Origin of the sequence: Brasilonema sennae CENA114 (assembly GCF_006968745.1) — a bacterium.
Classification (GTDB): domain Bacteria; phylum Cyanobacteriota; class Cyanobacteriia; order Cyanobacteriales; family Nostocaceae; genus Brasilonema; species Brasilonema sennae.
In genome coordinates this window covers 1-57,671 of the sequence record NZ_CP030120.1, presented here as the reverse complement: position 1 = coordinate 57,671, position 57,671 = coordinate 1, and the positions used below count along the sequence as shown (strand labels likewise).

Genomic DNA, 57,671 nt, shown 5'->3' with positions numbered 1-57,671 from the left:
AAGGAGAGGGATGCCCGACAGGGCAGGGTGAGGTTCCGAGTAATTGTAAAAGTTAATTCATAATTCGTAATTCAAATGACTCACCCCTTTCCACCACCAACCATTAAACCCTTAGAGCGTCTTCATCCCACAGATGGTCTGTTAATAAATGCCGAACGTTGGCGCAAGGCGCATGACTACCACCTAAGAAGGCAAAATGCTCACTATCAATCTTTAAATCAACCAGGCATAGTTTGTGGTTTAGGAGTCAGAGTTATTCCCGCCCCCCGTCAAGTAGAAGCGCGATATCGAGATGAACGTTGGGTACAAATTCAACCTGGAATTGCAATTGATTTAATGGGTCATGTGATTGTTGTACCCAATGTGATTGACTTTCGGATTGCCACAGAAGTCACTGATACCGATCCTGTCACAGTTTATTTAGTAGTCAGTTATGTAGATCCCGATCAATTGCGGCGAGAAGTACAAGGAGACGTTGTTCAAGAAACATTCCGAATTGATGAAAAAAGTACTTTACCAAATAGTTCAGAAGTAGAAATTTGCCGAGTCATCTTACCACCAGGTCCAGTTTCTATTTCCCAACCATCTGACGTTTTTTTTCCTGGATATAACGATATCGATCTGCGTTTTCGTAATTTAGCACAAGCCAGACCTCAAGCAATTATTCGCATGGCTCAAGTGAATCATAGCGATTCTGAATGTTCTCGTAACTTTTTTCAACTCTCATATTTATTACAAGCTATAGAACCTCTTTACCCTTTTTTACGAGGAACGGATGAAGTTTATCAAGTCACTTTAGAAGAAAATATTCAGGATTATGACTTACTTTACCTCACAGGTCAACAAGCACTTTCTCTTAACAGCCCAGAATTAGAATCCTTAAAAAAATATATAAGCGATGGAGGTGTACTGTTAGTTGATGCGCCTATAAGCGCCACTGCTTTAATTGAAAGTGTTCAAAGTTTAGCTCAACAGTTAGACTGTCCCTTAAAACCTTTAGAAGAGTGGAGAAAAGATCATCCTTTACGAACAAAACCTTTCTTATTTGCAGCGTTGCCAATTATCAATCAACAAAACATTCAACTTCAAGTAGGAGGAGGAATTATATTATCAATTGGTGACTTGGCATCAGCATGGGGGCTAGATAAAGCATTGTCTTTGCCGAGGCTAACCATTCGCACAGCCCAGGAATTGGGAATTAATATTCTGAATTATGCTTGGAAACGGCGGCAATTGACAGGTTTGCAGAAGGAAGACTACGCAGGGCAGTGGTAAACTTGTCTAGTATTGACCTCTCTACCCCTAAATACAAGGTTGAGGTAACAAAACCCAACAAATCTATCCATATAAATAGGACGATAAACTCAAACTAAATCCAGGCAATAGATTTTCACCCCTTAATTTTGTCGGTAGATTTTGCACTTCTACATCAACTCCGGGACGATAAATTTCTACTTGTTGCTGCTGGGGATTAATCAACCATCCCAATTGTACTCCTGCATCTATATATTCCCGCATTTTGTCGCGCAGCAGTTCCAAATCATCTGTAGCTGACCTTAATTCAACAACAAAATCCGGTGCGATGGGGGGAAACTTGCGTCTTTGTTCTGGCGTGAGTGCTTCCCAACGTTTCTTTTGAATCCAAGCAGCATCAGGAGAACGATTTGCGCCATTGGGTAACTTAAATACAGTAGAGGAACTGAAGATATAACCAAGACCTGTTTGCCGATTCCAAACTCCCAAATCAATAATTATATCAGCTTCTCGATTACCGCTCTCCCCTCCAACAGGTGGCATAATAATCAACTCTCCCCTGGATGTTCGTTCAAACTGTAACTCGCGGTTATTTTGACATAGCTCATAGAACTGTTCGTCGGTCAAATGAACGGTATCTAAATTTAATGTCAAAATAGTCATAACCCTACACCTAGCGGGGATATCGATATAAGAAATTAACTGGGCGATTTTGCTCATCGCAGGTTACATCTATGTTAACAGTCAGCCGTAAACAAGGTGTGTCTGCCTCATATTCTGGTAACTGATCAAGTCCATAACTTCAAGACCAGGGATGATGCACTTAAGCAGAAGCCCAACTTCGTTTACCTTAACTGATTGCAAGTCTGCAACCTGGTGAAGAAGTGCAGATTTTTTCGGGCGATAGCTCCGCGCAGAGCGCATCATCGCTAGACTGATTGCCGAACCCCAACCATCCCGTAAGCCTCGCCAGCCCGGTAGTGCGATCGCAACCCTAATCATCTTGTCCAAATTTGATTGGTTTTTGGGAAAACAAGAGCGATTGCCCATGCATGAAGGTTGATTCGCGTGCGATACGCACAAGCTAAAGCCGATGGCTTATCGCGCTTTCTTGTAGCCACAGTCTTAATAGTCTTGCGTTCGCCCATGCATGAAGGTTGATTCGCGTGCGATACGCACAAGCTAAAGCCGATGGCTTATCGCAAAGAAGGAGGACCAACAAATATTAGACTAATGTCTAATAGATTAAGGCAATGGTGGGTGAGACAATGTTTGGATCACCCACAGTTGAGTTCTGAGGCTGGCAATGAACAAACGATCGCACATCCACAAAAAAGCTGACTCGTCCGCTTCAAACCCAGTACTCAGTCAGATCCGGTCGCGCCCCTTTATTGCCCAACCTAAACCGCAATCACAGAACCCTTTGACACAAACGGAAACAGAGAATCAAGAATTTCAACAGCAAAAGCTTGAGGCGACGAAACTAGAGATCCAGGCAAAGTATGGCACACTAACGCCAGAGGGACAGGAACAGCTCACTGTATTGCAGGCAAAAATGAGTGGCTTGTTGCACAGGAGACTCCAACACGCATCGAGCTTTGGTCACAACTTTGCCAATATCCCCATAAGTCGTCCTGATGCACCATCAAAGCTTGCGGTGCAAACAAAACTTACAATTGGAGAGCCGGGAGATAAGTACGAACAGGAAGCGGATCGGGTAGCAGCACAAGTCGTCAACCAGATTAATGCACCTGTTTCTCAGCAGTCAAGTCAAAATCTTCAGCGAGAGGAAATATCTGAAGAAGCGAAACAACTTCAAATGAAGCCAATGTTACAGCTTCGGTCAGCTAAGGTTGGGATGACTGCTGCGCCAGACCTGGAAGCGTCAATTAAACAGGCACGGGGTGGTGGGCAACTTCTAGCTGACAGTATCCGAGAACCAATGGAGCAGGCAATTGGGGCTGACTTTAGTAGGGTGAAGGTTCACACAGATTCTCGGGCTAACCAGTTGAATCGGTCGCTACAGGCGAGGGCTTTCACGACGGGACACAATGTGTTCTTTCGGCAAGGAGAATATAATCCTGGTAGTCGAGGGGGGCAGGAGTTGATTGCCCATGAGTTGACCCATGTGGTGCAGCAGAATGGGGGAGCAGTGAGCAAAAAGCCATTACCACAGCCACAGTTATCGCAACACCCCGCCACCGAAGCCCCATCGACATCGGGCTTGATCCAAGCGATGGAAAGTTCGAGGGGCGAAGAAGCAAGTAGTCCAGTAGAGGCGGGAGAGACCCCAATTATAGTAAAAAAAGAAGGAGGAAAAAAGGCAGAATTTACAATTAAGGGACTTATCAATTGTGTAGGAGTGGTGATAAAAGTCTATGAACCTGGTGGTTTTGACCATATTGCAGCGGTAGGAGGTCATTTTGTCACACCAAAAATGTATGATACAGAAAAAGATACGTTGACAAACGATGGAATGGCATTTATCAGTAAAATAAATACCTTGATAGGCAAAGTCGATAAAAAGAACTTAGAAGCAGAATTCCATGTAAAAGCATCAGCAGTGGCGGGGTCAAAGTCTACTGCAATGGAAGAGGCAAAGAAGGCAGCTAACGCCATAAAAAACGAATTAAACATTGGAGGTGGAATTTATCAAAGTAGCGACGAAGTACACGTAGTTATTTAAAGAATAAAAAGAGGACAGGTAGACAGCGGCAAGAACGTACTTGCGTACCAGTCTAAGAGGATGTTTGAAAAGTAGGCAAACGAGTAAAAAAAGCTCTCAGAGCATAAGCTGTAGATAAGTAGATACAGCACCATTGAGAGCCATGAGTAAAGCATACTCCAGCAACCTCACCCAAGACCAATGGGAATTGCTAGAACCATTAATTCCAGTAGGCAAAACAGGTGGTCGTCCAAGAGTTGTAGATATGTGGCAAGTAATCAACGCAATTTTCTATGTATTGACACAAGGATGTACTTGGCGAAACTTACCGGAAGACTTCCCCAATTGGCAAACGGTATACACGTACTTCCGTAATTGGCGCTCATGTTGGAACATGGGTGAGCATGCATGACCACCTCAGAGACTGGGTGAGAGTGGACAACGAGCGAGCAGTCAGCCCAACAGAAGCAATCATCGATAGTCAAAGTGTCAAGAGTGCGGCTATGGTCAGTCAACAGGTGGGATACGATGCTGGCAAAAAGATCAAAGGACGCAAGCGGTTTTTAACAGTGGATACATTAGGTTTAGTACTGCGAGTGTTAGTAAGTGCCGCCAGTGTGGATCAACGCTCCGGTGGTAAACAAGTACTCCAGAAGGTCAAACAGATGGGGAACAAAATGTCACGTCTGACTACTATCTGGGTTGATGGTGGTTACGATGGCAATCCCTTTATGCAGTGGGTGATGGATTTATGCCGATGGATTGTGCAAGTCGTGTTGCGACCCCATGAACACAAGGGTTTTGTTTTATTGCCTAAACGTTGGGTCGTTGAACGTACTTTCGGTTGGCTGACTGGATGTCGGCGTTTGAACAAAGACTACGAGCTATTACCCCAAACTTCGGAGACTCTTATTTACCTTGCCATGATCCGGATCATGGTCCGGCGTTTGGCATAAATTTTACCCCTCATCACTTTTCAAACACCCTCTAACGTAAATAACAGTGCGTACGCTGTTCCTGGAGGAAGCGTCAACGATGTGAGACGCACCATTAAGAAGAATATATACGGTTTGTTACGCTGTTGCTAACACACTATCCGAAAACGTTTGATCGCGTAAGGCACGAACCATACCCAAACAAATTGATCGTTGAGCTTGAAGTGCGATCGCGGGTTGGGAAAAACTGGAAGGGCGATCGCTTAATGCAACGAGTGCGATCGCCGATCTTGTTGTAGTGCGATCACCTGATCTTGTCGGGTGCGTTACTTAGTGAATGCACCACGCCAACCCCAAACGAAGCGATTCTCCCAATAAAGGTTTTGTCTGGGTGCTGCTCAATCAAAAACCTGGGACATCACCTCATTCACGGCCAGTGCGATCGCGCTTTCTTGTAGCGACATTAATAGTTTTGCGTTCGCCCAGATTGAAGTTTGATGAATGTGCGATTGCAAAGAAGGAGCGCTAACAAATATTCGACTAATGTCTAATAAATTAAGGCAATCCTGGGTGAGATAATATGTTTTGATTACCCACAGTTGAGTTCTGAGGTAGGCAATGAACAAACGATCGCACATCCACAAGAAAGCTGACTCGTCCGCTTCAAACCCAGTAAGAAGTCAGTTGCAGTCGCGCCCTTTTATTGCCCAAGCTCAACCGCAATCACAGAACCCTCTAACACAAACGGAAACAGAGAATCAAGAATTTCAACAGCAGAAGTTTGAGGCGACGAAACTAGAGATCCAGGCGAAGTATGGCGCTATCACCCCAGAGGGACAGGAACGACTCACAGTCTTGCAGGCTAAAATGAGTGGCTTGTTGCAGAGGAGACTGGAACACGCATCGAGCAAAGGTCGCAACCTTGCCAATATCCCCATAAGTCGTCCTGATGCACCATCAAAGCTTGCGGTTCAAACGAAACTTACGATTGGAGAGCCGGGAGATAAGTACGAACAGGAGGCAGACCGAGTAGCAGCACAAATTGTCAAACAGATTAATGCACCTGTATCTGGGCAGGCAGGTCAAAATGTGCAGCGAGAGGAAATTTCTGAAGAAGAGAAAGACCTTCAAATGAAGCCAATGTTACAGCTTCAGCCTGGGAAGAGTGGGATGACTGCCGCACCTGAAGTGGAAGCGTCAATTCAACAGGCACGGGGCGGTGGGCAACTTCTAGCAGATAGCATCCGAGAACCAATGGAACAGGCATTTGGGGCTGATTTTAGTAGTGTAAAGATTCATACGGATAGACAATCAGACCAGTTGAATCAATCAATTCAGGCTCGTGCTTTTACGACGGGACAGAATGTGTTCTTTCGGCAGGGGGAATATAATCCAAGGAGTTGGGGCGGACAGGAGTTGCTGGCGCATGAGTTGACTCATGTGGTACAGCAGAATAAGAATGTAGTGCAACGGAGTAAGGATATTCACGTGAAAACGGGGGTGAGTAGTTATGAAGTGATACAGAGAGTTGGGGAGGAAGAGGCATCTACATATACAGTAAACAAGGAAATCAGGAGAGGCAACAGAAGGGGTAGCGTAGATGAAACACGTTATGAGAGTCTAGCTAAGGTGAGGTTTGTGAGAGAATGCAAAAACAAAATAAGACAGGTATTGGAACAAGACCTTTTGAATCAACCACTGTTGGATAAAGGATTCGCTCAAGAGATAGAAAATATTCTCAAGGATGAAACACGTTTTCATGCAATACTCACGAGTCTCATACAAGCTGGAAATTGCGGGGAATTTGCAAATGTAATTTACACACACATTATGGATAATACAAAAGAGCAACCCGTTTATAAAGCGAGAATGGTGAATCCTAACAATTCTTATGATCATGCGCTCGTAATCACATCAGATAAGAGTGTTAAGCGACCGCAGGATTTAAACCCAGAAACAACAGTAGTAGTAGATGCGTGGAACAATTACAAAATACAAAGATTAGACCAGTTTTACAAGGGGGATAACCCTTATGGTGACAATATTAATGCATCCAATATTGAATTTTTAGAAAGCTCAATGTCTAGAGGAAGAGGAGTACCTCAAGAAAAAGTTATTTCATACATTCAAGATGGAGCAAATCATGTTTACAACCAATATAAAAAAGAATATAATAGTATCTTAATAAAATTACAGAAAGACAAGCCAACACGAGGAATTTTTTCTTTTCCAAGGGATAACAGGGCTGTAGATGATACAAGGTCTGCAATGGAAATCGATTAAAATCATGGCTCTTCACTACGCTTCTCAGAAATCGCAATTTAATGTTAAAATCGCTCGAAATTTCCTTTCATTAATTTATGATACCATAAAGGATGGAGACATAAAAACGTTCGTGCAACACAAAGGTATCTAGGCATCCTTAACCTGTCAAGGATGGGATGGGGCTAAGGCATCAGACCATGATTATGAACCAAAAACAACTGTCACTCCTTACGGTATCTTCCTTCCAAACTTTGATGAACTATTTCTGTACTTTACTGAGTCAAAAGTTGCGAGTGACTTTATTATTGATGTTTTAGAAGATTTTTGTTAGAACAAAGACATCGCTTTCCGTTAGTTCAAACACTACTAATTAACCAAGATAGCGGACCGCAAAATAGCTCTCGACGTACTCAATTTATGAAACGTATAGTAGAGTTTGCCAATCAATATAAATTAAATATACGATTAGCTTACTATCCTCCATACCATAGTAAATATAATCCGATAGAGAGGACATGGGCAGTATTAGAAAATCATTAGAATGGTAGTATCCTAGATGAAATAGAAACAGCTTTAAATTTTGCATCTAGTATGACGTGGAATGGGAAAAATATAATTGTTAAATTGATAAATAAAACATATAAAACTGGAATCAAGCTTACAAAAAAAGCTATAGCTCAGATTGAGAATCAGATTCAACGCTTAACCAATTCTCATCATGAAATTTTTCCAATTTTAGGGAATTGGTTTATTGATATATAGCGGTTCCCGCTTGAGTGAAATACAAAAGGTGGGAAGATGATCAAAGTCATAACAAAGTGCATTTAGGATGAAAGCATACTCCACTGACCTCCGCAAAAAAGTAATTGATGCGTATAAAAATCAAGAAGGGTCTCAACGAAACCTCGCAAAAAGATTTAGTGTGAGTTTAACTTTTATCCAGAAATTACTGAAGCAATATCGAAACACTGGAACAGTTGAGCCAAAGCCACATGGAGGGGGGAACACGGCTAAACTCAGTAGTGAACAGATGGTACTGGTAGCCGCATTGATAGAAGAAGATAATGATGCAATTCTAGTGGAGTTATGCGACCGATTAGAAGGGCGGACAGGTGTTAAAGTTAGTCGCTCCACAATGGGCAGAATCACCCAAAAACTGAATTTAACACGGAAAAAAAAACATTACACGCGAGCGAAAAATATACAGAACGAGTCCAAAAACTTAGAGCAGAGTATTGGACAACCATTGGTTCAGTAAATTTAGAGGACTTGATATTCATCGATGAGGCTGGAGTTAACATTGCGATGACTAGACGTTTCGCTCGTTCGCCTCAAGGTAGTCGTGCTTATGGCGAGCGTCCTGACGGTCGGGGAAAAAATGTGACGATGATTGGAGCAATGTCCACAGAAGGCATCATTGCTGCTATGACTTTTACTGGTGGTACTAATGCGTCAGCATTTCAAACATATATCACTCAAGTTTTAGTTCCGAATCTTTGGCCGGGCGCAACTGTGGTTATGGATAACTTCAGTTCTCATAAAGTCACAGGTATCCGAGAAGCTATTGAAGCCGTTGGCGCAAAGCTCGTATACTTATCCCCTTATTCTCCTGATTTTTCACCAATTGAAAACTGTTGGTCGAAGGTCAAAGAGTTTTTGCGTTCACAAGCTGCTAGAACATATCTTGAGTTAGACGAAGCTATTACAAATGCCTTCAATGCTGTCACCAAACAAGACATTATTGGCTGGTTCACCCACTGCTGCTACTATATTGCACCCAACTGAGAACCGCTATATGTTGTGGTAAAACCAGCATGACTTAACTTTTATAGCCGTAATCTTTCAGCTGAAAATTATCCCGTGTTTACATTTTTTCACTTTCAATCAATGATAAGTGTGCAGACTTTTTATGCGTAGATGAGATAGAAAAGAGGTTGCCTTCGGCAACCTCTTTTCTATTCTTCATAATGATAATCATTCTTTTAATAATCCTATTGCTAGTTTTTTTGGAATAATTTATTCCTTGGAAGTCCCTTATCGCTAATCTTGTAGCGACAGTCTTAATAGTCTTGCGTTCGCCCATGCATGAAGTTTGATTCGCGTGCGATTGCAAAGAAGCAGCGCCAACAAATATTCGACTAATGTCTAATGGATTCAGGCAATGATGGATGAGATAATGTTTAGATCATCCACAGTTAAGTTCTGAGGTTGGCAATGAACAAACGGTTGCACATCCACAAACACAAAAAAGCTGACTCGTTCGCTTCAAACCCAGTAAGAAGTCAGTTCCAGTCGCGCCCTTTTATTGCCCAAGCTCAACCGCAATCTGATAAGCCTCTCTCGCAAAGGGAAACAGAGAATCAAGAATTTCAACAGCACCAAGTTGAGGCGACGAAATTAAAGCTTCACGCGAAGTATCGCACTATAACGCCAGAGGGACAGGAACGACTCACAGTCTTGCAGGCGAAAATGAGTGGCTTGTTGCATAGGAGACTCCAACACGCATCGAGCAATGGTAGCAACTTTGCCAATATCCCCATAAGTCGTCCTGATGTACCATCAAAGCTTGCGGTTCAAACGAAACTTACGATTGGAGAGCCGGGAGATAAGTACGAACAGGAGGCAGACCGAGTAGCAGCACAAATTGTCAAACAGATTAATGCACCTGTATCTGGGCAGGCAGGTCAAAATGTGCAGCGAGAGGAAATTTCTGAAGAAGAGAAAGACCTTCAAATGAAGCCAATGTTACAGCTAAAAGCTGCGGAAGGTGAAATGACTGCTACAGCGGGCTTAGAAACTGCCATCAACCAAGCAAGGGGTGGTGGACAGCCACTAGCTGATAATGTCAGAAAACCGATGGAGCAGTTTTTGGGGGCTGATTTCAGTAGAGTGAAAGTTCATACAGATACTAAAGCTGACCAGTTGAGTCGGGCGATACAGGCGCGAGCGTTTACGACGAGGCAGGATGTATTCTTTGGCAAGGGAGAATATAATCCAGCGAGTCGAGAGGGGCAGAAATTGATTTTTCATGAGGTGGCTCATGTAGCGCAGCAGAATGGGAGTGCAGTACAGCGATCGCAATCTCAGGTAACTGAGAAATCACCCCCAACCGCCGTCACCTTGGCGGAGTCTGCGTTTGGGGCAGATACAAGTGGTGTGAAAGTGCACACCGATGCCAAGTCCGACCAGTTAAATAAATCAATCCAACTTAGAACACACTCAACAAACACCCTTGTCCAGAAAAGGGGAAAAAATGACGAAATAACGGAAACAGAACTGCACAAAAAAGTCAGTGAAAACCCTGAATTGTGGTACAGCGAAAACCCTGAATTGTGGGTAGGATTCGAGGGAATAAAACTATCCGAAAGATTAAAAGAAAAGAATGTAAGAAAAGTAAATAGGATATCAGGGCTAATTAAGAAGAAATTCCCCCGTGATCCCAATGGGATAAGGGCAGCCCAAATACTCGACCAATTTATAAAAACCAAAAAACCACCAAACATTCGATCCATACCTATGGAGAAAGCGTTGCCACCCGAACTTCACCCCACAGGCGTGGAATTAAACAGATTGATAGGGTTAGCGCTTAATGTTATCTACCCAAAAGACGTACAGGAAGTCAAAGACTGGTGGGCCAACTACACAAGACAATGGAAAGCACTCGAAGAAGATCAAAAACTGAAGGTAATTGCACATAGAGGAGACGGAGCAACATTCGACAAGATGGGAGAGAAAATGGACCGCAGGGAGTTCAACACCCTTTACTACCATCAGAACGAAAATAGCAGCCAAAGTACCGATAAGTTTCTCAGAGCATGGTCTTGCCCCACAACATTTTTATCAGGAATAGAATGTGATGTAAGAAATACGAGGGACATGATCCCTTATGTCACGCACACGGAAGATGTGCAGGGGATTGGATTGCAGGAGATTAACTTGCCACCTGATTTTATAAGCGACATAGCCATGCTTTATAGCGATCAAATACCTGAGCGGTTTTTGACACTCGAACAGTGGTTACATCAGATAAATTTTTTTATCAACAGTTTGGGAGGTCCCAATGCGCTACAATTCCAAGCGCTACGAGAACAGCAGTTGAGAGGTGAAAATGAATATTTTGATAAAAAAAACCGGTTGAGAATAGAAATAGAAATGAAAGCACCACAGATGGGCGACCAAGATGTGAAGGTGGCAAAAAACCATTGGCAACCAACGAACAAAGTTGTGAGTCAATTTTTAAAAAATACTGTTAATAGCGGCTTCTACGATATAGCCATGTTTAATAATACAGCAGTCCCCTTTAGCATCAAAAAGGATGCGAGCAAAAAAACCTATTTATCTCAAGTGACCTTTGGAGCTGGAGGCAGCGCGGGAAAAGAATACGGGATACGCGAATGGAGGATAGGTCTGCATCTGACTGGTACGATAAAAGCAATAGAACAAGGAAAGGGGGACGGAAAAATCATAACGATATCACCGGGACTAGAACACCCAGGCATATATCAAGATCGGCAGTTACAACCTTCTGGCTGGGCGAACAGCTACACAGATATGACAATAGAACAGGCGATCCAAAGTGTGAGGTACGACATGATCCGAGAAGCGATAGAGAGAAGAAAAAGGGAAAAAAACAAAGGACCGTTATCACTCCATGTGCTAACGGATCACGGGAATCTCGGCGCACAACAACTGAAAACTAGAGGCTTAGCGGTGGGACACAATTATGAAGAAGTACTAGCCTTGTGGAATTCCCAGAACCTCGCATACCACTATCCAGGGGCGTATGGCAAGGACCTATTCTACCTGCTGCTAAATACGGGACTTCAGCCAACAAAGCAAGAAGTAAGAGCGGTGATGCTAAGGCACCCGGATAAAATATAAGAGGAAAAAAGAAAGGAAAAAGAGGGCGTGCGAGGGAAGACAGAAGGCAAAAAGCAGACCACGAGAAGGGTATAAAAAGAAGAAAAAAACAGGACGAAAAAAACAAGTGTAGCGACCGAAAAAACCAGGAAAAGAAGCAAGAAAAAAGCGAAAAAAGGAAAAGGTTTTGTCCGGGTGCTGCTCCACCAACAACCTCGGACATCACCTCATTCACAGCCCGAATCGCCCTCCGCAACTTCCATCGCGTAGCTGCCAAAATCACCCAATCATCCATTCGAGAGCAAAAGGGACTTGAACGTCGGAGGCTTACGGGAGATGGCGCATCGTCCCATTATTTACAGGTTTAACTATAAAAATATTATGTTTCGCAACTTCGTATTATATAGTCTTTGAATCTGCCACCATTATCGACAATAGTCTAAACTTTAGATCAAGTCCAACTACCAACTTCTGCATCAGTCAAAGGTTTCTCCAATTTGGAATACTCACTTTGGGCTGCACGTAGCAAGTGTTTCATCTGCACAGATTCTCTAGCATCAGCAGCGAGAAAAGCCGCGTTGAGAGCAATATTGCGGATGTTACCCCCTGCAACATTCAGCTTTGCCAACTTCATCGCGTCTAACCCTTGTGTGGGAGTACTCGTTGGGAAAACCCGCCGCCAAATTTCAGCCCGTTGAATAGCGTCTGGGAAAGGAAACTGAAGGACAAAGCGAATCCGGCGGAGAAATGCTGTATCTATCGAACTCTTAAGATTAGTTGTCAAAACTGCCAAGCCGGGGTAAGCTTCCATGCGTTGCAATAGGTAACTGACTTCAATATTGGCATGGCGATCGCGACTGTCTTTGACTTCACTGCGCTTGCCAAATAACGCATCAGCTTCATCAAATAATAAAATAACCCCGCCTTCTTCTGCGGTATCAAAGACTTGCCGCAAATTCTTCTCTGTCTCACCAATATACTTACTAATGACTGAAGATAAGTCAATACGATAAAGATCGAGACGCAACTCATTTGCTAAAACTTCCGCCGCTAAAGTTTTACCTGTACCGCTAGCACCTGCAAAAAGGGCGGTAATACCTAATCCCCGCGCACTTTTGCCACCAAATCCCCACGATTCATATACAGTGCTTCGTTGGCGTACATGGGCTGCTACTTCATGCAATATCTGTTTCTGCAACGGCGGTAGCACTAAGTCTTCCCAACCAGCCGCTGGTTCAATTCTCTGGGCGAGTTCATCTAAACGCGGGCGTGCTTGTATTCGGCAAACATCCCATAAAATATTATTAATATCGTTTTCCGGTTTTTGGCTTAAGTGTCCTGCGACTTCCGCACAAGCTGCTTGAATGCTAACGGTGTTCAAGTTGAACTGATTCACCAAAGTGTTGACCGAACCGTTTAATTGAGGAACCAAATCACTGAGTGCCTCTCGCCACACTGCACCTTGCTCCTCTAAGGTTGGTTTGTGAATATCAAAGCTAACAGTTGGGCGTTGTTTTACGGTCATTCTTTCTCGACTGGTAATCATTAAGACACCGTTCAAACGCTCAATTAAATGTGCGATCGCCCTCAGACGAGCCACGTCACTTGTATCTAATTCATCGCAGTTTATCAGCAAAGCACTCGCATTTAAAAGTATCTCCCGATTCCACAAACGAATAAAATTATCTAATTCATTTGGTATCACCGGAACCACCTGTGCAGAAATTGTGTTTAGCTGCAAACCCAACATCTCACACACCGTGACTGCAATATCACGTTTATTTGCATATTCTATACCATAAAATTGGATGCTTGGCAATTCTCCCGTGGTAGGAGTGTGCAACAAAACGGCTGCTGCTTTCTCTGCCACAGTTTGATGTGACGGCACTAAATCATTGCTAGATTGCAACGGCTCTATCATGCCAGACAACCGTTCGTCAAGATATTGTATTCCAACTAAATAGTGTAAAATTCTTTCGTCAATTCGTAGCGGACACAGAGTCAGTGCATGACCTTCTCCTATTTGAATCAAACGCCAACGACGCAAAGGCGCATATGGGGCGATCGCATCCCAATGCGGGTTTGGTAAAGCCGCTAAGGCTAGACCTAACGTAGGATAAGCTTTTTGCCCTTCTGGTTGAGCTGCACTACATACACTAGCAAAGTCATTACTCAACTCCATTGCCGCACATAATAGAAGTACATCGCGTTCAAAGGCTGAGAGATCAAAAATCTGACAAATTCTTTCTAACGCCGATGGGGCGGGCATTGCCTCAGCAGCTTTTTGTAAAGCTTGCTCATATTTATCATTATTACTTAATTTATCAGCAGGGTTAAGCGAATTCACGGAGTACTGCTCTAATAAATGCCTTATCAAGGCTATAGATGCAGATAAATACTGTTGGTTTGCGTCGTACCACTGATTACCCATGTAATTAATTGTATTAACTAATACTGCTCATCTTGATTGGTTTGGAGGAGGCTTTCTGCTCCATCTACTTGCATCTGTGCATCTGTAATAAGTAAGTTCCAGACAAAAGTGTGTAGATAGTCATCATTAATTTTGTACCAAGGAGTAGTGGGTGTGCAATTCATCTTGAAAGCAGCAAGCAAAGGCAATCAATTTCCTAATACTAATCCTTGAGGAGCGGTAGTAAAAATTGACTAAAGTTTAGAAGTTTAATATAAGCATTCTTATTTGCTAACGTTTAACTGTTAATTGACTCGACCTTTGATTAATAGTCTCCTACATTTAAGCCATGCTACCTTCATTGTAGAACGGTAAAGTTAAGAATTTAAGTGACAATTTTAGGATATAAAATTATGCAAGACATTATCCAAGAAATTACAAGATTCTTTGGAAACTTGTTTAGTAGTATTATCAATCGTGTAACTTATGATGCAACGAACGCTGCTGAGCAAAAAGTGAGAGACACTGTTAATCAGCAGTTTGAACGACAAAAACCCAAGCCATACGAGGAAGACAAACACAATTGATATTTTTTTAGTGAGACAAGCCTGCATTCAAAGAACAGATTAGGACTTACGCAAAAGTAAACGCTGTAGGGGCAATTCATGAATTGCCCCTACGTGAAAATAAGGGTTTTAGCTATTGTTTGCGTAAGTCCTACAGATATTGCACTATTCTCAACAAGACCGAAAAAACCGAGTTTCTCAACAAAAAATAAAGAAACTCGGTTTTTGACTTTTAACTTTTTACTTTTACCGTTATCAGTTTGAGCACTCTTCAGGAAGCTTATCTTTCACCTGATTTTCCAAATTTAGATCAGTAGTATCTTCAGAACGAGTGGGATGTAGATTAGTTTCCGTAGTAGGCTGGTTTAACTCAGGATTAGAAGGTTGTATGGGATTTTCCTCAGAGATAATTGCTTCTGGTGGATGACTTATTGCCTGAGACTGACTGGGTTCTTTTTCAAAATTAGATTTAGGAGCAGTCATTTCTTTCCAAGCAGCACTAAAAGCAGCTTTAGCAGCAGATCCCAGACGAGTTCCCAGATTTGTAGCTCCCTTAACAGTAGCAGATCCCAAACGACTACCGAGAGTTGAAGTTCCTTTTGACAGTGATTGCCAGTACTTCTGTGCTTCTTTTTCGAGTTCCTCTGGATCTATAAGCTTTTTATTCTCGACTGTTTCACGAGCTTGACGTACCGTTTTAATATACGTCTCCCGTGTCAAGTTTCCTGCTGCTTTCAATTCTGATATGATGCGTTGATTAATCGCGACAAATAATACCTTGGTTTGGTATTTTGGATCGTTATCTTCAGGATTTGGCGCTGGCACTTTAACTAAAGCACCAGAATTTTCCGCAGGTTGGACTTCCGTATTAATGCGCTTAGGTGAAATTACGGTTACATCCAGAGCTTTAACAATTGTGACATCTTCAGGAACTTCAACGCTTTCTGCAATTGTAATGACAAATTCGCCAGCCTCAATAACATCTCCAGAGTTTAAAAGATAATTTTGATTCAATTCTGTAATCTTATCGTTAACTTTGGAGCCATTTTTGCTACCAATGTCAGTATAATAAATTTCTCCATTCTGCCGAAAAAAATTACCATGTACTCGACTGATATCAGGACTATCCAAAACTATGTCGCAGTCGGGAGAACGGCCTAGTAGGCATCTGTCTTTATGAGCTAATATTTCATCAAAGTCTAGCAAGCTGACTTGAACATTTTTTACCAAATTAAAAATTTTTACTTTCATAGCTTTTACTCTATTAACTAGTACGGGGAGTCAGGAGATAGGAGAGAAGAATACTATATAGACTGGGTTTTAAGCTATTTTCAACTGTTTGGTTATTTATACCGCGCTGGACTAGTTAAAACTCTCTTTACGTAACTGAATTTATTAAGCGCGACATATATGTTGCATAGTAATGGGTATAGCAATCCGTGGAGGATTCGTGAATATTGAGTTAAGACTGTTGCATGTTGACCATTGACTGTTAACATTCAACAGCCCAGATGAATTGTTCACAACTCAAATAGAATTATTGCTATATTTATTTTTTCACTTAAGCTTACTGTTAGGGATTGGACATAAGTCGAATTTTTATAGCTGCTCGTCACTCATTAAAATTCACGTACACGGAACGCCATGCCTGCGAACGCCCTTACAATGTGGTGTACCATCACTAAACAAAACCCGCGCTTAGGCTAGCACTCGACTAACTTACAGCTATTTTCAAGTGCGTAGACTAAACTTAAGGCGGTTCGTTCTGAAGTGGGGAGTAGGAAGTCGTACCACTGATTGCTCATATAATTATCTGTGGCGAATCATACTGCCCAGCTTGATTGGTTTGGAGGGGGCTTTCTGCCCCATCTACTTGTATCTGTACTAAATAAGTTCCTGCCCTAACATTATTGACAGGAACTGCTAACAACTTTGTATCCTCATCGCGTGGGGCTGCGCAGAAGGAGTAAGACTCTGCTCCATAACTTGAAGCCTCATAAAGTAGTAAAGTCACCCTTTGCGCTTTTCCGACTTTAGGGTGGCACTGAATAGAGATTTCTCCTGAATATAATTTATTACCATCCTCTTGAACATGAGCCTTTGACGCGGCAATCGTTGGATGCAGTACGAAAGGCACAATGTTAGATTCAATTTCACAGTATTGCATACCCGTTGCTCCCAACTTAAGGTGTACCACTTGGACACCATGTATGCCAGCATATAGATTTGGTGGCAGTGATAGGCTAATCTGGGTCTCTATCACATCTTGAGGCTCTAACAGTGACTCCACAACACTCAGCCGTATCCGCGTTAGATCGCCACGCAACTGTTTTCCGCGAATCAGTAGGATGCTACCAGCCACAATCTCTGGCATTGACCCTGCTCGGGCTGCGACTTCCTCTACAATCGGTCTTGATAACGGTATTGTATGGGAATATCTATTAGAGTTTCGGCTTTTTATCGCTACCATTGATACGCGATAGGCAGCTGATGGACGATAATTTGTTTGTAAAGCAGACCACAGCTTGGAGGTCTCTTCCATGCTAAAGAATTCTGGGCTGATTTTGATTTGCCTTATGTTTTCAGCCAAATCAGAGATAGATACAGAAGAGAGCGCTTGAGACAAAACACTCGATGTATTGACTGCCGATGCATTTTTCAATGCTGTTTCTATAATATCAGAGGTCAAAACTGGCATCTCATGCAACAACTGCATTACATACCCCAGTAAAAGCTCGGATTGAAAATCTTTGGCTCCGTAGGCTGTTAATAAGTAGTGCAAGTCAAGGGCAAGGGGTGGATTTGCAGAACGTATTTCTTTAACTGTTGGCGGGCGCTTACCTGGTATTTCTTGAGCTATCCAGTCAACATTGCGATTTTGCGTTACTTGATAGAGAAATAAATTGATTTGAGCACGCTCGTCAGTTCCTACTGAAATGCGATCCGGTGGTAGAGCAGTGACAATAACATCACCGATACTAGCAGTGATCGAGTCATTGACCAATCCATTTTCTAACAAATCTTTCAGTACTGCTGTTACGGCTACTAAAGAGAGTGTATGACTCATACTCATTCCTCATAGAAAAATAATTAATTATGAAGATTGATGCTAAAATTTTGACTAAAAATCTAGACCTTTGTAGGATAAGATTACCATCACCATCTATCCTTAAACTACTCAAACTTTCTTTGTGTTAGGATTCACTGTGTCTAGAACAAAATCTTCAAGACAATATGGGATAGATTCTGCCAAATGAACTCCTCAGATTCATCATGGATTGGTCGCTTAATTGGTGATAATAAGCGGTATCGCTTGGAGAAGCGCCTGGGAGGGGGCGGGATGGGAGATGTTTACCAAGCGATCGACATGCGTGTGGGTCAGCAGGTAGCATTGAAACTGCTAAAGGGAACCTTTGTAGCCTCTGAAGAAATGAGGAAGCGTTTTGAACGTGAGATTGCAGTGTGCGCTGCTCTTCCAAACGAGCATATTGTCAAAATTATAGACGCTGGAGTCACTGGAGATATTCCATTCTACGTGATGGAGTATCTGCGTGGAAAAACATTGCGAGAGTTATTGCTAAAAGAAAAGCGACTCACGGTTGAGCGAACTGTAGCAATTATGATCCAAGTCTGTCTGGGTTTGCAACTGGCTCATGAAGGAGTCACTCTATGGCAGGATGGGGCAAAAACAAGCGAGCATATCCGGGTAGTTCATCGTGACCTAAAGCCAGACAATATATTTATCATCCCAACAGAACTTGGAGAGTGGGTAAAAATTCTAGATTTTGGTATTGCAAAAATCAGGAACGAATCTTCCGAGCAAACAAATCTGACAAGTACGTTTCTCGGGACATTTCGGTATGCAGCACCAGAACAGTTGAAAGGTGATCGAGATTTAGATGGACGAGCAGATATTTACAGCTTGGGCATCATCCTTTATGAAATGTTAAGTGCAGCAGATCCCTTTGGCTTTAGTATTAAATCTCGCAGTATAAGTGAAGCATCTTGGATCTTCGCTCACACCTCCCAACCGCCTAAATCACTGCGATCGCAACCGGGATGCGAACAGTTGTCCCCAGAACTCGAAGCAGTGGTCATCAGGTGTTTGCAAAAAAATCCCGACGAGCGCTTTGCAACTGTAAAAGAATTGAATAGAGCGCTACAAGCCGTCACTAACTCTACGACTAAAGGTCACCATATCGAGATCATACCTCAACCCCGACAGCAAGAAGGCTCTAATGATGAAACAGTCCCTCGACCTTTGGAAATGAAGGGTTCTGATAAAGAAACAGTCCCTCGACCTTTGGAAATGAAGGGTTCTGATAAAGAAACAGTCCCTCGACCTTTGGAAGCAGAGGATTTTGATAGTGAAACGGCGGCTCGATCTTCACAAACAGAACAGTCAAATAATCAAACAATTGCTCGACTTCTCAAGCCAAATGGCGAGGGCGATGAAGGACAAACTCCAGCCCAGCAACCATCAGGCGGTCAAAATCGCGAAGAAACTCTCTTCCAACAACAATCGCCACAACCACCCACTGGTCAAAATCGCGAAGAAACTCTCTTCCAACAACAATCGCCACAACCACCCACCGGTCAAAATCGCGAAGAAACTCTCTTCCAACAACAATCGCCACAACCACCCACCGGTCAAAATCGCGAAGAAACTCTCTTCCAACAACAATCGCCACAACCACCCACTGGTCGGAATCGAGAACCAACTCTATTTCAGCCGCAACCTCCCTCAAACCCAGACAGTAGAAATGCTGTTAAGGAAACAAATATACAACAAAATGCAGGGCACAGAGAAGCTCGCAAACTTCCCATGAATCTGGCGATAGTCCTTGGAATCGGGATTGGGCTTGTGGTAGTGGGTGGAATAGCATACGCTTTTTCACAATCTCGCAGAGTTATCGATAAGACTCCAAGCTTACAGCGACAGGGGAACTATCAGGAGTGTATTTCTATAGCAGAACTCGTACCGGCAGATTTCAACCTTGACACAGAAGCTCAAAAATACCTAAATTCTTGCCGAATAGAATACGCACGGAAATTAGCGAATGAAAATAAGTTAAAAGAGGCAATTGAAGAAGCACGCAAAATTCCCCAGACGAGTCCCCGTTATCAAGAAGCTCAAAAAAACATCGCATAATGGGCAAAAATTTAGAGATTTGCCGACTTTCGTATAATTCACTAGGAAAAGCAACGACGATATACTTACTTTAGTGTTTTGTATCAGCCTTAAATTCAATTGGGGAAAGACAAAATTCGACGAAAGTCTAATATTCTATAAAACTTAGGAAGTGAGATAATCTTCAAAAAGCTTCAGTATACACCTGAGAAACGCCGCAATATGGTAAGTTAACGCTTGACCCAAACTGTGGCCACTAAAGGTGGACGGCTGAATACATTAGAATTTTTGGAGCAAATGGAAGCTTTAAGTTGGGCAATTCTTGTGGCTACATTTTAGCAATTGGCTAAAGAATTTTGGCGTCAAAAAGACACACCTATCTAAATACGATATTCATATAATTGTTCCTAAATGAAGTCTATGTCGGTACCTCGTGCAAGACTCGAAATTATTAAAGACGATAAATTGCAAAAGGAATTCTTACTCGACCAGAACGTTGTAGGTATAGGTCGTGAAGAAGAAAACACTGTCGTTTTGAGCGAAGCCAATGTCTCTCGGTATCACGCTGAACTCAATTGGAATGGCGATCGCTACTTTATTACAGACCTCAGCAGTTACTGCGGTACATGGGTGAACCAAGATAGAGTCAACCCCCAAGTACCCATACCCCTTACTCATGGAGACACTATCCGCATTGGCTCTTTTGACGTGCGTTTTTTGACGGATGTCAATGTTCTACCCCCGCAGATGCCTGTTAACAGACAAGAGGCTACAGTCTTTGAACCTCCTGCAAACTCAACTGCCATAGCGTTACCAACGACGGTACTGGATTTACGAGGACGCTCTTCTTTTAGCATAGGACGCGATCGCAAAAACGATATTGCCATTGAACATCCTACAGTGTCGCGTTTCCACACCCATATAGAACGAAAAGATGGTTCGCTTTACATTACTGACCTAAGTTCGACTAACGGCACTTTTGTAAATGGTAAGCCAATTCATGAGGCTCGTCTTTTGAGAGCGGGAGATACTATCCGCATAGGACCGAGTCGCATGGTCTTACATACGGATGAAAAAATTATACGAGAAGACGAACAAGGAAATCTGCGGCTTGATGCTGTCAACCTCAGAAAAGTCGTGGGTAAGGGCACGACATTACTGAATGATATTTCCTTATCAATTATGCCACGGGAGTTTGTGGTGATTGCAGGAGTCAGTGGTGGTGGTAAATCAACTCTGTTAGATGCTCTTAATGGCTTCCGCCCTGCCACAAGTGGCTCCGTATTGGTTAATAATACAGATTTATACAAAAATTTCAATGCTTACCGGACTCAACTCGGCTATGTTCCTCAAGATGACATCATTCACAAGGAATTAACAGTCCGTCAAGCCCTTGACTTTGCTGCCCGTTTGAGAATGCCAGCTGATACGACTGATGCAGAACGACAACAGCGCCTGAATGAAGTCCTCGACGATCTGGAGTTGACCCACCGACAAAATGTTCCCGTAAAAAGTCTCAGTGGTGGTCAACGCAAACGAGTCTCTATAGGTGTGGAACTTCTTACTAAGCCCAGCCTCTTCTTTTTAGATGAAGCAACTTCCGGTCTAGATCCGGGAACCGAAGCTCAAATTATGCGGCTTTTGCGTAAATTGGCTGACCAAGGTCGCACCATTTTACTCATCACTCACGCAACTAAAAATGTCACATTGTGCGACCTCGTAGTTTTCTTAGCTAAAGGAGGTCGAGTTGCCTACTTTGGATCACCACAAGAAGCAATCCAATACTTTGGAGTGCAGGAGTTTGATGAAATTTACGACAAAGTCGAGGACGAACTGTCACCAGAAGAGTGGCAAAGGCGCTACAAAGAATCACCTCAATATCAAAAATACGTTGTTGAGCGTCAAAGTATTTTGCCACAGCCGCAAAGTGACGCACAGCAAGGAAGACCAAAGCAGCAACACTCAGCCAGTCAAACAAAGAACATATCTGGTTGGCAGCAATTTCTCATCTTATCCCAAAGGAATCTAGCTATTTTGATGCGCGATCGCGCAAGCTTAATACTGATGCTGGCGATCGCACCCATTTTAGGAATACTAGACTTTATCACTTGGCAAAGAACTTTATTCGATCCTGATAAAGGAGATGCAGGTCAGGCAATCACCATGCTCTTTACGACAGCTTTAATTGCCGTGCTAGTGGGAAGTTTAGCAACAATGCGCGAAATTGTCAAAGAAGTGGAAATTTATCGGCGAGAACGCGCAATTGGGTTGCAAATCATACCTTATATCCTCTCTAAAGTCTGGATTGGGGTGCTACTGGCTTTGTATCAAGCAGCGATTTTTTTACTTACCAAAAAACTAGCCGTAGAGATTCCTGGTGGTGCAGAAACTTTGGTGAGTATGTATGTGACCTTAGTACTTGCCACAATTGCTGGCATGGTGATGGGGTTACTAGTATCAGCTTTGTCACCAAACCAAAACATGGCACCCTTGCTAACAATTATTTTCTTAGTTCCCCAAATCACCTTTGGTGGTGGAATGCTACCCCTCAACAGTTTTGGTATGCCAGGTCAACTTATTAATCACATTACTCTCACAAAGTGGTCTTTTGAAGCATTAGTCACCATTACTGAACTAGGTCGCGACGTTGCTGAGGATGAGTGCTGGCAACTATCAGAAGCCCAGCGCAAACAATTGACAGACACAGAAAAAAATCAACGCTGCAAGTGTTTGGGTACAAAACTTTTCCAAAGTTGTAAATTTCCCGGATTGAAAGCCAAATATGATCCTGTCGTGGATCAACCAGAACCAAAGAAGCCAAAATTTCCAGGCAATCCACCAAGCGAACCGCAAAAGTTATCGGAATATAAGGAGAAGGTAAATGAATACAATCGAGAGATAGAAAGCTGGCAGAATAAATACAGTGATTGGAAGCAAAAATATCAAACTGCCATTGGAGCAGCAGAAGGAGTCATCGATAGATTTTATCAAGATTATGGGGAAATGTTTAAGGTAAATGTCACCAAGCATTGGACGATTTTAGGCTTAGTGATACTGGCCATGTTCGGTATTCTTTTAGGCGTGCAACAGCGCAAGGATATCATTTAGTCAAAGATATAACACTAAACTTGTATATTTCTCTGTTTCCAGTGTGGAAAAGCTTAGGAAATTGTTTCATCTATGCAATCAGCTTCAGTTAAAGCATAAAATAATCGCTATATGGAAAATCGTTTGATTAGTGCCAGTGTTTCAACTCAAAGCGTAACCTTTCAACCAGGTGGCGAACCAGCTTGGTTTGATGTTATTGTTAACAATGACAGCAATCAGTTTGCTGATTTTCAACTAGAAATTCTTGCAGCTGGATCTACCAATACTCCAGGATACCGTTGGTACATGTTATCACCAGAAGTCGCTTCAGCACAACCTCCCGGTAGTACAACTCCATTCCGTATCCTTATTCAAGACACTCCCATACCTGGATTTGTGGGGACAGTCAACCTCACAGTCAGAATTTACTCGCCTCAATTACGCACAGAAACCAGAGTGGTCGTGCGTTTAAAAATCGAGCAAGGTGACAGACCTACACTTTTAAGGGTGGAATTACCTGTGGTACGCGTTCAAGTTTACCCTCAAAATTCTGTTGATGTACCAGTGCGGGTACGAAACTTAGGTCAAACACCAATTGACGTTGTTCTCAATTTTCTCGATCTTGATCCATCTTGGATAGTTAAACCCTTACAACGACGGGTGATGGTAGATCCATTAGGTCAAGCAGAAACAACTTTCCAATGCCAACCTCCATCAGCCAATAAAATCCTCAGTCAGGACTATATATATACAGTAGAAGCCACGAGCCGGGATAATATATCGGCAAAAGCTCAAGGCATTCTGGAAGTTTTACCAATAGGTTTTGTAGAGTTTAGTGTAGATCCCCAAAAACAAATTATTCCTAGCTCGCGTAGATGGTTACCTAACTGGAAGTCTAAATCAACCACGTTTAAACTGCTCTTCAAAAATGCTAGTAATTTACAACAATATGTCAATGTGGAGGTTCAGGGTAGAAACTACCAAAAATGTCATTTCCAAGTGATACCTGAAAACGCCGAGCTTAATATAGGAGAAACAACTCCAGTTCTCTTAAAGGTGACAACAAAACGACCTTGGATAGGATGGGGAAAAACTCTACTTTTTGAAGCCAAATCTATATTGTCTAACCCTAGTTTAGGTAGTACAGATCCTGCTACCCAAATTCTTGAGTTGCAGGTTTTGCCGATAATTCCTCTGTGGTTGCAACTTGCAATTTTAGCACTACTAGCAGCACTATTAGCGTTACTGCAAAGACTTCCTCCTATAGTTACACATACTGACAACGTCCGGGCAGTTCGTTTTAATGGCGATCTTACCCGAATTGTCAGTGGTTCACAAGATTGCACGCTTCGGAGTTGGAAGCTTGACTCAAATATCTTAAAGCCACAAGGACGTGTACCTGAAAAAGCGCCTGTTGCCTGTGGCAAATCTCAAAATCCTACGGGTTTGTTGGGAGTGACTAATGTTCCGGTGTATTCCTTGCGCTTCATGCCACAAGATAGCAACCGTGTGGCAGCAGGTTTGGAAAATGGGGAAATTCAACTGTGGGATTTACCTACAGAGCAAAAACAATTACGTACAAAGCCAAAACAAAAACTGAAACCGGCTGGCGTAAACATGAAATTTGGTCAAGTTTTTGACCTCCTCTTTACTAAAGACTCCCGTTCGCTCCTGAGCGGGGATGGCAGTGGCAAGATATTATTGTGGGAAAGGCCGTCTCCGAATGGGGATTTCGCTTCCAACTATAAACTCATTATTGACCTAGAAAAACAATTTAATCAAAGTTACCAAATACAAGCTTTAGCTCTTAGCCCTGATGAAAAAACATTAGTGGCTGCTGGTAGCCATAGAAGTTTCTTTATAATTTCCAATTGGAACACCAAATATCCACGTGTTTTAGAACAAAAAGCACGTGATGGTCAAGACACCCCTGAGAACAAGTATATTCACAGCATAGCCTTTGCTCCAGATTCCCCCAATATCTTAGCAACGTCTGATTCTTTTGGATTCATTGGAATATGGGATTTAAGGCAATGCTTGACTAACGTTGCTTCAAAACAACAGATTCAGAAAAATTGTGCTCAGCAACTTGATAGGTGGGATACACGTAGTGGCGGTGTGGTACGCAGTATCGCATTTGTAAACTTCAATCAGGATGGCGGCAAACTGGTGAGTGCTGGAGATGACGGACGCATCATGCTTTGGTACTTAACCCCAAAAGGAATGCTGGACAAAAAATTCTCAAAAGGTAATAAAATTTACCCAAATTTCAACCAAAATTCCCTTGGAATTTCAGCTATTGACTTAAATCTAAAAGACCAAATCGTCGTCAGTGGCAGTGTAGATTCCCAAGTAAAATTACACTCGATCAAGTAACGGAGTCGATGGATGCAAGCCAAACCCAGTCCGTTGTATGTCATTATTAATCCACCAGGCGTTCAAGATGGAATGCCTGGTGATACCTTGGAGGTTCATGCTGTCATCATAAATCAGGGTGACCAAAGTGCTATTATAGATGTCTTTTTTGATGAAGGATTTCAAAGCATCGATCCGTCGTTTGTTCCTCCTCGCGAACGTTTGGCACTCAGTCCTCAACAAAGTAACGAGGTGAGTTTTGAGTTTCAAATCCCATTTAACGCTCAGCCAGGAACCTATCACTATACTCTAGTTGTAGACGCCCCCGAGCATTATCCACAAAATACACCGATACATTTTGCTCGCCAAGTTAGGGTTCTGCTGAAAGAACAGACTGCGATTCGAGCAAATGACCCCACTTTTTCACTCCAGCCCACCACAAACCCTCACAACCAACTTATTTATAAGGGCAATCCTTTACAGATTGTTGCTACAGTTGAAAATCGCTCCTTACAGGTAGACAGTTTCCGCTTAGTTTGTCCAGATTTTGAAGAAGATTGGATCACGATTCGTTATCCTGCAACTGGTTTGGAAGCACAGGGATTGCTCTTGGATAGAAACAAACTAGAACTCAACCCCAGTTCAGTTGGTCAAATCTTTTTGCAATTTCATCCTCCTGCTAATACCCTCGCTGGTAGTTACTCCCCTACAATCCGGCTGTATTCTCGCAACTCTCCAGAGTTAGTTCTGCTAGATTTGGTATACATACAAGTTCCAGAAACATATCATTTGGGTGTTGAGTTAAATACCCTTTTGGGAAAAGTCAGTCGCACTTCTGGGAAGTATGAGGTGAAAATTGCTAACCAAAGCAATCTGGTGCGCGAATTGAGGGTAAGTGCCAAAAGTTGCGATGAAGAAGAACTTTGCACGTATAAATACGCTCCTCCACAAACAAAAGTGTTTCCCGGTAAAAGTAGTGCCGTGTCTTTAGAGGTTAAGCCTAATCAATGGTGGCGGCGACCATTTTTTGGGGAAGGTCTTGTTATCAACTTTCAAATTGACATCGAAGATATACAAGGATTACCCGTTCCAGAAACACTACCAAAGGGAACTTTGGTGTGGAAATCCCGTCCTATTTGGCAATTATTGTCGCTGATTTTGATAGCTTTAGGATTAGTTGGAGGGGTAGCGTTTCTCATTTGGCGGCTCTTAAATCCCGACCCTTTAAGATTGGAAGATTTGAGATCTGATAGCTCTAGTTATCGAGAGGGTGATCAGAGCATAACCTTAAGTTGGAATATATATAATTTTAATCAGTTGAAAAAGTTAGAATTAAAAACTAATGGACCAGTACCCAGCAAGCCAAGAGTTTTTGACTTTGGTAAAGGAATTCCTGATGAATTAGATAAAAAATGCAGCAAGCTACAACAAGAAGTACTATCATGCAATGAATTTAAAACAGATGCAACAACACCAGGTAAGTATTCTTTTGAGTTAACAGCAGACCTTCGTAATGGTAAACGTGTTACTGCTAAAACGTCTGAAGTTGAAATTGTTGCGTTACCTGCACCAGAGGTTGTTAGCGTTCGTCCAAATAAATATGATTATATCAAAGGTCAACCAATCCTTTTGAGTTGGGACATTAAAAATCCAAAACAGCTTTCCGTACTTAATATTGTTACCAAACAAGATGGTCAAACACCCGTTGGACAACCAATAACTTATACCTTCAAACAGGGTAATAATTGGGCAATTCCCAGTCAACTCAATAGTCCACCTGTCAGTCAACCTAAAAATTCACTTAAAGGTCAGTCTAAAATTCCATCTAAAACTCAATCTAAAAATCTGTGTAGTTTACAACAAATTGAACAAAATGAAACGCTTACTTGTATAAATGTTCCTGTAGCAAGTTCTACCACAGCAGGTAAGTACTCTTTTGAATTACAAGCTTGTTATAAGTCTTGCAAACAACCTAATTCTAAATCTATTGAAGGAATGATTGAAGTCAAAATCAAGCCTACGAAGATTGTTTATTTCAGACTTAATGGAAATGAAGAAAGAACACGGAACTTGGAAAATGGTCAACCTCTTATTTTGGAGTGGAAAGTTGAGGGGGATGAAGAAATTAACGTTTATCTGTCAACTGAGGGAAGAAAGGTAAAGCCTTTAGGCAAAGTAGAAACTAAGGCAATTAAAGCCTTAGAACCCAAAATTGAACTGATTGTGACTGATAAATCTGGTAAACCTTTGGATAACAGAATCTTTTCAATTACAGTTATTGATAAACCTGTTTCAATACCCAAAACTCTAATCCCTAAAAAAAACAATGAACGTCAGCCCGCTCCACAACCTGTGGCTCCTAATTCAAATCTTTAGCTCATTGATACAGTATTCAACATGGAGGTAAAAAAGTCGGGAGTGGTGCATTCGGAACAAGTTAAAAGTGAGTGAATTTTGTCAATACATCTTTGAGTATAAATAAATGTGTATAAGAATGATAATCGTGCTGTGGGGGAATGGGGGAGAAAGAGATTTTTCTTGCTGCTGTTAAAGAGTGCAAACTTACCTTGGCAGACTAATACTTAACTCCTGGGTATGTAAGCAATATCCAATTTTTCCATCGCCTTACGCTTGGTTTCGTCCCCGCGCCGGTCATACTTTGCCGTCGTCGTCGGGCTAGTATGTCCGGCAAGTTGCTGTACCGTTACTATATCAGCCCCGCTATCAAATAAGTCAGAACAAAACGTCCTTCTAAAATCATGGGGAGAAAACCGCTCAACTCTGGCTTCTAATGCGCGTTTTCGCACAATCATGAACACCGCTTGGGGAGTCATGCGCTTGTAATCTCCGATAAATCCCCCCTTGCGAATCGGATGCAACAAAGGTCCCGGTCTGCTACCGCGTATCGTAAGCCAATCAGAAATCGCTGCAATTGCAGTGGTCGGCATATACACCGTCCGGTCTTTCTCACCTTTACCGCTCAAAATTTCTAACGCACCAGTTGTCGCATCAAAATCTTTCAAATGCAGCGCCACCACTTCCGCCCTTCTTAACCCACACCGCAGTAGTGCAATTAACGCGCTATCCCGCACACCCAGCGGTGAGGAGTCAGCTTGACAAACCCGAATGAGTGCAGTAATTTCATCGGGTTTTAGTCGCCTACCTCGTTGCTTTTTACTCGCCTTAATACTGCGTAAATCTACAGCTTTTTGGTAGTCAGTGGCACTTATGAGGTCGAGTTTGAACGCTTCTTGCAACACCCTCCTTAACGCACATAACATTTTATTCGCTGTTGCTGGGGCGTGTTTTTTCATCAGAACAGAACGAACAGCAGCGGTGTGTTGATACCTCAATGCTGCCCAGTTTAATGTCATCGCATCGCAGTCGCCGTTGCTCAACAAACCCGCGATCGCGTTGAGAGCTTGTTCCATAGTCGGGCGCGACCCAGGTGCAAGACTATCGAGATACACCGCCGCTGGGTGTAGCGTCAGTGGTAATGGCTCGCTTAGAACTAGCGCCGGAACTGAGGGTGCGCGCATTTTTTTATCAGAACTTGTATTCTAGTCAATCATTCTCCCACAGTTCGTGCATCGCAATTGCCGTTCGTCAAGCATTGTTTGCATTTCTTTATTATCGAAGAAGGGAATAGGGAACGCTTAACGCTTAACGCTTAATAGGGAACAGCGATTATTGGGAACGCTTAACAGTTTTCCGCAATTTCGGCGTTCCTGTTTCCGGGAGTAAGAGACCCCCCATAACTATCAAGTGGTATGTTTGGTGGTGGGGTATAAATCTCCATCACCAAACCCCCTTTGTTAAGAGCCTCGAAGCAGTATCCACCAGCAAAGAACAGAACTGTGTCTTGTGGGTATATCATAAAGATGTTTTGCAGCAATTGCTTTGAAATTGGAACGAGTGAAATCGATAGAGTTATGTACAGGTGCTGGAGGTTTGGCGATGGGCTGTGCCAAGGCGGGCTTTCATCATCTGGCACTTGTGGAACTCTCTAAGCACAGTTGTCACACGATCCGTGAGAATCAACGGCTCGGGATTGCCCTTTTGGACGACTGGCATATTCACAATATGGATGTGACAGATTTTGACTATTCCACGATTTCGGAAGAAATTGACCTTTTAGCTGGTGGTCCACCTTGTCAGCCCTTTTCAATTGGCGGTAGGCATGGTGCTTTTCTCGACAAACGGGATATGTTCCCCCAGTTCTTCCGGGCAGTACGCGCATTACGCCCCAAAGCGTTCCTGATTGAGAATGTACGTGGATTACTGCGTCGTAATTTTCAAAAATTTTTTGAGTATATTATCTTACAGCTAACCCATCCAGAAGCTCAGCCCAAGCCGGATGAATTTTGGGCTGACCACTTGGCACGACTGGAGCGTCATCATAATAGTGGGAAGAGCGATGACCTTGAGTATCACGTTACCTTTAGATTGCTCAATGCAGCTGATTATGGCGTACCGCAAAAGCGGGAGCGGGTTTTTATTGTTGGCTTTCGGTCTGATTTGAAAGCAAACTGGTCTTTCCCTGAACCAACACATACGAACCAAGCGCTTATTTGGCATAAGTGGATTACTGGGGAATATTGGGAACGCCACAGCATTTCCAGTAAAGAGCGTCCCCAGATGAGCGCCAAACTTCGTAGCCGTCTGCAACGTACTGGTGCAAATTTGTTGGGTAGCATGAGCGCCCCTTGGTGTACTGTCCGGGATGCGATCGCTGACTTGCCACCTCCCGAAAACACTGATATGGCTTCACATATACCCAATCACATTTATATTCCGGGAGCCAGATCGTACCCAGGACATACGGGCAGCCCTTTAGATGAACCAGCCAAAACCTTAAAAGCAGGGGTGCATGGTGTCCCTGGTGGGGAAAATATGCTTGCCTTGCCTGATGGACAAGTTCGCTATTTCACGGTGCGAGAGGCGGCAAGGTTACAGACGTTTCCTGATGATTACTACTTTCCCTGCGCTTGGGGTGAGTCAATGCGTCAAATTGGTAATGCTGTTCCTGTTACCCTTGCTTATTTGATTGCTTCTAGCATCCGCAGCCATTTACGTAAAGTCTGCCACGGGGATACTCTCCGTGGCGAGCTTTACAAGAACTAACACTGGCAGGAAAATTGTAGTTGCTGTAAGTGCAATTATTATTCATGCCATTAGAGGTCTTCCAAGCACCAGCCACGTTACGCGAACAGTTAATTGAATTTCAAGCTAGACAGCAATGCCAAGAACTCACCGAATTAGAACAGCACAAAGAAGAGTTGGCGGGCTATGTTGGCGTTTATTTACTTTACTATCGAGGACAATTTCCTTTGTACGCAGATATTACTTATGCGAACCAAAACTCATGCTGTATGCCGATTTATATTGGCAAAGCGGAGAATCCTGGCAAGCGTACTGGGAAAGGAAACGTTACTGGAGGGCTAGTTGGGCGGTTAAGAGAACATAGGAACTCCATTCGCACTGCACCCAATCTTGATGTTGCCGAGTTTCACTTTACAGTCGTGGCGATGGCAGTGGACTTGGTTGCTTGGGGCGAAGCGATACTGATAAGACATTTTCAGCCTGTTTGGTGCAGTATTATTTCTGGCTTTGGTATCCATGCCCCTGGTAAGGGACGCTTAGCACAGATGCGTTCGATGTGGGATGAAATCCATCCAGGACGGTTGTTTGCCGAACAGTTACCAGCCAATCCGGTTACTGTTGCCAGCTTACAGCCGCAAGTGACGCAGCACTGCCAAAATATATGTGCGCGGTTGGGATGCCCGTCGAAACCGTCGGAAGATGCACGAGGGAAAGGACGACTTCCTAGTAAATAATTCTCTCACGGTTCGTGCATCGCCATCGCTATTCGTCACTCGCCCTTCGGGCTCAAATTCAAAAAAGGTCAAGTATTGATTTGCATTTCTTTATAATTATTGAGGAGATATATTCTCTATCGTTGGGGGTGGTATAATCCGTCCCTTGCCTTCCATTCCCAAGCAATACTCATAGGATCGCGGTTCCGGGACCAACTCAAAAATTCTTTAGCGCTCTTGTTTTCTCTTTCAGCGACGAGGCCTTGGGAAGTGACACCAAGTCTTTGGGCAAGACTTTCGTTTGTCCTAGGCTGTAGTTCAACTTGTGTGTGTTGGTACGGGTACGCAAGTCTTCGCGGTTTAGTGTTGCCCAATCTCCCAGAGGCGATAGACCGTTCGATTAACTCTAGCTTCTTAGTGATAACTTCTAGTTTTGTCTCCACCGAGGAGCCTTGAGCAACAAGATGGGATTCCAGTTTCAAGAGCTTTTCTTCTAACGGTTTGACTGATTTATTGCCTGCCGTTACATCGATATCATTATTGATATCAAATCGGAGTAGCAATTCCTCTAAGGCTTGCAGCAAGGCAATTGTATGACCCTGCCTGTGTAGTTTTGATAGTCGCCGAACCACCCCAATGAGTGGAACGGGCACACGAATCATCTCGCTTGGTGGGGATTTTTGGTCTGGCATTTGATATCATTATTGATATCGACTAATTAATTGTAAAAGGTTTGGCGGAACCTTGGAATTTACTGAGTATTAATTGTGTCCATATTTTTCAAAATTGTTACAAATCGACACAATTTGCGACGGCAGTGATCATGCCCAAGCGCTAAGACCTTGAATTTATCGAAATTCAACGTCCACCTCAATTTAAAGGTGTTGGTAAAGCACTATTAAATTTCGCAATTCCTTAGAAGTGTTGAGTTAGGGTTAGAAGGTAGAGTTGGGCTGCATTCCCTACCAAGGGCTGAAAGATTTTACGAAAAACAAAATATGTTTAACTGCGGGTCTGAAGAAGACTATGATAATTGTTCTTCGACCCCAAGAGTTGAAAGGTTTTGTCCATTTACCTAAACGCGCTTGTTGTAGAGCGAACTTATGTAGGGCTTAATTGGTGTCGGCGTTTAAGTAAAGATTATGAACGACTACCAGAAACCTTAGAGACTTTTATCTATATTGCAATGATACGTATTATGATTCGACGCCTCGCATAATTTTTGACCTACTTCGACTTTTAAAACATCATCTGATTTTTGCGAAGCTAGGTACACCTTTATTCCTTCTTCGGTGTTAAGCGTTAAGCGTTAAGCGTCTCTACTTTGTGATTCACAAAAATCAGATAGGATTGCTATAACAAAACTAAGTATATTAATGATAAATATTATCGGTATAATCAGAATTAGTTTCATAGAATCCAAAAGGAACTGATTGATGACTGGCAAAAACCGCAACCGCTATCCTTTAAACTGGGATACTATCGCGCTTGAGGTCAAATCAAAATCTGACTGGAAATGCACGCGCTGCGGTATGCAATGCTTACGTCCAACTGATAAAAAAGAAGGATTATCTCGTAGGGAACGCAGCATCAAAACATTAGTTGTCCACCACTGGAATTACACGCCCGAAGACAATCGAAACGAAAATCTCGCGGCTTTATGCAGCAGCTTATGTAGAATCCACGTCGTAGAAAGGTTGATGTGACTGACTTTTGTTCAACTCTTCTACAACGTAACCCATGTTAACTCCTTTTTCAAAAAACAGAAAAATTTACAAAATGTAACTGGTATTTTTGACTCAGTACCGCACTTTTGGGTGCCTAATTATTAAAATCATTGTGTTGATAGATTCTTGCTCCCGGATCAGCAAAAACGTGGTTGAGATGACTGTAAAAATTGCCTACGAACTTGACAAATGGCTGAAATCGAAGTGGCAAAGAGATACCCGATTCTACACCTTAACCCTTTGCCAAAACCTATTTGGAGAGTGGATTATCACCAAAACTTGGGGCAGTGCCATCTATCGAGGATTCGGCAAGTCAAAAGATTTAGATTGCAAAGATTATCAAGCTGCTTTAATAACTTACTACAAGCTGCAAGAGCGAAGGTCCAAGCGAGGGTATAAAAGAGTTGACCCTGAGTCAAGATATTGATGAATTCTCATTATCTTCCATTTTCGCTTTAGCTATTCGCCAGGAGAGTAGTTCATAACCTGATAAAAATTCATCATTACTGACTCTAACCAAAATTTCTCCTTGCTGTATAGGTAAATATTTTTTCGGAACATCCTGACAGAAACCACTCTCAATAGCCTGACGATACCAACGTTCAAACTCATCCTCAAGAGGAGTCATCGCCTTCTGAGGAACATTAGGTTCAGCTTCATCACGAATCATTGCCAGCAAGCAAGCGCCGGGACTCTCAATGCTGTTATGGCTTCGGTACTGCCTGAAGGCGGATATTGCCAACTTCACCCTCTCTGGCTCATGTTTGGCTATTTCCTGTTTTAATCTAACACCGATTTTGATGCCCATTTCGGTAATTAAACGAGTAATCTCTTGAGATAGATTCTTGAATTCGGCACTATCAGACTTGTTGGGAACCGAGTTCAAAGAAACAACTTTTGGGGATGATTCAGGTGTGGTCAAATGCTTAATTTGTGTTCGCAGTCTTTCACATTCGGATCTCAACTCGAAGATTTCAGCAACATGACCCCTCAAGTTCTGATTCTGTCGCTTTAATTCTTTATTTTCAGCCTCCAGTTCTCGAATCCGTTGCTTGAATACTTCAGAGAGAGTTTTGAGGCTATGGGGTCCAGGTTGTTTCTCCTCTAATGAGTTGAGTTGTTGTGTTTTTCGCGATTGTAAATCATGAATGTATTCAGTTAATTCTGTCCATTTGTAGAGGTAGGAAATGGAACAGCCAGCCACCTTAGCAATATTGGGGAAGGTCAAGGGTTTACCGCTTTTTTGAATCTCTTCAATAGCGCGAAACACTTGTTCACGTTTGTGCTGTTTTCGCTTTTGTTGAGCTGACCGAAGGACAGCAGCCTGTTTTTCCCGATTAAGTTGCTTCGCCATTAGCAACTCTCCTCAAATCTGATAGCCATTTATCCATTGCTTCTAGGGTAGCCTTGGATTCAGAATAGGCGAGGGCAGCCCCGGCTTGTTTAGCTGACTCCATGCGTTTCTGTTCTCCAGCATATTGCCGTTCATAAAGAGGTAATTTGTTTGTACTGGGGCGGAAACTACCACAGCCGTAACATTTGGGATAGAGGTTGTAGATACAGTTTGTTTTGGGGTCAAGGGTGCAGTGACCATAAACCGCCAAACGAGGTGAAATTTCCAGGTCGAGTTCGTAGGCTCTTGGGTTTTTGAGAAGACTTTCAGGTAAGGTTTGCCAGGGTTGGGTCTAAACGTAGAAAAATCTGCCAGCCTCCGGAAAAATCGCCCATGTATAAATACTCCTGCATACCATCAAAATCTCAGGTTTGGGCGATTTTTCCGCCCAGATCGTTGGCGCTAAACCAACTAATTAGTAATGAGGCTGGCAGATTTTTCCGGTTTTAATGAAGCGGGAGGAAGCGGTTTTGTGAATTCAGTAGAAGTTCCTGAAAAGGTAAATCTACTGCCGCTACTTGCTCCCTAGTGGGAGGCGCATAGTGCTGAAATGTCGTTTCACTACTGAGGTGGTCAGCATAGAGTTGAGCTGCTTCCATTCCATGTTTAGCCCTCACTTCTTGCAGGCGACTAGCGCGGGTAATCTTACCTGTAAAGTAGGGTCTAATACCATTGCTATCACGGATGTCTTCTTGCTCTATCAACAGACGAATAAGACGAACCATTGAGTTTTCATCTGCTGTTACTTGCGGGGGTTTGGGTAATGGTTTGATGCTAGAAAATGATGGGTAAGAACTCTGTTTAATACTTCTAAAATGACAAAACAGATAGGAGTAATCTGAACCTAAGGTTTTCCTAATCCATTGCTGTTGTTGTTCAATAACTCGTCTAATCTCACGAGAAGCAGGTAGTCTGTGCCATCGTTCCACTTTATGCTGATAAAACTTGATATACCATTGACCATTTTCTTCAACTAAACAATCAAAAGCCATCTGACAGATATCTGCTGGACGAGCAGCCGTATATTCTTGCACTAAGTAGTGACGAGCAACAGGAGCAGGAATTTTATCGAGATGCTGTTTAATTCCTTGACGGGTGATTTCATCCAACCAATCCACGTCCTGAATTGTCTGTTTAGGAATATCTCGATGACGAACTAAGCTTTGAGATTCTAATCCTAAAAAATCAAAAAAATCTTTGAGGATATATAGCTTTTCTCGAATGGTTCGATTACAGTTACTTTGATTGAGGTCGAGAAAGGTTAAGATGAGTTCTCGCTTAATATCAGGGAGTTGGTGGACATGATGTTGCTTCAAAATTTGACTAAACTGACGCAAAGTCACTAGAGAATTCATCGGTTTTGCGCTAGCAGAATACCTACCTGATTTGAGTAAAGAATATAGATATTGCTTGACTAGGACACGAAACCACTCAGGTTTAATTGACTTAAAGTTAAGGATTTTCACGGGTGGGTTTTTGATAAAATGGCGAAAATCCCAAACATCATCATCAAAACAGAAATTTAATAAAGTTTCTTGTTGTTGATACCCAACCCAACTGCCATAACTTGTGGCGTTAGGGTGAAAATTTATGTGGCAGAAGTAACAGCGACAATTACTCTGGCTGCTACTCGTCCCAAAGGTCTCGTAAATCCATCCTTTCTGTCCATCAGGGCCAATTTGATGGCACAGGGGATTAGGACAAACTAAATGCTGGCGATAACTGTGAAACTGAGGTGGAACTTGACAACAAAGCAGAGTCTTAAGGGAGCAAGAGTTACATCCTAGTTTGAGTTGACAACTAAGTCCATCGTCATAATGAAATTTGCTTATTTGTCCTTGATTACACTGAGGACAAATAAATTCGCCAACATACTGTTCTGCCCAATTGACTGATAGAGTTCCTTGAAGAGTTTGGTGAATGGAAATTGGTAAATGTTTAAATTTACCAGTCAGGTATGTTACTTGATGACAAAAATCACATCCCAATCTCAGTTTGCAAACAGATCCTTTCGAGTAAGAAAATCTGTTGAGTTGTCCCTGATGGCAATGAGGACAGATAAACTCACCAGCATAATCTGTCTTCCAATTGACTTGTAAAGTACCGTTAAGGGTCTGGTGAATTGAGATAGGTGGGTGTTGAGGAACTTCACAAGTTAAGTTGGTGATCTGAGAGCATGAATCACATTTAAGTCTCAGTTTACAAATTGGTTTTTGAGAGTGATGAAAATTGTTAATTTTTCCCTGGTTGCAGTTGGGACAAATAAACTCGCCAGCATAATCTGTTTGCCAATTTACTTGTAAAATACCGTCAAGCGTTTGATGAATTGAGATGGGTGGTGACTTTCTCAGTTGACAAGAGAGGGGAGTGGATTTGTGGCAAGCTTCACAGCTTAATTGAATTTGACACAGTGTTGTCTTATCGTAATAAAAATGGCTCAATCGTCCGCGATTACAAAGGAGACAAACGAATTCATGATTATAGTTCTCTGACCAATTTACTTGTAAAGTACCGTCAAGGGTTTGGTGAATTGAAATTGGTGGATGCTTGCGTTTACCCATTAGTTTTATGCTCTTGAAGATGTTGTAATTCTGACAAACCGTCAAGACGTTTTTGGATTAAAGCTAATAAGTTATTAATCTCAGTCACTCGTCTTGACTGTCCATTTTTTTGCGCTTGATAATGGTCTTGCTGTAAGCGCTTCAAGTCAGCTTCTAACTGTGATTTATCTTCGGGTGTTACGCGATGATGAGGACAGCTTAGACAGGCATAGCGATGTTGACAATCTCCTAACATGGTAGGACGATGACATTCTCCCAAGGGGGTACTAACTTTGAGGAGATTAGCTAATTTTTCATACCTAGTTTTTCTTGGTTTAAAAGAAGTAACTCGACCATACATATCTACATAACCTTTGAGATTAGCTTCTTTTTCTAACCTGATAAGCGAACGCTGACGATAATGAGGTAGCATATCTAAGGAACTGTGACCTAGTACGGCAGCGATATATTCATCCTCTACTTCACAATGAGCCATAATGCTGGCTTTTGTGCGACGAAACATATGGCTAGTTAGTTTAAATCTGTTGCCATGTTTGTCTTTTAAGTCTGCTACCTCTCGAAAATTAGTTAGCCAGGTACTAATTCTCAATCTGGTAATTGTTTGGGGTTGATAGCACAGTACTGTATCTAATTCTCTGTCAGCCCAAGGAATACTTTTTTGGGGACTATAAACGGTACAAAATAGTTTATCGAATTCAAAATCTCTTCCAAATTGAGCATCGAGGAATCTCTGCTGTTCTTGAACTAATTCGGCTACCTTAGGATGAATCTGAACAAATCGCCAGTGTTTGCGTTTTTCAAACCAACGTAGTAACAACCATTTGTCGCCTTCCTGTTTGAGGCTATGGCGTGGCATAGTGAGAATTTCTCCAATGCGGCAACCTAAAACCAATTGCAAGCGAAACAGTCTTTCAATTGTCGGGGGGAATAAGTCAAATTTTTCGTAGATTTGGTAAAGTACTTCCTCTGGAATTGTCTCGATTTTAGGAGAATTTTGTTTAAGTTTGATGGGGATAAAGGAAATTTCTAGCCACTGTTCTTCTTTCCAAAGATTGAGGGCATAAGCAATCGCATTCTGACGATTACCGCTATTAATTTCGCTAATAAATTGATGGAGGAGTGCTTCTGTCAAAGATTGGGGTTGTGTATATCCATGATTACATAAAAAACGATCTAAATGGTTTAAACAGCCAAGGCGATGAATAATACGACCGAGGGAATATCGCTCTCGAATGCTGGCTTTAATGGTTAGTTGGGTCAGATGTTTTAACCAAGGGAGTGAAAACTTGTGAAAGTAGAGATGATAATGTCCATTAATTCGACATTCTTCTTGGCTATAACCTAACTCTAACAGTGACCAAACATCTTGATTCATTAAAGGGTCATTAATCCACTGTTTCCCTAACTCAGAGAGTGCAATTCGCTCATGTAATGTCTCTGAGGTAAATGCTGAAGCCATTAATTTTCTTCTTCTCTTAAGTATTGCTCTAGGGTCATTTCATCAAGAACATGACTGTAAATGTCTTTCGTTGTGACAATTGAACGATGTCCTAAAAGCTGTTGTACATATTGGTCAAGATAATTATCTTGCAGCATTCTAGTAGCGAAGGTATGGCGAAATAAGTGCGGATGTGCTTTAATTCCTGTTCGTTTATGGAGTTGGTCAAATAATTTATTTAAGCGAACTAAAGACATCGCTTGTCCTACCCACTTACCTGATAAATTGACGAATAACATTCCATGTCCCAAAGTTTCGGCTCTATGCGGATATTCTTCTAATAAGTAGGCATGAAAGGTCTCTTGAATAGCTGACCGTTGGAAAAGAATGGGGATTTCTCGTTCTCTTCCTTTAGCCATTGCGCGATTAGGATTGTCTTCTCTGCGTACAATCCGAATGCGTCCACTGACATCTAAGTCTTTCACATCTTCCAGGTGTAATCCTAACAGTTCTCCCCGCCGCACTCCTGTTGAGCGCAGCAGCATGATAATTAACCTGTCTCGATAAGTTGTACAGGCGTTGGCTAAGGCTGCGACTTCTTCATCTAGTAGACAACCACCGAAGAGTTTCGGTTCTTTTATTTTGATGCGTTTGCTCTTTTGTGGATTGCTTTTAGCGATTCCTCTAAGAAAGCCTCCTCGTTTTCCCCAACCGTGCGTTAGTTTCGTGAAATGTTTTTCCTCAATCCTGCCCTCAATTGTGTGATAGGTATAGAATTCAAGGATGGCGGTGACTGCTTGATTGACAGTGCGAGGACTCCTTTTGGCAACAATTTCTCTAACATTTTCTGAGATTGCTTCAACTTCACCACCTAGCAAGTACCAATTCACAAAGTCTGCCAATTCATTTAACCCAACCTCATACCAGTTGAGAGATTTGGATTCTAGCCAGCGCCAAAAGTCTACCAGTCGATAAGCGTATGTACTGACTGTGTTAGGTGCTAATTGTCGCTTTCTACAATAGTTCAAAAACCTTTGGATTGGCTCTATGGGTAAGCAGGTTTGGTAGTCGAAGACACAGCTAAATCGTTCTTCTGTGTGAGGGGATATTGCCCATTCTACCTTGGCCATTTCTACGTTGTGGAAATTAATTTGTTTCTACCCTAACGCAAAAATTAGGGCTGTTGTTGTTGTTATTTCTACGTTGTAGAAGTGGTTGTTGTTGTCTATATAAAGCAGCTGTCACATGCTGTTCCATACGCGACGACGGGGAAATATATCACCAGGACAACTCTCTTTGTGGTAACAAAACCAGTAATTTAAGACAAATCAATTGAAGATATATTCGTAGCCAGTTGATTTTGTAGAATTGGAGGGGTATACCTGGGATTTGAAGCTGCTAGGTTTGAAATTGCGGTAGCTATTAACAACTACATAAGCTAACGCTTGATGTAAATAGAAAGCTCGGATATCGCTTCAGAAAATAGCTAGTTACTATTTATATCAACAGGAGTTAGAATCATGGAATTAGCACAGTCTATGCTGACGGGACTTCTCTTCATTCTTATTTACGGATTCTCTAGTCTCTTTATTTTCCAATTTTTGTTAGAGATATCCGTCGCTTTTGAAAAACACTGCAACTGCACTACATCTATAAAACATACAGTAGCAACAACCGAAACATTAACTGAAAAATCCAAGATTCGGACATCTGACAAGAGCAAAAATAAAGTATCTACAACCAAACAAAAGTGTTCCCTTCACAAGAACTATTTAGCCTATAAGTTAAATACGGAATAGCATTTAACCAATTAGATGAGAAATATTAAGTAGATGAAGTTGAACTTGAGCAAAGAATAAAGAAGAAGGGGTGTAAGGGTGTAAGGGTGTAAGGGTGTAGGGGGGGGAAAGCACTTCTGTTGGGGTTAATGACCCCAACCGATTAAAGACACCGTATTTGACGGTGGGGTTTTAAACCCCATTGCTCCTGGGGGCGGGGTGTACATTTTCAACTCTTTCCCCTACACCCCCACACCCCTACACCCCTACACCCAGGAGCGAAGCGATAAGCCTCCTTGGAGAAAGCGAGCCAGCAGAGTTTGAAAAGCTCTATGTGGCAATGGAAAAATTCTGGGAGGTTGAAGTAGTGAATCTCCAAGAACGATTAAGGGAACTTAAACTAATTTCGGTATAGGCAGAGAAGGTTAGTATCCTGTATTACGCCAACGCAGTTGATCTGTAAGAGCTTCGATTAGTCCCTCTGCTTCGCCTCTCCCAATACCCTCTAAAATTGCAATTGCCTTTTTTAGGTTAACTTGGCAGTCTTCTGAGTATCCCTGCATTGTATCTTCTAAAGCATGATTTAAAGTATACTCACTTAAATCAGCCACTTCTAAGTGAAACAGCCAATATGCTAATGTTGCCCGCAATGCCAGCTTATCAACCGGGGTAAGTTTTTCTAGTGTTGTGCCAAAATACTCGACAAGTTGGTCTATTTGCTGGGCTTGAATGTAATATGTAGTACACTTACTCATCTTGACAAATCTCCTAATTCTTTCTCTCTTGCAGGTAACCCTGGCGGTAATCTTTTTTCTTCAAACTCGATGCCTGACGGTATGACCACTGCTTCATAGGAGTAACCTTCTCTACATTCAGTAGTTGACGACGATAAGTATCGTTACCCGTTAGTTGTGCTAGAGCACCAGCGATAAACCGAGCGCAGCGTTCTGGTTGAGACGAGACTTGTTCCTCTGCAAACCGAATAACTAGCCAGTTTGCATCAACAAAACACTTGTTTCTATAGTCGTCCTCACCAATGCAGTGGGTAGGCTTCCCAGTCGCAAATGAGATAGGTTCGTCTACTTCGAGGTCTATGTGTAAGCGCGTATTAGGCTCGACAATAAGAAAATCAGCCGTATATGCTAACTGATGTCCTGGAGGAAGCATCACTTGTTGTGGGAAAACAATCTCACCGAAATAATGTTTGAGAACATTTTCAAACAACCCTTCACTCGCACCGATTGGTGCATCTCCCTGTCCGTCCGGAAAAACTAAAGGAGTAAACTGTTTTTTCTCTTTAACTAACTCTGGGATAACAACAATTGGATATTCTGGTGTCTTTGCCATAGCTGCACTAACTCCTCATACCACATGGCTCAGATGAGTTGTTACAGTCAGATTGTAAAATCTTCATATTGATTTTTTGAAAAACGAAAAACGTAAGGATTCAGGAGAACTCTTCGCAATTATCTACATTCACAACCAGCAATTCAATCAACAAAATACTGAAAATCAACTAACTTTTTTCTAATGTTTTTCATCCAAAAATTAGAAAATTATCAGCTGCCAATTCCATCCCTTCTAGTTAGGATTGCTTCTAAGAAGCTACAAGCAACACTAAATGAAATCCAGCTTTAATTGTCTAGAAGACCTTCTTGCCAATAATTATCCCGTCATCGCCTGCGAATCCCCCCTCCAAGAACGTCACCGCCTCCTCACCCGTATCGCTGCTTACTGTCAAAATACAGGTAATAAAGCTTACATATGGAATCTCAATGAGTCCAGTATTAAGGAACTAGCTGTCGGCGTGAAAGAAAATCTCATTCTGCGAGAGTTCAATGACTATAAACCAACCGTCAAACAAAATAAAGAAGACTATTTTCAAGTACTCAATTTTTGGAAGGGTTATTCTGAAATCGGGATATTAATTGTTGAGAATATCTTCCCTTGGATAAAAGAAAATAACAATCAATCAGCCGATTTTTTGATTGTATCGTCATGGATTAAGTCGTCCCTAATTAACCTCAAGCATTCCAACCAAGATAGCGGGAAAACTACTATATTACTAGGACACCACGCCGAGATAACAAGCGAAATGGCGGCTATTATTCCTTTATGGACACAAGAACTGCCAGATACACAAGAAATTATTGACAATTTAATTAATAGTAAAATTCTCCCTTCAACATATACAGACCAAGACTGGTTGGAAATTGCATATAGTAGTGCTGGATTGTATATTTCTGATATTATTTCTTGCTTCAAAGATATTGAAAAAACTCACCCTACCGGAAATTCCAGCGAGATAGCTAAACTTCTACTATCAAGAAAAATTCAATTGCTCAACCGCTTGTATGATATAGAGTTTTTACCTCCACCAAAAGTGCAACTTGGGGGATTAGAACTCATGCAGGAATCCTTCAAAAAGTTCAAGCGATTGCTCACCCCGCGTGCCAAACAATACAATCTGCGTGTACCCAAGGGTATCATGCTCGTAGGACCACCAGGAACGGGAAAATCACACTCAGCAAAAGCCTGTTCTCAAAATATGGGGATTCCCCTCATCATGGTCGATTGGGGTAACTTTAGAAGTTTTGGTAATCAAGCAGAAGTTAAACTCAAACGCTTATTGCGACTGGTAGATAGGCTTAACCAAGTAATTTTGTATTTTGACGACTTCGATAAAGGCTTCGCTGGGGATGACGACCTGGCCAAACGGCTTGCGGGTCAGTTGTTGACTTGGATGCAAGAGCGCACATCAGACGTACTGGTCATCGCGTCGGTTAACCGGATGGAATGGTTACCACCCGAACTCACCCGCGCTGGACGGTTTGACTATTTATTTAAGGTAGACCTACCCAACAATGGGGAAAGACATACAATATTTAAGCTTCATGCCGCCCGATTTGACAAGCGCTTCCGCAATAGTAACGACCCCTGGAGCGAGGACGAATGGCGGCGTATCCTGAAAGCGACTAACCGTTGCGTAGGATCTGAAATCCAGACGATTGTTGAGCGTGCTGCTTTTAGTATTTTTTGCACGATGACAGCAGAAGATACCTACACATCCTCAGAACTCCCACCCCTAGAATTAACCATTGAAGCGCTGCTTGAAGAACGCCGCCAAATCAACCCGCTTGCTATCCGCGAAGCCGATAGAGTCGAGTCGATGCGTAATAAAGCTGACCAACAAGCTTTACCTAGTAGCCTGCGAGATGAAAGTAAGTTTGCTGTTGGAAACATCAATATTTTCAGCTAGCAAACGTCAGAAATCAGTTATCAGTTATCAGTTATCAGTTATCAGTTTGAAGAAGAATTCAGCAATTCTGAATTCAGTATTCAGAAGGAAGAAATAAAGAACTGCGACTTCTGAACGCCAGGTGCTTTATGCCGGGAGACCCGTCCACCGCACTGGCTCCTCCTGACTTCTGAACGCCAGACACCTACGGAGGGAGACCCTCCCGCAGTGCTGGCTCCTCCTGACTCCTTCACTGTTTACTGTTTACTGTTCACTGTTCACTGTTTACTGGTCACTGGTCACTGTTCACTGTTCACGCTCTTTAACCACCTTATCACTTTACTTATCTAAAATTATGAAAGTCACAAGACCAACCACTCAAAGAATAATTCAAACAAAAGGCGCACAAACTTCACCAAAAAGCCTATTCTTCAAAATTCTCTTTGTCGTTGGACCAATTGCTGGTTTTACTGCTGCCCTCTCACCCCTATCACTCTACTTTTGGAATCATCAACCCCAGTATCTACCTATTGGTGCAACCTTTACTAGTAATAACCAAACTATCACACTAGAGGTAGCTAGAGTTGCCCAAGAACTATCCAAAGGACTCAAATTCCGCAAGTCAATACCGAACAACCACGGGATGCTATTTGTTATCAACAAATCAGAACCAATTAGCTTGTGGATGAAGGATACTCACATTCCCCTAGATATGATATTTCTTAAAAGTGGAGAAATTAAACATATCGTCAGGAATGTACCACCCTGTACAACTCAGGAATGTCCTAAATACAATTCAGTGTACCCTGTAAACCAAGTCATCGAATTACCTGCTGGTAGTGTAGATTCTTTAGGGTTAAATAATGGAGGATTTCTCAAAATCAATCTTAAATAGCCTCAACTCCTAATCAAACAACATATTAGTAAATATCAGGCATTCAATCCCTAAAGATCATGGTCTTTAGGGATTTTACTTTGCTTAAAGATAGTGGCCAAATACACTTTTATTTTTGTCAATCCATAAATGAGAGCGTCAATCTTGGGATTCTTGTTGAGCCGCTCGTTGCACTTGTGAGATTGTTAAGTTAAGTAACTCAGCAATCTCTTCGATTGTCATACCACGCGTCAGCATCCGGGGCACCAGCTCCAGCTTCACTTCATGTCGTCCCTCTTCCTTGGCTTCCTGGTAAACTCTAGTTTCTTCTAGATTAACTCCTAACATTGCTTCGACCTCCTCGCGGCTTAGATTGGCAAACTTGTAAACGGCGATTGTAGTGATCACCTCTATTATCTCGTCCTTGAATGGGTTAGCAGTCTCCTCCACCCGCACCCGCTCAATCAACCGTCTTGCCTGATTAACCATCTGAGCTTCGGGGGCGATGGTCAACTGCATCAGGCTAATCCCCACAGGCTGTTTATCTGGGTTGCCCAACTCATCAAGATAAATCCGTCGCACCTGTGAACCAGCAAGGAGCGAGCGATGTATCGCGGTGTTTTCTGGTTCTAAGCTGCGAGACTGGAAGATGATAATCCCGTACCAGTCATCGTAGAGCGCGGGATTGCGATACAGGTACAGCAGAGACTCTGAGAAGAAGCGATGGTAGAGCAACTCATCCTTTTGAAATTGCACTTCTGCAAAGAAGACAATTTGAGGCGAAGCATTAGGTGGTGGTAAGAATACGCCATCAATCCGGAACGTCGGTTCCTTCACTTCAACCGACTCAAAGCGGTAGTTCCTAGCATCCGGTGGCGGTTGCTCCACTAATTCAAAAAGTAATCCAGGGGAACGCTTGAAAAGCGCTTGAAAATGGCATCTCGTCTCACAAACGTCTCCGGTTCACTTTTGTTTTTGCTCTTACTATTTTTACTCCTGAGTTTAGCAAATCACCAGACGGCTAACACACCCTATTAATTTGCCAACAAATCTCACGGGCGATCCACCCGTATTACGCCCTCCGGTTTATCACCCACAACCAAGCATGAGAATCAACTTTCGCCGGTTCCTATTTTCAAAACAGACCTCCACTCGCTGTCGCTTACAACAAAGTATGTTCAACACCGTCCATCTTTGAAAGACTTATGGGCAATATAGCTCAAAACAGTCTTGCTACGCGACCACGGTTTCCCCTAAATACCTCGGCTTCGGAAGGAATTTTCACACAAGAAACTGTTAACTATATTTATTTGCCTATACAACTCTGAACTATGGTGAGTACCTCAGGTCAAACATTACGAAAAAAGTTACTGATTTAAATATTGGAATTTGTCAATCAAAAATCTGATAATTTTTAACTAACAAACTTTCCGAAAAAATAGTGTCTGAAACTAGAAAATTATTAGATGCTTTGACGGATAGAACCCTCATAAAATAGGTTTACAAACGAGAAGTTGGAGCAAGGACTCAGGACTGGTCACTCACTTCTTGATGACTCCTACAAAGTTTCATTCACTCTTCAATCAAAATCATCTACTTTTTTATGAGAACACACTACGAATCCGAATTTGATAATGACCGCGTTAAGAGCTATGAAGAAGAATATGGATATCCTGCTCCTGTTCGCCGCAAGCGTAATTGGAAAGAAAATGGCACAATTGCTGCATTAATGGTAGTGGGAACTGGGTTAATGATTGTAGATATCTCGATTCACAATATGGTGATAGCAAGTTTGGCATTTTTAACTGCAGGAGTTGCCCTACTGCCAAAAGAAGCAAACAGTCTACTTGCCAATATTGATAAATTGCAGCGCAGGTATGGCATCAACATTTACACAATACTGTTTGGAATTGTTAGCACGATTTTTCTACTCGACTTTGCTGTTGCACCAGCCAACGCACAGTTTATGAATAACGCAGAAACATTTTTCAAAAACGCCTCCTACTTTCCCGGAATTGACGCCAAAGTTATCGGTTTTATTTTTGCTGTATTACGAGGTTTGTTCCTCATTTACCTGGGTATCGGTCTAGTACGGGTTGTGCAAGCTGCCCGCAATGATGAAGACTGGCAAACCATTGCTAGAACACCAATTATCGTGGCTATAACTGTTGTTGTTGGTGACATTCTTGCTGCATTAGTCGTCGGTGGTGGTACTGGCGGTTAATAAATGAAAAGAACTCAGCAAGTCCTGATTTAGTATTCAGGAGAATAAGAAGAATTAAAGAAGAACTCACTATTTTATTCTAACTTCTGACGACTGACGTCACGAGTGCTTTCTTGGTAAAAATGGACAAACCACGACGCGAATTCCGTACTGTCAACCACATCCTTGGAAAACAGCCGCGCTTCGGACCATTGAGCGCCGACCAAATAATTCCCTGGAGTGCGATCGCACTCATTGGGTACATGGTTGTCAAAGGATTTATGCAACAATCATGGTTAGCAACTGGTATAGCGATCGCTTGGGGATGGGCAACCTGGTGGACAGTCTCTTCAAATCAAGCCTTCTTCGGTAAATTTATCGGCACACCCCGCATCATTCGTGGCTACAAACCATTTGTCTCGCTTGTTCATCCTCCCCAGGAACCAAAATTCAGGAAAAAGCGCAGGGTGTAGGGAGCAGGGGGAGCAGGGGGAGTAGGGGGAGCAGGGGAGGCAGGGGAAGCAGGGGAAGCAGGGGGAGTAGGGAGGAAAGAGAGAGTTATTTTTTGCACACCCTTACACCCTACCCCCTGTTCAATAGTTCTTTCGCTTCTTCACTGTTAAGCGTTCCCCATTCCCTATTCCCTATTCGCTGTTAAGCGTTCGCTGTTAAGAGTTCCCTTTCCAAGTTAAGAAAAATTAACGCACGCAACCACACATTATGAGTTCGACCGCCTCAACGAAACAAAAGGATAAGATTGGCAGAAAGTCCTTAGACATAGAACAATTAGGCGTTGTCAAAAACCTCACGCCGTTTGAGGACATTACCCACCTAGCTGGGATTGCAAGTATCTCACTTGCTGGTCGCAACAGATTAGGCGCACTTATTCTTCAGAAAAAACAAGACATCCAAATCAAATTCTGCTTCGACGTCCAAGGAATTCATCCATCGCTACCCTCTGAACAAATTATTCCCATTTTTGAAAATATTGAGGGCGGACTCAAGGAATTACCCGAACGCGAAACCTTAACTATTCACCTTGGCTCATTTACCGATGACTTCCTTCGTCAACAGGAACTAAAAGGAGTTGAACAAAAGTGCGACTTAGAACAATTAACACTACTGATACGTTCAGAACGCCTGCGTGCTAGAGAACTTACTCAAGCAGGAGTCCGCAAAAATAAGTTTTTGCGCTTCTGGTGTACCTATAGCGTCCTTGCTTCTGAAGATAGTCGCTCTCATGATGCAATTGAAAAAACTATTAAGCAGTTGCAGAAAGCATGGTTTCAGTTTACTGGTCAAATTCACGGTATCAGGCAAGAACGAATTGAAACAATTCTACAGGATAGTTTTACCTCTGGGTTCCAACGGTGGGAGCAACTTTTTACTAACTCAATGGGACTTTCGGTACAAGCGCTGACAAGTGAGGAAATATGGTCAGTTCTCTGGAACCAGTTTAACAAGAGCGATGCACATTCGATTCCCAGCCCCCTAATTTTAGATGAAGAGGGACTTCGAGAAGTTCAAACCAGCGACTTTCACATTCGTCACCTGATGCTGGAAAATGAGAAATCTGTTCCTTTTCTTGATCGCGCTTGGGTAAAACTCCAAGATAAGTATATTGGCGTTCTCCAATTTAGCGAAAAACCCCAAGGATGGGTTGATGAATATGCGCAGCTTCGATACCTCTGGGAAGTTATATCTAAAGAAAAAATCTCCGATACCGAGATTATTTGTCAGCTATCTAAAGCCAATCAAGGACTAGCAAAAACTGCTCTGCAACGAATTACCAAACAGTCAATCACCTCTTCTGCGATGTCTTCTCAAAAGGGGTCAATTGATGTTAAGTCAAATATGAATATTGAGGAGGCAGTCAAAGCACAAGAAACTATCTTAAAAGGGTCAATCCCAATTCATACCGCCGTTGTCTTCTGTATGCATCGTCATAGTCGCACTGCACTAGATGAAGCTTGCCAATATCTATCTAGCTGCTTTTTACGTCCTGCTGTTGTCGATAGAGAAATCGAATATACCTGGAAGACTTGGTTGCAATGTCTACCTATTGTTTGGGAGAATTTACTTACTAAACCCTTCAACCGTCGTCTTCCTTATTTCTCCTGTGAAGTACCAGGACTCATGCCTTTAGTGCGAACCGCTTCAGCAGATAAATCTGGATTTGAGCTAATCGCCGAAGAGGGAGGAACTCCGGTACATCTTGACTTGTACAACCAACATAAAAACTTAGCTGTATTTGGTACTACCCGTACTGGTAAGTCTGTACTAGTAGCAGGATTATTAACACCAGCTTTGGCGCAAGGTATCCCCGTTATCGCCCTGGACTATCCCAAACCTGATGGGAGTTCCACATTTACCGATTATACCAAATTCATAGGAACAGAAGGGGCGTATTTTGATATTAGCAAAGAATCAAACAATTTATTTGAATTACCCGATTTGAGGGGGTATGAACCTGAAGTTATTAAGGAGCGCATGACTGATTTCAAGGATTTTTTGAAATCAACGCTCCTGACAATGGTACTAGGGACAAACCCGATAGGAGTCAGTCCCACAATGATATCAAATATCGAGAGTATTATTACAATTGCAATTGAAACATTCTTTAATGATGATGATATCAAGCTTCGGTATAAACTCGCCCTAGAAAATGGAGTAGTCACAACAGAATGGGCAGATATACCAACTCTTAAAGATTTTTACAATTACTGCTCACCGGGATTTATTAAGCTTGATTCCATTGCTAATAATAGTAAAGAAATACTTGATGCATTAGACCACATTAGATTGCGACTAAAGTTTTGGTTAAATTCACGAGTAGGTCAATCAATTGCTAATCCATCTAGCTTTAAAACTGATGCCAGACTACTCGTATTTGCACTGCGTTCACTTTCTTCAGAAGCAGATGCAGCAGTCCTCGCACTCAGCGCTTATGCAGCTGCCTTGCGTCGTGCCCTATCATCTAAAGCAAGTATCTTCTTTCTTGATGAAGCACCGATTCTCTTTTCTTTTGAGTCAATTGCCGAACTTATTGGAAGGCTCTGCGCCAACGGTGCAAAAGCTGGTATACGTGTTATTTTATCAGCACAAGAGCCAGAAAGTATATTTCAAAGTAAATCAGCTCCCAAAATATTCGCTAACATTACCACACGACTCATCGGGAGAATCCAAACATCTGCAGTAGACCCGTTTGTTAACCGATTTAAATACCCATCAGAAATTATCTCACGCAATAGTACCGAAGCTTTTTTCCCAAAACGGGAAAGTATTTACTCACAATGGTTACTTGATGATAATGGCAAACTGACTTTCTGTCGTTATTATCCTGCTTATTGCTTACTTGCAGCAGTAGCAAACAACCCAAACGAGCAAGAACTGCGTACTTTATTCCTCAACAAATATGCCAATAATCCAATGCTTGGAATGGTGAGATTTTCTGAGGCTTATGTACAGATGATTCGAGGAAATGAGTTAAGTGAAGAAGCGAAAGAACTACTTGATAAGAATAACCAAAAGCAATTGAAGGAGAAGTCAGGAGGAGGCAGTGCGGTGGACGGGTTCCCCGGCATAAAGCAACTGCCGTTCAGAAGTCAGGAGTCAGAAGAAAATGCTGTTCGCGCAGCGTGCCCTACGCGCATATACTGAATTCTTCTTACTCTCCTAAATACTGACTTACGAAATAGCTGAATTCTTCTTCTTATTCTTCTGAATTCTGACTGCTGTATAGCTGAATTCTTCTTCAATTCTTCTTCTTACTCTCCTGAATTCTGACTCCTGACTCCTGACTCCTAAATTCTTACAATTTCTCCACCAAATGTATGAAAATCAAGTTAAAGTTGAAACCGAGTAAAGTAGTCATAATTGGATCAGCGATTGGTCTGGTGACTCTGCTAAGTGCAGCCCCCAGTTATGCCTTCTCAGTGAAAGATTTTTTTAATGAGATTTTAGGTGAACTCAATAGCTATTTTGAAGAAACCAAAAACGAACTTACCGCAGTGATAAATGAAAGCTGGGGTGGGATGAAAGGGGAAGCAAAAACTGCTACCAACAACTCAACCGGAACTATGGGTTTACCAGACCCTGTAGAAAGTGCAGACAAACTAAAAGATCAACTCAAAGCGACGGGTAACTGGAACGAAAGCAATACTGTAGAGGGTGCAGTTGCTGCTGGTAACGAACTGGAACGCGAAACCACCCGTGCTACAGTTGAAAGCGTCTTGGGAAAAGTAGGTCAAGAACGCACCAAAAAAGAAATCTCTCAGACGCAACAAACCGTAACTGAGGTGCAAGAACTTGCCAACCAGGCTCAAGATATGGATGCTTCGCAGAATATCCTCAAGGTTATTTCTGCCCAAAATGCCCAAATTGTCTCAATGTTAGGACAGTCCCGTACTGATGGACTGCAACAAAGGCACGATGTACAGCAAACTAACCTTATGCTATCCCAAATCGCCGAACAAGGTGCAAGCGATCGCCGCCGTCAAAACCTAATAATGGACGGTATAACCGCTCAATACATGGAAATCAGCGGGTTTAGCTCCCTCAAAACCACTGCTGGTAAATAGTTTGCTGTAATCAATGGTCATGTGGACACTCACTTCAAATCGAGAAACTCGCCCACAGGGGTGTCCTCTCTATTGCACCAGATGACCCTCTCGCCACCAAGTCATCAAAGCACCATGTTAGAACATCTCATCATCGCCACCGATCCATTTTTCGGACAAGACATTTTAGAAAATGCTGCTGGTGGAGCGCAACTGGTAGCAGAAGGATTTAACGAACTTTGGCAAGAAACCCTCAACGGTAACTTGTATGGCTCGATGTGCAAAGTTGGTCAGTTTTTCGCGATCGCTACTCTCACCCTTTTTATGGTCGAATTGGGCAAAAACTGGATAAATCAAGAGGACATGAAAGCTCTCTCCAGTTGGATATGGCCTATTATAGTTGTTGGGCTACTAACGAGTAATGGCACATTACTTAGAAGTGGAACACTCGCCATTCGAGGATATATTAATACTGTCAATAATGATATTCTCGAATTTACCGCTGCTGGAGCAAATTTAGAAGTAGCGTTCAACCGAGCCGTTGGCAATATTGCCCTTCAACAGCAAGTCGGAGCAGCAATGGAAAGATGTCGCTCAATTCCAGGTAACACTACTGATTCAATCGCCTGCTTGCAGCGAGCAGAAGCCGAACTCAAAACATCTGCACCTAAATTATTTCATGGAGTTGCCCCTGACAGCGGTAGCTGGGAATTTAACCCCCTCAAAAGTTTGTCAGATGCTAAAGACGCACTCGAAAACCTCTCCCCCGGTCAAATTGCTGAAAAAATTGGTAACTCCATCACCAGTGCAATTGGTTCGATGATAACCGGGTTTGTTGCGGTCATCCTTCTGGCTCTAAACAATGCTTACCAATGGGGAATCGAGTTCACAATGCTTTTAACCGCTTTACTTGGTCCATTAGCAGTCGGTGGTTCGCTACTTCCCTTTGGTGCTAAACCCATTTTCGCTTGGTTAACTGGTTATTTTTCAGTTGGAATGGCGAAACTTTGCTTCAACATCATTATTGGTTTGTGCGGACAGCTTATTGCTAATTCCGAACAAAACCAACCTATGATATTTCTCCTTTTCGTTGGGTTGGTATCACCCATTCTTGCATCAGCTCTTGCCGCTGGTGGTGGAATAGCCGTTTGGACGGGACTAAGTCAGGTAACATCATTTGGGGCTGAAGTTGCAGCAGGAATTGCCACTGGTGGAGCAAGTACAACTGCTACCGTTGCTGTGAATGCAACCAAGTTTATTGGTAACAAAATCGGTAAGGTCAAAAATAATTAATAAGAATGCAGGAGTCAGGAGGAAACCCGCCCACGGCGCTGCCTCCTCCTGACTTCTGACTCCTAACTTCTTATAGTAATTAACAAATAATTATGCTTAAATCTAAGTCTAAATCTCAACCAGCCCGCCTCCTCAGTTACGGTCAATCTATCTCTACACCTATCGGCATGGCAATCACCATAACAGCAGGAGGAACTATCCTATCTGTCTTATTACAATTGGTAAATCTTGGAATAAGTTCTGGTACAAACCGTTATGTCAAAGGTATGACAGTTGTTCAACTTCGAGATGGATCTACCTCAATAGCTAAGTTTGTTGGTCCCAACGAACGTGATGACGAAACTATCAAAAGATTTGTCTCGGATAGTATGATGAAAATGTTCGGTTGGGATGGACTAATCCAAGCCAATGAAAATGGCGAAAATGTTACCAAACCTGACAAGGGAGTAGAAATAAAAACGACAAAAAATAACAGAAAAAGAATTCCAACTAGAGCATGGTCAGCAGCATTTGCTCTATCTGAAAATCAAGACTTTCGAGCAAGCTTTCTCAAAAGAATTGCTGAAATGGTTCCTGATGGCGTATTCAATGGCGAATCTCAATTTTCACTTGTTACTCGCTATATATCCAAACCCAGAAAAATAAAATATGGGAAATGGGAAGTTGATTATATTGCGACACTAGTAGCTTTTGATAGAGAGAGAAACTCAGGAAAAGGGATTGCCTTCAACAAAACAATTACCATCTCAGCTATCGATACTCCCAAGCTACCAGCCAATCCAACTGAACTCGACGAAAAAATTTATTCTGCTAGACAATCAGGTCTAGAAATTACTCAAATTATCGATTACGATCTTTTGAAGAAGAATTCAGGAGGAGGCAGCGCCGTGGGCGGGTTTCCCGACTTGGGGCGACTGCCGTTCAGGAGTCAGGAGTCAGGAGAGTAAGAAGAATTGAAGAAGAATTGAAGAATTCAGTATTCAGCAAGTCCTGATTTAGGAGAGTAAGAAGAATTGAAGAAGAATTCAGCATTTTATTCTGGTTCCTGACTCCTTTCTTGGTAATTAGTTTTTAAAAAAATTATATAGGACTCCTCCGCAGATTTTTGCGAGGCTAGGTACACCTCAAAGAGCCTTCTTTCCTGTTAAGAGTTTTCTCCCTACGCAAGTAATTTCACCAAATCAAACCGAATTCTTATATGTTACAGTTACACGAAAATCATCATAATGTTTCTGATGTAGATAGTTTTCTACCATTCGATAGTGAGGAGAAAAAACATGAGGAAGTAGACGAGAATCAGGAGAATAGTACTGAAGTAGAAGATGAACTTGAAGGAGACGAAGACCCAGCTTTAATAAAAACTAAACACGATTTTGTCACATCCCCTTGGTCAAGATTAGGAATTATTGGTGGTGCATTTGGCGTAGGGTTTTTATTGGTATTTCTTGTCCTTAACGGAATGATGAACGGTAGTAAAACTGGCTTAAAACCAGAAGCTACCCCTACCCCTAGTCCCACTACTACCCCGTCGGAACAGAAAGATGGGGATGTTTACGCCAAACTCGCCCTTGCCAAGCAACAAGAAGAACTTGATACACTCAATGGCAAGAAGGATGAGAAGGAAAGCAAAGCTGAAGCTAAGATACAACCAACAAAAGCAGAAACGCGCCCCACACAACAAAAAGTCGTCACTCAAGAAACTCCTCCACCAAGAAGACGTGTCTATCGAGAACCAGCAGCCGAACCAGAGTTGAAACCAAGACGTAGAGAAATCGCCTCTCAACCAATACCACCTTTACGTCCTACTGCTCCCGTCTCGAAAATCCCCCGTGTGAGTCATTCTAACCTCACTCATTCCTTACTGACAAAAGCTGTAAATAATAACCAAAACCAAACCGTCGCGAAGAACCCACTCGCCGAACTTGAACGGCTGCGTAGCGTGGGAAATGTTGGTCAGGTTAAATATGCACTCACCGCTTTCCCCAGCACAACCGAAAGCACAAGCACGAGTACAAAAGAGGTTACTGCTACAACCGGAGAAATAAGATCCACAGCAGAAGTTAATACTACTCGTTCCCGTCGCCGCAGCCGTCGTAACGAGAGTACTGACACAACCAACAATAACACGATTGAGGAATTACGTCCTCGTTGGAAACCTACCATCGAAAGTAATAGCCCAAAGTACGCAGATAATGAAGAAAGCAGCCAAGCTGTAAATGTGAGTTATGACTACCTCAGCGAAGAAGCACAAATTCTTTATGAGAGAAAACCACAGTATTTGGTTGTTGGTTCATTTGCAAATGCAACCTTGGTCACTCCTCTGGTTTTACCTCAAACAAGTCATAACAATAACAACCGTTCGCAAGCACAAACAAATACGCTACGGTTTGTTGCCCAGTTAGATGAACCACTTTACAGCAATACAGGCGAAATTGCCATTCCAAGAGGTACGCAAGTCACAATCACAATGCTTGCAGTCGATGACTCATCAGGCGTGTATGCTGAGGTAACAACTATCCTTAAGGACGGAACTGAGTATCCAGTATCACCTGGTACAATATCAGTCTTAGGAGAAGCAGGTTCGCCCCTCATCGCCAGACCTTACAAAGATAAAGGACCAGAAATTGCCAAATACGATGCCACTTTAGGAACAATTGCTGGTATCGCCAAAATTGGAGAAATTATCAATAAATCCGAAGAGGTCACAGAAGATTTACCTCTAGGTGGAACAAGAACTCGCACTCGCAATAACAAGCGTAGCATTGAAGGTGCTTTCGTTCAAGGGTTTTTTGGCAAGTTGAGCGATACAGTCAGCAAACGCACTGAACGCGCCACTGAGGAAATCAATCGCCGTCCCAATGTTTGGTACGTACCTAAAAACACCAAAATCACTATCAGAGTCGATAGGTCATTAAAGCTGTGAAATTCAAATATATAATCTATTTTAGTCTAATTCACCTCTGCTGCGCGTCCATATTTGCACCCTTAAAACCTGTATTTGCAAATACCATCCGTCAAGTTGCAGCATCACATGTGTCAGGAGAAACCGCCCAATTACAAACTGTCAAAGTTTGGAACGGACATGGGGTATCTATTTCGTTTTACCGTACTGGAGAAACTATCAAAAAAATCTGGCTGGACGATCCCTCAAGGTTTGTTTTTGACGTTGACGGATGTCTTGAAGGGCTAGGCAGATGCTCTGGTAGTAGTACAGGGGCAGGATTGATTCACATTCGTCGCATCGAGAAAGTCAAAATCCCTGGTCTACCAGAAGCCCCCTACGGCGCGCACATGACGGTCATTACCGAATCCGGGTCAACTTTGAAAAGCTATCACTTCCGGATTGTACCAGGTAGTGGTGCACCCCAGTACAGCCAAATTGAAATTGTTGGCGATACCCCAAGCAAGACTCAAGAAACAAGACCAGAAGTTAGTTATACAGCTTTATCTGACAGCAAATATATCACCAAGGGAATGCAGATTGCCCTCTCCAAGCAATGGGTAACTACAGATAGTACACTCTGGCAACGGCTAAATCAACTTATCGAGTTATGCTCCCAAGGAGAGGAACTTGTTGCTGCTGCTAGCACCGCTGGGGTATCGATGCAGTTGGTTGAAAAACTCATGTTGCTAGGTGGTAAGCGCGTCTTAGAAGTACCATCACCACGCAGTACCCCCTCTGCAACTCAAACAAACTTTGTTTTAAATCAATAATTTCAATCAATAATTTTAAGTAATTATGGATAACGAAAACCTGACTCCCAATTATCAAATCCCAGAAGCCGTAACCGAAGTAACTGCAATCGTACCAGTAGCACTTGTCAGTCAGGAAATCAACAATAATAAAACTAATCGAGCGCTTCAGTATCGCATCTCGAAACTAAATACCCTACGCTACCTTATGGTAGTTGGTCTTGCTGCAGGACTTGCCTTACACGGACTCATCCGGTTTGGGGGTAGCTATAATATCGGTAGTCTCCTATTTGAAGGGAAAGCTGTAGCCGCCACTGGCTTAGAGGAAAAAACCGGGCAACCTTCAGTTGAACTCACGAAGTATTCAAATTTGAACACTTCGACAAATAAAACAGAAGAAACCAAAAAGTCGCAGCCAGTTGCTACCAAATACGTCAACGGTGCACCAACTCCTGATTGGAGCAATATCACGTTCAAAAATATGAAGTTTGGGGACGCAGGTAGCGTCGAATTCCCCAATATCAAAAACCCCGGTATGAAGCAAAGGCGTACTTGGAGTGCAGGACAAAGCCTTGCGGAAGTTATGGAACTGGGCGATTTTGAGGCTACTGAATTCAAGATTGAAGATTTCACGCTTGAAGATATCGCTGACATCACAGGTATTCAACTCAAAAATCTCAAACTCTCGGATTTTGAGACACTGAAATGGCAAACACTTGCAGATTTTGCACAAGCAATTCCCAAGTTTGAAGATTTAGAAGTGGGAACAATCCCGCCAATTCAAGAACTAGTCACCAAAGTTACGGGTTTAAGCGCAGACTACCAAACTGTTGGTGAGGTACTCGATAACTATCCTGAACTTGCAGAAGCCGAACTCGGTAAGTATGTCCAGCTTGATAAGTATAAACTAACCAGCATCCCCGGCATCCAACAAGCACAGTTTAAAGACTTCTACAACTGGCAAAACACCACAATCGGTAAGATTCCGGGACTGGCAGATGTACCATTTGACCAGTTCTCTAGTTTACCAATTCCCGATATGAGCTTCATTGGTAAGGTAGACTTACCCCTTGGATCGCTTGAAGGCGGACGGTGGAAATCCATCTCTGGTAGCTATCAAGACGGGTTTAATGTTTCGTGCGAGAAAAAATGCGGTCACATTGAGGTTTCAGGAAGTGATATTGTTACTGGTTCACAATGGATGTCCGGCAAAGACCAAAAGGTTAAGGGTGGATTTGGCATCTTAGGTAAACTCAACGGTGGAAAGGAACCCACCGGACGCCATCCATTTGGCAAGTCTTTCAAGCAAGTTATCTGGGACGTTAAAGAAGCTGATGGTAGCATCACCACCGCAATGTTTTTCCGTATCTGCAAGCGGGGCGGATTTGTTGACTTGGGATGCAGTCCCTACTTCATTGGTCCGGTTCCCTTTTTTACCTATAAAGAGATGGACACCATTATCCTTGGTACACCTCTCAAAGTCCCTCAAAAACCACTATGAAGAAGCAGGGCTGATTCATTCCGTAAGGGTAAGAATTTTGTCAATATCATGGTTTGAGTCGAGAGGAGC

42 protein-coding genes and 4 pseudogenes are annotated in these 57,671 nt (G+C 42.5%); 30 read left to right on the top strand and 16 right to left on the bottom strand.

Going from position 1 to position 57,671, the window contains the following annotated elements; translation table 11 throughout:
• Window positions 1-75 precede the first annotated feature (75 nt).
• On the top strand, window positions 76-1,275 hold the full coding sequence (locus DP114_RS33705) for a DUF4159 domain-containing protein (RefSeq protein ID WP_169264120.1): 1,200 nt from the start codon (window positions 76-78) through the stop codon (window positions 1,273-1,275).
• 63 nt (window positions 1,276-1,338) lie between these two features.
• Here DP114_RS33705 and DP114_RS33700 read toward each other — a convergent pair whose 3' ends face one another.
• Window positions 1,339-1,917, bottom strand: coding sequence for a Uma2 family endonuclease (locus tag DP114_RS33700; protein WP_169264119.1), 579 nt, complete (start codon window positions 1,915-1,917; stop codon window positions 1,339-1,341).
• A gap of 81 nt (window positions 1,918-1,998) precedes the next feature.
• Window positions 1,999-2,265 carry a hypothetical protein gene (locus DP114_RS33695; RefSeq protein ID WP_169264118.1) on the bottom strand — a complete coding sequence of 89 codons (267 nt, stop codon included), beginning with the start codon at window positions 2,263-2,265 and terminating at the stop codon, window positions 1,999-2,001.
• Window positions 2,266-2,560: 295 nt separating this feature from the next.
• Between DP114_RS33695 and DP114_RS33690 the strand changes: the two genes are divergently transcribed.
• From DP114_RS33690 to DP114_RS33660, 7 genes and pseudogenes are all read left to right on the top strand, one after another.
• Complete coding sequence (locus tag DP114_RS33690) at window positions 2,561-3,940, top strand: eCIS core domain-containing protein (protein WP_211178348.1); 1,380 nt, start codon at window positions 2,561-2,563, stop codon at window positions 3,938-3,940.
• Between the two features lie 142 nt (window positions 3,941-4,082).
• Window positions 4,083-4,875, top strand: a protein-coding gene (locus tag DP114_RS33685) for an IS5 family transposase (RefSeq protein WP_246163650.1) whose coding sequence is annotated in 2 segments (ribosomal slippage) — window positions 4,083-4,304 and window positions 4,306-4,875 — 792 coding nt in all. Because the reading frame shifts where the segments join, the coding sequence is not laid out codon by codon here.
• Window positions 4,876-5,472: 597 nt separating this feature from the next.
• On the top strand, window positions 5,473-7,137 hold the full coding sequence (locus DP114_RS33680; protein ID WP_246163649.1) for an eCIS core domain-containing protein: 1,665 nt from the start codon (window positions 5,473-5,475) through the stop codon (window positions 7,135-7,137).
• Between the two features lie 166 nt (window positions 7,138-7,303).
• Window positions 7,304-7,881, top strand: a pseudogene (locus DP114_RS35595) (ISAzo13-like element transposase-related protein); the annotation flags it as partial.
• A gap of 67 nt (window positions 7,882-7,948) precedes the next feature.
• Window positions 7,949-8,377: a helix-turn-helix domain-containing protein gene (locus tag DP114_RS35590; protein WP_246163648.1), complete on the top strand. Its 429-nt coding sequence runs from the start codon at window positions 7,949-7,951 to the stop codon at window positions 8,375-8,377.
• Window positions 8,353-8,904 (top strand): annotated as a pseudogene (locus DP114_RS35585) (IS630 family transposase); the annotation flags it as partial. The gene DP114_RS35590 and the pseudogene DP114_RS35585, both read left to right, overlap by 25 nt.
• Window positions 8,905-9,333: 429 nt before the next feature.
• The gene (locus tag DP114_RS33660; RefSeq protein WP_171978406.1) at window positions 9,334-12,000 is read left to right on the top strand and encodes an eCIS core domain-containing protein; all 2,667 of its coding nucleotides are present in this window, start codon (window positions 9,334-9,336) and stop codon (window positions 11,998-12,000) included.
• A gap of 430 nt (window positions 12,001-12,430) precedes the next feature.
• On the opposite strand, the gene DP114_RS33655 is transcribed toward DP114_RS33660, so the two are convergent.
• Together DP114_RS33655 and DP114_RS33650 are read right to left on the bottom strand one after the other, a co-directional pair.
• Complete coding sequence (locus DP114_RS33655) at window positions 12,431-14,410, bottom strand: ATP-binding protein (RefSeq protein WP_169264115.1); 1,980 nt, start codon at window positions 14,408-14,410, stop codon at window positions 12,431-12,433.
• A gap of 17 nt (window positions 14,411-14,427) precedes the next feature.
• Window positions 14,428-14,574, bottom strand: coding sequence for a hypothetical protein (locus DP114_RS33650; RefSeq protein ID WP_169264114.1), 147 nt, complete (start codon window positions 14,572-14,574; stop codon window positions 14,428-14,430).
• 228 nt (window positions 14,575-14,802) lie between these two features.
• On the opposite strand from DP114_RS33650, the gene DP114_RS33645 reads away from it, so the two are divergent.
• Complete coding sequence (locus DP114_RS33645) at window positions 14,803-14,976, top strand: hypothetical protein (RefSeq protein WP_169264113.1); 174 nt, start codon at window positions 14,803-14,805, stop codon at window positions 14,974-14,976.
• Between the two features lie 234 nt (window positions 14,977-15,210).
• Here DP114_RS33645 and DP114_RS33640 read toward each other — a convergent pair whose 3' ends face one another.
• Window positions 15,211-16,206: an FHA domain-containing protein gene (locus DP114_RS33640; protein ID WP_169264112.1), complete on the bottom strand. Its 996-nt coding sequence runs from the start codon at window positions 16,204-16,206 to the stop codon at window positions 15,211-15,213.
• 550 nt (window positions 16,207-16,756) lie between these two features.
• Window positions 16,757-18,022 (bottom strand): Pvc16 family protein, encoded by a 1,266-nt coding sequence (locus DP114_RS33635; protein WP_169264111.1) that lies wholly within the window; start codon window positions 18,020-18,022, stop codon window positions 16,757-16,759.
• Window positions 18,023-18,208: 186 nt separating this feature from the next.
• Here DP114_RS33635 and DP114_RS33630 point away from each other — a divergent pair, with 186 nt between their 5' ends.
• The 4 genes from DP114_RS33630 (at window position 18,209) to DP114_RS33615 (ending at window position 27,904) form a co-directional block, all read left to right on the top strand.
• Window positions 18,209-20,107: a serine/threonine protein kinase gene (locus DP114_RS33630; protein WP_172195416.1), complete on the top strand. Its 1,899-nt coding sequence runs from the start codon at window positions 18,209-18,211 to the stop codon at window positions 20,105-20,107.
• Between the two features lie 399 nt (window positions 20,108-20,506).
• Window positions 20,507-23,194 (top strand): ABC transporter ATP-binding protein/permease, encoded by a 2,688-nt coding sequence (locus DP114_RS33625; protein WP_169264109.1) that lies wholly within the window; start codon window positions 20,507-20,509, stop codon window positions 23,192-23,194.
• 111 nt (window positions 23,195-23,305) lie between these two features.
• Window positions 23,306-25,549, top strand: a complete 2,244-nt coding sequence (locus DP114_RS33620) for a WD40 repeat domain-containing protein (RefSeq protein ID WP_169264108.1) — start codon at window positions 23,306-23,308, stop codon at window positions 25,547-25,549.
• Between the two features lie 12 nt (window positions 25,550-25,561).
• A complete protein-coding gene (locus DP114_RS33615; protein ID WP_169264107.1) occupies window positions 25,562-27,904 on the top strand; it encodes a COG1470 family protein in 2,343 nt (780 codons plus the stop codon).
• A 206-nt stretch (window positions 27,905-28,110) separates the two neighbouring features.
• Here DP114_RS33615 and DP114_RS33610 read toward each other — a convergent pair whose 3' ends face one another.
• Window positions 28,111-29,067: a tyrosine-type recombinase/integrase gene (locus DP114_RS33610; RefSeq protein ID WP_169264106.1), complete on the bottom strand. Its 957-nt coding sequence runs from the start codon at window positions 29,065-29,067 to the stop codon at window positions 28,111-28,113.
• Window positions 29,068-29,443: 376 nt separating this feature from the next.
• Between DP114_RS33610 and DP114_RS33605 the strand changes: the two genes are divergently transcribed.
• Window positions 29,444-30,652 carry a DNA cytosine methyltransferase gene (locus tag DP114_RS33605; protein WP_169264105.1) on the top strand — a complete coding sequence of 403 codons (1,209 nt, stop codon included), beginning with the start codon at window positions 29,444-29,446 and terminating at the stop codon, window positions 30,650-30,652.
• Between the two features lie 44 nt (window positions 30,653-30,696).
• Entirely contained in the window at window positions 30,697-31,365 is a 669-nt protein-coding gene (locus DP114_RS33600) for an Eco29kI family restriction endonuclease (protein WP_169264104.1), read from the top strand.
• A gap of 116 nt (window positions 31,366-31,481) precedes the next feature.
• On the opposite strand, the gene DP114_RS33595 is transcribed toward DP114_RS33600, so the two are convergent.
• Window positions 31,482-32,036 carry a hypothetical protein gene (locus tag DP114_RS33595; RefSeq protein ID WP_171978404.1) on the bottom strand — a complete coding sequence of 185 codons (555 nt, stop codon included), beginning with the start codon at window positions 32,034-32,036 and terminating at the stop codon, window positions 31,482-31,484.
• A 158-nt stretch (window positions 32,037-32,194) separates the two neighbouring features.
• Between DP114_RS33595 and DP114_RS35580 the strand changes: the two are divergent.
• From DP114_RS35580 to DP114_RS33580, 4 genes and pseudogenes are all read left to right on the top strand, one after another.
• A pseudogene (locus tag DP114_RS35580) lies at window positions 32,195-32,423 on the top strand (hypothetical protein); the annotation flags it as partial.
• Window positions 32,377-32,563 (top strand): annotated as a pseudogene (locus tag DP114_RS33590) (transposase); the annotation flags it as partial. The pseudogenes DP114_RS35580 and DP114_RS33590, both read left to right, overlap by 47 nt.
• Window positions 32,564-32,780: 217 nt before the next feature.
• Window positions 32,781-33,050 carry an HNH endonuclease gene (locus DP114_RS33585; RefSeq protein WP_169264102.1) on the top strand — a complete coding sequence of 90 codons (270 nt, stop codon included), beginning with the start codon at window positions 32,781-32,783 and terminating at the stop codon, window positions 33,048-33,050.
• Window positions 33,051-33,228: 178 nt separating this feature from the next.
• A complete protein-coding gene (locus tag DP114_RS33580) occupies window positions 33,229-33,498 on the top strand; it encodes a WGR domain-containing protein (RefSeq protein WP_169264101.1) in 270 nt (89 codons plus the stop codon).
• On the opposite strand, the gene DP114_RS33575 is transcribed toward DP114_RS33580, so the two are convergent.
• The 7 genes from DP114_RS33575 to DP114_RS33545 form a co-directional block, all read right to left on the bottom strand.
• Window positions 33,487-34,425 (bottom strand): DUF6262 family protein, encoded by a 939-nt coding sequence (locus DP114_RS33575; protein ID WP_169264100.1) that lies wholly within the window; start codon window positions 34,423-34,425, stop codon window positions 33,487-33,489. The genes DP114_RS33580 and DP114_RS33575 overlap by 12 nt on opposite strands.
• On the bottom strand, window positions 34,409-34,675 hold the full coding sequence (locus tag DP114_RS33570) for a hypothetical protein (RefSeq protein ID WP_246163647.1): 267 nt from the start codon (window positions 34,673-34,675) through the stop codon (window positions 34,409-34,411). Before DP114_RS33570 ends, DP114_RS33575 begins: the two co-directional genes overlap by 17 nt.
• A 235-nt stretch (window positions 34,676-34,910) precedes the next feature.
• Complete coding sequence (locus DP114_RS33565; protein WP_169264099.1) at window positions 34,911-37,025, bottom strand: integrase; 2,115 nt, start codon at window positions 37,023-37,025, stop codon at window positions 34,911-34,913.
• Complete coding sequence (locus DP114_RS33560) at window positions 37,018-38,484, bottom strand: tyrosine-type recombinase/integrase (protein WP_169264098.1); 1,467 nt, start codon at window positions 38,482-38,484, stop codon at window positions 37,018-37,020. The genes DP114_RS33565 and DP114_RS33560 overlap by 8 nt, the downstream gene beginning before the upstream one ends.
• The gene (locus DP114_RS33555) at window positions 38,484-39,593 is read right to left on the bottom strand and encodes a tyrosine-type recombinase/integrase (protein WP_169264097.1); all 1,110 of its coding nucleotides are present in this window, start codon (window positions 39,591-39,593) and stop codon (window positions 38,484-38,486) included. Before DP114_RS33555 ends, DP114_RS33560 begins: the two co-directional genes overlap by 1 nt.
• Window positions 39,594-40,666: 1,073 nt before the next feature.
• Entirely contained in the window at window positions 40,667-40,996 is a 330-nt protein-coding gene (locus tag DP114_RS33550; protein WP_169264096.1) for a hypothetical protein, read from the bottom strand.
• A 13-nt stretch (window positions 40,997-41,009) separates the two neighbouring features.
• Window positions 41,010-41,588: a hypothetical protein gene (locus DP114_RS33545; RefSeq protein WP_169264095.1), complete on the bottom strand. Its 579-nt coding sequence runs from the start codon at window positions 41,586-41,588 to the stop codon at window positions 41,010-41,012.
• Between the two features lie 274 nt (window positions 41,589-41,862).
• On the opposite strand from DP114_RS33545, the gene DP114_RS33540 reads away from it, so the two are divergent.
• Window positions 41,863-43,500: an ATP-binding protein gene (locus DP114_RS33540; RefSeq protein ID WP_169264094.1), complete on the top strand. Its 1,638-nt coding sequence runs from the start codon at window positions 41,863-41,865 to the stop codon at window positions 43,498-43,500.
• Between the two features lie 334 nt (window positions 43,501-43,834).
• A complete protein-coding gene (locus DP114_RS33535; RefSeq protein WP_171978403.1) occupies window positions 43,835-44,374 on the top strand; it encodes a DUF192 domain-containing protein in 540 nt (179 codons plus the stop codon).
• Between the two features lie 138 nt (window positions 44,375-44,512).
• On the opposite strand, the gene DP114_RS33530 is transcribed toward DP114_RS33535, so the two are convergent.
• Window positions 44,513-45,241 (bottom strand): Rpn family recombination-promoting nuclease/putative transposase, encoded by a 729-nt coding sequence (locus DP114_RS33530; RefSeq protein ID WP_169268354.1) that lies wholly within the window; start codon window positions 45,239-45,241, stop codon window positions 44,513-44,515.
• Window positions 45,242-45,956: 715 nt separating this feature from the next.
• Here DP114_RS33530 and DP114_RS33525 point away from each other — a divergent pair.
• The 9 genes from DP114_RS33525 (at window position 45,957) to DP114_RS33485 (ending at window position 57,602) form a co-directional block, all read left to right on the top strand.
• Window positions 45,957-46,577: a hypothetical protein gene (locus DP114_RS33525; protein WP_169268353.1), complete on the top strand. Its 621-nt coding sequence runs from the start codon at window positions 45,957-45,959 to the stop codon at window positions 46,575-46,577.
• A 122-nt stretch (window positions 46,578-46,699) separates the two neighbouring features.
• Complete coding sequence (locus DP114_RS33520; RefSeq protein WP_169268352.1) at window positions 46,700-47,029, top strand: hypothetical protein; 330 nt, start codon at window positions 46,700-46,702, stop codon at window positions 47,027-47,029.
• A 247-nt stretch (window positions 47,030-47,276) separates the two neighbouring features.
• On the top strand, window positions 47,277-50,216 hold the full coding sequence (locus DP114_RS33515; protein WP_171978402.1) for a hypothetical protein: 2,940 nt from the start codon (window positions 47,277-47,279) through the stop codon (window positions 50,214-50,216).
• Window positions 50,217-50,389: 173 nt separating this feature from the next.
• Entirely contained in the window at window positions 50,390-51,136 is a 747-nt protein-coding gene (locus DP114_RS33510; RefSeq protein WP_171978401.1) for a hypothetical protein, read from the top strand.
• Between the two features lie 114 nt (window positions 51,137-51,250).
• Window positions 51,251-52,408 (top strand): sulfite exporter TauE/SafE family protein, encoded by a 1,158-nt coding sequence (locus DP114_RS33505; RefSeq protein WP_169268349.1) that lies wholly within the window; start codon window positions 51,251-51,253, stop codon window positions 52,406-52,408.
• Window positions 52,409-52,500: 92 nt separating this feature from the next.
• Window positions 52,501-53,355 carry a hypothetical protein gene (locus tag DP114_RS33500; protein WP_246163646.1) on the top strand — a complete coding sequence of 285 codons (855 nt, stop codon included), beginning with the start codon at window positions 52,501-52,503 and terminating at the stop codon, window positions 53,353-53,355.
• 251 nt (window positions 53,356-53,606) lie between these two features.
• Window positions 53,607-55,331, top strand: a complete 1,725-nt coding sequence (locus DP114_RS33495) for a TrbI/VirB10 family protein (RefSeq protein ID WP_169268348.1) — start codon at window positions 53,607-53,609, stop codon at window positions 55,329-55,331.
• Window positions 55,328-56,122: a hypothetical protein gene (locus DP114_RS33490; protein WP_169268347.1), complete on the top strand. Its 795-nt coding sequence runs from the start codon at window positions 55,328-55,330 to the stop codon at window positions 56,120-56,122. Before DP114_RS33495 ends, DP114_RS33490 begins: the two co-directional genes overlap by 4 nt.
• 25 nt (window positions 56,123-56,147) lie before the next feature.
• Window positions 56,148-57,602, top strand: a complete 1,455-nt coding sequence (locus DP114_RS33485) for a hypothetical protein (RefSeq protein WP_169268346.1) — start codon at window positions 56,148-56,150, stop codon at window positions 57,600-57,602.
• Window positions 57,603-57,671 lie beyond the last annotated feature (69 nt).

Bases quoted from the DNA above. Each gene is read 5' to 3' on its own strand.
- DP114_RS33705 (WP_169264120.1), top strand. From the start codon at position 76: ATGACTCACCCCTTTCCACCACCAACCATTAAACCCTTAGAGCGTCTT.
- DP114_RS33700 (WP_169264119.1), bottom strand. From the start codon at position 1,917: ATGACTATTTTGACATTAAATTTAGATACCGTTCATTTGACCGACGAA.
- DP114_RS33690 (WP_211178348.1), top strand. From the start codon at position 2,561: ATGAACAAACGATCGCACATCCACAAAAAAGCTGACTCGTCCGCTTCA.
- DP114_RS33680 (WP_246163649.1), top strand. From the start codon at position 5,473: ATGAACAAACGATCGCACATCCACAAGAAAGCTGACTCGTCCGCTTCA.
- DP114_RS35590 (WP_246163648.1), top strand. From the start codon at position 7,949: ATGAAAGCATACTCCACTGACCTCCGCAAAAAAGTAATTGATGCGTAT.
- DP114_RS33660 (WP_171978406.1), top strand. From the start codon at position 9,334: ATGAACAAACGGTTGCACATCCACAAACACAAAAAAGCTGACTCGTTC.
- DP114_RS33655 (WP_169264115.1), bottom strand. From the start codon at position 14,410: ATGGGTAATCAGTGGTACGACGCAAACCAACAGTATTTATCTGCATCT.
- DP114_RS33650 (WP_169264114.1), bottom strand. From the start codon at position 14,574: ATGAATTGCACACCCACTACTCCTTGGTACAAAATTAATGATGACTAT.
- DP114_RS33645 (WP_169264113.1), top strand. From the start codon at position 14,803: ATGCAAGACATTATCCAAGAAATTACAAGATTCTTTGGAAACTTGTTT.
- DP114_RS33640 (WP_169264112.1), bottom strand. From the start codon at position 16,206: ATGAAAGTAAAAATTTTTAATTTGGTAAAAAATGTTCAAGTCAGCTTG.
- DP114_RS33635 (WP_169264111.1), bottom strand. From the start codon at position 18,022: ATGAGTCATACACTCTCTTTAGTAGCCGTAACAGCAGTACTGAAAGAT.
- DP114_RS33630 (WP_172195416.1), top strand. From the start codon at position 18,209: ATGAACTCCTCAGATTCATCATGGATTGGTCGCTTAATTGGTGATAAT.
- DP114_RS33625 (WP_169264109.1), top strand. From the start codon at position 20,507: ATGTCGGTACCTCGTGCAAGACTCGAAATTATTAAAGACGATAAATTG.
- DP114_RS33620 (WP_169264108.1), top strand. From the start codon at position 23,306: ATGGAAAATCGTTTGATTAGTGCCAGTGTTTCAACTCAAAGCGTAACC.
- DP114_RS33615 (WP_169264107.1), top strand. From the start codon at position 25,562: ATGCAAGCCAAACCCAGTCCGTTGTATGTCATTATTAATCCACCAGGC.
- DP114_RS33610 (WP_169264106.1), bottom strand. From the start codon at position 29,067: ATGCGCGCACCCTCAGTTCCGGCGCTAGTTCTAAGCGAGCCATTACCA.
- DP114_RS33600 (WP_169264104.1), top strand. From the start codon at position 30,697: ATGCCATTAGAGGTCTTCCAAGCACCAGCCACGTTACGCGAACAGTTA.
- DP114_RS33595 (WP_171978404.1), bottom strand. From the start codon at position 32,036: ATGCCAGACCAAAAATCCCCACCAAGCGAGATGATTCGTGTGCCCGTT.
- DP114_RS33585 (WP_169264102.1), top strand. From the start codon at position 32,781: ATGACTGGCAAAAACCGCAACCGCTATCCTTTAAACTGGGATACTATC.
- DP114_RS33580 (WP_169264101.1), top strand. From the start codon at position 33,229: ATGACTGTAAAAATTGCCTACGAACTTGACAAATGGCTGAAATCGAAG.
- DP114_RS33575 (WP_169264100.1), bottom strand. From the start codon at position 34,425: ATGGCGAAGCAACTTAATCGGGAAAAACAGGCTGCTGTCCTTCGGTCA.
- DP114_RS33565 (WP_169264099.1), bottom strand. From the start codon at position 37,025: ATGGGTAAACGCAAGCATCCACCAATTTCAATTCACCAAACCCTTGAC.
- DP114_RS33560 (WP_169264098.1), bottom strand. From the start codon at position 38,484: ATGGCTTCAGCATTTACCTCAGAGACATTACATGAGCGAATTGCACTC.
- DP114_RS33555 (WP_169264097.1), bottom strand. From the start codon at position 39,593: ATGGCCAAGGTAGAATGGGCAATATCCCCTCACACAGAAGAACGATTT.
- DP114_RS33550 (WP_169264096.1), bottom strand. From the start codon at position 40,996: ATGAGTAAGTGTACTACATATTACATTCAAGCCCAGCAAATAGACCAA.
- DP114_RS33545 (WP_169264095.1), bottom strand. From the start codon at position 41,588: ATGGCAAAGACACCAGAATATCCAATTGTTGTTATCCCAGAGTTAGTT.
- DP114_RS33540 (WP_169264094.1), top strand. From the start codon at position 41,863: ATGAAATCCAGCTTTAATTGTCTAGAAGACCTTCTTGCCAATAATTAT.
- DP114_RS33535 (WP_171978403.1), top strand. From the start codon at position 43,835: ATGAAAGTCACAAGACCAACCACTCAAAGAATAATTCAAACAAAAGGC.
- DP114_RS33525 (WP_169268353.1), top strand. From the start codon at position 45,957: ATGAGAACACACTACGAATCCGAATTTGATAATGACCGCGTTAAGAGC.
- DP114_RS33520 (WP_169268352.1), top strand. From the start codon at position 46,700: ATGGACAAACCACGACGCGAATTCCGTACTGTCAACCACATCCTTGGA.
- DP114_RS33515 (WP_171978402.1), top strand. From the start codon at position 47,277: ATGAGTTCGACCGCCTCAACGAAACAAAAGGATAAGATTGGCAGAAAG.
- DP114_RS33510 (WP_171978401.1), top strand. From the start codon at position 50,390: ATGAAAATCAAGTTAAAGTTGAAACCGAGTAAAGTAGTCATAATTGGA.
- DP114_RS33505 (WP_169268349.1), top strand. From the start codon at position 51,251: ATGTTAGAACATCTCATCATCGCCACCGATCCATTTTTCGGACAAGAC.
- DP114_RS33500 (WP_246163646.1), top strand. From the start codon at position 52,501: ATGCTTAAATCTAAGTCTAAATCTCAACCAGCCCGCCTCCTCAGTTAC.
- DP114_RS33495 (WP_169268348.1), top strand. From the start codon at position 53,607: ATGTTACAGTTACACGAAAATCATCATAATGTTTCTGATGTAGATAGT.
- DP114_RS33485 (WP_169268346.1), top strand. From the start codon at position 56,148: ATGGATAACGAAAACCTGACTCCCAATTATCAAATCCCAGAAGCCGTA.